55 protein-coding genes and 1 tRNA gene (1 of these 56 only partly in view) are annotated in these 56,240 nt (G+C 63.1%); 25 read left to right on the forward strand and 31 right to left on the reverse strand.

Annotation, left to right across the window (positions count from 1 at the left end):
* Together AC5E6W_RS13570 and AC5E6W_RS13575 are read right to left on the reverse strand one after the other, a co-directional pair.
* On the reverse strand, positions 1-768 hold the 5' portion of the coding sequence (locus tag AC5E6W_RS13570; RefSeq protein ID WP_491752851.1) for an NAD-dependent epimerase/dehydratase family protein. Its footprint begins 297 nt before the window's first position; only the first 768 of its 1,065 coding nucleotides appear in the window; its start codon is at positions 766-768; its stop codon lies beyond the left edge, outside the window.
* Positions 768-2,174, reverse strand: coding sequence for a glycosyltransferase family protein (locus AC5E6W_RS13575; RefSeq protein ID WP_491752852.1), 1,407 nt, complete (start codon positions 2,172-2,174; stop codon positions 768-770). The genes AC5E6W_RS13570 and AC5E6W_RS13575 overlap by 1 nt, the downstream gene beginning before the upstream one ends.
* Before the next feature lie 154 nt (positions 2,175-2,328).
* Here AC5E6W_RS13575 and AC5E6W_RS13580 point away from each other — a divergent pair, with 154 nt between their 5' ends.
* From AC5E6W_RS13580 to rpmA, 3 genes are all read left to right on the forward strand, one after another.
* Positions 2,329-3,897, forward strand: a complete 1,569-nt coding sequence (locus AC5E6W_RS13580; protein WP_491752853.1) for an ArnT family glycosyltransferase — start codon at positions 2,329-2,331, stop codon at positions 3,895-3,897.
* 235 nt (positions 3,898-4,132) lie between these two features.
* Positions 4,133-4,465 (forward strand): 50S ribosomal protein L21, encoded by a 333-nt coding sequence (gene rplU / locus AC5E6W_RS13585; protein ID WP_491752854.1) that lies wholly within the window; start codon positions 4,133-4,135, stop codon positions 4,463-4,465.
* A 75-nt stretch (positions 4,466-4,540) separates the two neighbouring features.
* Positions 4,541-4,822: a 50S ribosomal protein L27 gene (gene rpmA, locus AC5E6W_RS13590; RefSeq protein WP_491752855.1), complete on the forward strand. Its 282-nt coding sequence runs from the start codon at positions 4,541-4,543 to the stop codon at positions 4,820-4,822.
* A 71-nt stretch (positions 4,823-4,893) separates the two neighbouring features.
* Here the strand turns inward: rpmA and AC5E6W_RS13595 are convergent, their stop codons facing one another.
* From AC5E6W_RS13595 to rpsU, 5 genes are all read right to left on the reverse strand, one after another.
* A complete protein-coding gene (locus AC5E6W_RS13595; protein WP_491752856.1) occupies positions 4,894-6,921 on the reverse strand; it encodes an ArnT family glycosyltransferase in 2,028 nt (675 codons plus the stop codon).
* Between the two features lie 23 nt (positions 6,922-6,944).
* Positions 6,945-7,595 carry a flavin reductase family protein gene (locus AC5E6W_RS13600; RefSeq protein WP_491752857.1) on the reverse strand — a complete coding sequence of 217 codons (651 nt, stop codon included), beginning with the start codon at positions 7,593-7,595 and terminating at the stop codon, positions 6,945-6,947.
* 146 nt (positions 7,596-7,741) lie between these two features.
* Positions 7,742-8,722: an MBL fold metallo-hydrolase gene (locus tag AC5E6W_RS13605; RefSeq protein WP_491752858.1), complete on the reverse strand. Its 981-nt coding sequence runs from the start codon at positions 8,720-8,722 to the stop codon at positions 7,742-7,744.
* A gap of 94 nt (positions 8,723-8,816) precedes the next feature.
* Positions 8,817-9,338: a zinc-ribbon domain containing protein gene (locus AC5E6W_RS13610; RefSeq protein WP_491752859.1), complete on the reverse strand. Its 522-nt coding sequence runs from the start codon at positions 9,336-9,338 to the stop codon at positions 8,817-8,819.
* Positions 9,339-9,567: 229 nt separating this feature from the next.
* Positions 9,568-9,765 carry a 30S ribosomal protein S21 gene (rpsU, locus tag AC5E6W_RS13615; protein WP_014267628.1) on the reverse strand — a complete coding sequence of 66 codons (198 nt, stop codon included), beginning with the start codon at positions 9,763-9,765 and terminating at the stop codon, positions 9,568-9,570.
* A 258-nt stretch (positions 9,766-10,023) separates the two neighbouring features.
* Between rpsU and AC5E6W_RS13620 the strand changes: the two genes are divergently transcribed.
* The 3 genes from AC5E6W_RS13620 (at position 10,024) to AC5E6W_RS13630 (ending at position 13,493) form a co-directional block, all read left to right on the forward strand.
* On the forward strand, positions 10,024-10,734 hold the full coding sequence (locus tag AC5E6W_RS13620) for a ribonuclease HI family protein (protein ID WP_491752860.1): 711 nt from the start codon (positions 10,024-10,026) through the stop codon (positions 10,732-10,734).
* 72 nt (positions 10,735-10,806) lie between these two features.
* Positions 10,807-11,661: a hypothetical protein gene (locus tag AC5E6W_RS13625; protein WP_491752861.1), complete on the forward strand. Its 855-nt coding sequence runs from the start codon at positions 10,807-10,809 to the stop codon at positions 11,659-11,661.
* A gap of 257 nt (positions 11,662-11,918) precedes the next feature.
* Entirely contained in the window at positions 11,919-13,493 is a 1,575-nt protein-coding gene (locus tag AC5E6W_RS13630) for a TolC family protein (RefSeq protein ID WP_491752862.1), read from the forward strand.
* Between the two features lie 4 nt (positions 13,494-13,497).
* Here AC5E6W_RS13630 and AC5E6W_RS13635 read toward each other — a convergent pair whose 3' ends face one another.
* Positions 13,498-14,256: a hypothetical protein gene (locus AC5E6W_RS13635; RefSeq protein ID WP_491752863.1), complete on the reverse strand. Its 759-nt coding sequence runs from the start codon at positions 14,254-14,256 to the stop codon at positions 13,498-13,500.
* A gap of 358 nt (positions 14,257-14,614) precedes the next feature.
* Here AC5E6W_RS13635 and AC5E6W_RS13640 point away from each other — a divergent pair, with 358 nt between their 5' ends.
* Together AC5E6W_RS13640 and AC5E6W_RS13645 are read left to right on the forward strand one after the other, a co-directional pair.
* Positions 14,615-15,157, forward strand: coding sequence for a DinB family protein (locus tag AC5E6W_RS13640; protein ID WP_491752864.1), 543 nt, complete (start codon positions 14,615-14,617; stop codon positions 15,155-15,157).
* On the forward strand, positions 15,158-17,002 hold the full coding sequence (locus tag AC5E6W_RS13645; protein WP_491752865.1) for an alpha-amylase family glycosyl hydrolase: 1,845 nt from the start codon (positions 15,158-15,160) through the stop codon (positions 17,000-17,002).
* Here the strand turns inward: AC5E6W_RS13645 and AC5E6W_RS13650 are convergent.
* The 5 genes from AC5E6W_RS13650 to AC5E6W_RS13670 all read right to left on the reverse strand — a co-directional run bounded on the left by AC5E6W_RS13650 (position 16,999) and on the right by AC5E6W_RS13670 (position 20,729).
* Positions 16,999-17,499: a methylated-DNA--[protein]-cysteine S-methyltransferase gene (locus AC5E6W_RS13650; RefSeq protein ID WP_491752866.1), complete on the reverse strand. Its 501-nt coding sequence runs from the start codon at positions 17,497-17,499 to the stop codon at positions 16,999-17,001. The genes AC5E6W_RS13645 and AC5E6W_RS13650 overlap by 4 nt on opposite strands.
* Before the next feature lie 23 nt (positions 17,500-17,522).
* Positions 17,523-18,548 carry an LOG family protein gene (locus tag AC5E6W_RS13655; RefSeq protein ID WP_491752867.1) on the reverse strand — a complete coding sequence of 342 codons (1,026 nt, stop codon included), beginning with the start codon at positions 18,546-18,548 and terminating at the stop codon, positions 17,523-17,525.
* Between the two features lie 98 nt (positions 18,549-18,646).
* Positions 18,647-18,883: a hypothetical protein gene (locus AC5E6W_RS13660; RefSeq protein ID WP_491752868.1), complete on the reverse strand. Its 237-nt coding sequence runs from the start codon at positions 18,881-18,883 to the stop codon at positions 18,647-18,649.
* Between the two features lie 30 nt (positions 18,884-18,913).
* Entirely contained in the window at positions 18,914-20,185 is a 1,272-nt protein-coding gene (locus AC5E6W_RS13665) for an IscS subfamily cysteine desulfurase (RefSeq protein ID WP_491752869.1), read from the reverse strand.
* Positions 20,186-20,258: 73 nt separating this feature from the next.
* On the reverse strand, positions 20,259-20,729 hold the full coding sequence (locus AC5E6W_RS13670; protein ID WP_491752870.1) for an RrF2 family transcriptional regulator: 471 nt from the start codon (positions 20,727-20,729) through the stop codon (positions 20,259-20,261).
* Between the two features lie 154 nt (positions 20,730-20,883).
* On the opposite strand from AC5E6W_RS13670, the gene AC5E6W_RS13675 reads away from it, so the two are divergent.
* From AC5E6W_RS13675 to rpmB, 7 genes are all read left to right on the forward strand, one after another.
* The gene (locus tag AC5E6W_RS13675; RefSeq protein WP_491752871.1) at positions 20,884-21,390 is read left to right on the forward strand and encodes a GNAT family N-acetyltransferase; all 507 of its coding nucleotides are present in this window, start codon (positions 20,884-20,886) and stop codon (positions 21,388-21,390) included.
* Between the two features lie 162 nt (positions 21,391-21,552).
* Positions 21,553-22,161 (forward strand): CDP-alcohol phosphatidyltransferase family protein, encoded by a 609-nt coding sequence (locus AC5E6W_RS13680; protein ID WP_491752872.1) that lies wholly within the window; start codon positions 21,553-21,555, stop codon positions 22,159-22,161.
* A gap of 42 nt (positions 22,162-22,203) precedes the next feature.
* The gene (locus AC5E6W_RS13685; protein WP_491752873.1) at positions 22,204-22,692 is read left to right on the forward strand and encodes a DUF4188 domain-containing protein; all 489 of its coding nucleotides are present in this window, start codon (positions 22,204-22,206) and stop codon (positions 22,690-22,692) included.
* Between the two features lie 244 nt (positions 22,693-22,936).
* Positions 22,937-23,506 (forward strand): hypothetical protein, encoded by a 570-nt coding sequence (locus AC5E6W_RS13690; RefSeq protein WP_491752874.1) that lies wholly within the window; start codon positions 22,937-22,939, stop codon positions 23,504-23,506.
* Between the two features lie 222 nt (positions 23,507-23,728).
* A complete protein-coding gene (locus AC5E6W_RS13695; protein WP_491752875.1) occupies positions 23,729-23,935 on the forward strand; it encodes a Flp family type IVb pilin in 207 nt (68 codons plus the stop codon).
* Between the two features lie 266 nt (positions 23,936-24,201).
* Positions 24,202-24,278, forward strand: a tRNA-Val gene (locus tag AC5E6W_RS13700).
* A gap of 151 nt (positions 24,279-24,429) precedes the next feature.
* Positions 24,430-24,621 carry a 50S ribosomal protein L28 gene (gene rpmB / locus AC5E6W_RS13705; RefSeq protein ID WP_491752876.1) on the forward strand — a complete coding sequence of 64 codons (192 nt, stop codon included), beginning with the start codon at positions 24,430-24,432 and terminating at the stop codon, positions 24,619-24,621.
* Between the two features lie 289 nt (positions 24,622-24,910).
* Here rpmB and AC5E6W_RS13710 read toward each other — a convergent pair whose 3' ends face one another.
* From AC5E6W_RS13710 to AC5E6W_RS13735, 6 genes are all read right to left on the reverse strand, one after another.
* The gene (locus AC5E6W_RS13710; RefSeq protein WP_491752877.1) at positions 24,911-26,101 is read right to left on the reverse strand and encodes a carbohydrate porin; all 1,191 of its coding nucleotides are present in this window, start codon (positions 26,099-26,101) and stop codon (positions 24,911-24,913) included.
* A gap of 231 nt (positions 26,102-26,332) precedes the next feature.
* A complete protein-coding gene (locus AC5E6W_RS13715; RefSeq protein WP_491752878.1) occupies positions 26,333-26,593 on the reverse strand; it encodes a hypothetical protein in 261 nt (86 codons plus the stop codon).
* 2 nt (positions 26,594-26,595) lie between these two features.
* On the reverse strand, positions 26,596-27,024 hold the full coding sequence (msrB, locus tag AC5E6W_RS13720) for a peptide-methionine (R)-S-oxide reductase MsrB (RefSeq protein WP_491752879.1): 429 nt from the start codon (positions 27,022-27,024) through the stop codon (positions 26,596-26,598).
* Positions 27,025-27,106: 82 nt separating this feature from the next.
* Positions 27,107-27,718, reverse strand: a complete 612-nt coding sequence (locus tag AC5E6W_RS13725) for a cupin (RefSeq protein WP_491752880.1) — start codon at positions 27,716-27,718, stop codon at positions 27,107-27,109.
* A 52-nt stretch (positions 27,719-27,770) separates the two neighbouring features.
* Positions 27,771-28,160 (reverse strand): RidA family protein, encoded by a 390-nt coding sequence (locus tag AC5E6W_RS13730; RefSeq protein WP_491752881.1) that lies wholly within the window; start codon positions 28,158-28,160, stop codon positions 27,771-27,773.
* A 125-nt stretch (positions 28,161-28,285) separates the two neighbouring features.
* Complete coding sequence (locus AC5E6W_RS13735; protein ID WP_491752882.1) at positions 28,286-29,755, reverse strand: DEAD/DEAH box helicase; 1,470 nt, start codon at positions 29,753-29,755, stop codon at positions 28,286-28,288.
* Positions 29,756-30,234: 479 nt separating this feature from the next.
* On the opposite strand from AC5E6W_RS13735, the gene AC5E6W_RS13740 reads away from it, so the two are divergent.
* Positions 30,235-30,792 carry an RDD family protein gene (locus AC5E6W_RS13740; protein WP_491752883.1) on the forward strand — a complete coding sequence of 186 codons (558 nt, stop codon included), beginning with the start codon at positions 30,235-30,237 and terminating at the stop codon, positions 30,790-30,792.
* 13 nt (positions 30,793-30,805) lie between these two features.
* On the opposite strand, the gene AC5E6W_RS13745 is transcribed toward AC5E6W_RS13740, so the two are convergent.
* The 4 genes from AC5E6W_RS13745 to AC5E6W_RS13760 all read right to left on the reverse strand — a co-directional run bounded on the left by AC5E6W_RS13745 (position 30,806) and on the right by AC5E6W_RS13760 (position 34,097).
* Complete coding sequence (locus AC5E6W_RS13745; protein ID WP_491752884.1) at positions 30,806-31,963, reverse strand: alpha/beta hydrolase; 1,158 nt, start codon at positions 31,961-31,963, stop codon at positions 30,806-30,808.
* Between the two features lie 49 nt (positions 31,964-32,012).
* Positions 32,013-33,350: a Y-family DNA polymerase gene (locus AC5E6W_RS13750; protein ID WP_491752885.1), complete on the reverse strand. Its 1,338-nt coding sequence runs from the start codon at positions 33,348-33,350 to the stop codon at positions 32,013-32,015.
* 137 nt (positions 33,351-33,487) lie between these two features.
* Positions 33,488-33,910 (reverse strand): carboxypeptidase-like regulatory domain-containing protein, encoded by a 423-nt coding sequence (locus tag AC5E6W_RS13755; RefSeq protein WP_491752886.1) that lies wholly within the window; start codon positions 33,908-33,910, stop codon positions 33,488-33,490.
* Positions 33,891-34,097, reverse strand: a complete 207-nt coding sequence (locus AC5E6W_RS13760) for a hypothetical protein (protein WP_491752887.1) — start codon at positions 34,095-34,097, stop codon at positions 33,891-33,893. The genes AC5E6W_RS13755 and AC5E6W_RS13760 overlap by 20 nt, the downstream gene beginning before the upstream one ends.
* Positions 34,098-34,271: 174 nt before the next feature.
* On the opposite strand from AC5E6W_RS13760, the gene AC5E6W_RS13765 reads away from it, so the two are divergent.
* Complete coding sequence (locus AC5E6W_RS13765; RefSeq protein ID WP_491752888.1) at positions 34,272-35,126, forward strand: rhomboid family intramembrane serine protease; 855 nt, start codon at positions 34,272-34,274, stop codon at positions 35,124-35,126.
* Between the two features lie 122 nt (positions 35,127-35,248).
* Here AC5E6W_RS13765 and AC5E6W_RS13770 read toward each other — a convergent pair whose 3' ends face one another.
* Positions 35,249-36,583 carry an amidohydrolase family protein gene (locus tag AC5E6W_RS13770; protein WP_491752889.1) on the reverse strand — a complete coding sequence of 445 codons (1,335 nt, stop codon included), beginning with the start codon at positions 36,581-36,583 and terminating at the stop codon, positions 35,249-35,251.
* Between the two features lie 2 nt (positions 36,584-36,585).
* On the reverse strand, positions 36,586-37,917 hold the full coding sequence (locus tag AC5E6W_RS13775) for an amidohydrolase (protein ID WP_491752890.1): 1,332 nt from the start codon (positions 37,915-37,917) through the stop codon (positions 36,586-36,588).
* 124 nt (positions 37,918-38,041) lie between these two features.
* Here AC5E6W_RS13775 and AC5E6W_RS13780 point away from each other — a divergent pair, with 124 nt between their 5' ends.
* On the forward strand, positions 38,042-38,989 hold the full coding sequence (locus AC5E6W_RS13780) for an aldo/keto reductase (RefSeq protein ID WP_491752891.1): 948 nt from the start codon (positions 38,042-38,044) through the stop codon (positions 38,987-38,989).
* A gap of 122 nt (positions 38,990-39,111) precedes the next feature.
* Here AC5E6W_RS13780 and AC5E6W_RS13785 read toward each other — a convergent pair whose 3' ends face one another.
* The gene (locus tag AC5E6W_RS13785) at positions 39,112-39,714 is read right to left on the reverse strand and encodes an FMN-dependent NADH-azoreductase (protein ID WP_491752892.1); all 603 of its coding nucleotides are present in this window, start codon (positions 39,712-39,714) and stop codon (positions 39,112-39,114) included.
* A gap of 178 nt (positions 39,715-39,892) precedes the next feature.
* Between AC5E6W_RS13785 and AC5E6W_RS13790 the strand changes: the two genes are divergently transcribed.
* Positions 39,893-40,318 carry a winged helix-turn-helix transcriptional regulator gene (locus AC5E6W_RS13790; protein WP_491752893.1) on the forward strand — a complete coding sequence of 142 codons (426 nt, stop codon included), beginning with the start codon at positions 39,893-39,895 and terminating at the stop codon, positions 40,316-40,318.
* Positions 40,319-40,460: 142 nt separating this feature from the next.
* Here AC5E6W_RS13790 and aspS read toward each other — a convergent pair whose 3' ends face one another.
* Both aspS and AC5E6W_RS13800 read right to left on the reverse strand, forming a co-directional pair.
* Positions 40,461-42,317, reverse strand: coding sequence for an aspartate--tRNA ligase (gene aspS / locus AC5E6W_RS13795; RefSeq protein WP_491752894.1), 1,857 nt, complete (start codon positions 42,315-42,317; stop codon positions 40,461-40,463).
* 41 nt (positions 42,318-42,358) lie between these two features.
* Positions 42,359-43,468, reverse strand: coding sequence for an FUSC family protein (locus tag AC5E6W_RS13800; protein ID WP_491752895.1), 1,110 nt, complete (start codon positions 43,466-43,468; stop codon positions 42,359-42,361).
* A gap of 56 nt (positions 43,469-43,524) precedes the next feature.
* On the opposite strand from AC5E6W_RS13800, the gene AC5E6W_RS13805 reads away from it, so the two are divergent.
* From AC5E6W_RS13805 to AC5E6W_RS13830, 6 genes are all read left to right on the forward strand, one after another.
* Complete coding sequence (locus AC5E6W_RS13805; protein WP_491753262.1) at positions 43,525-44,511, forward strand: alpha-E domain-containing protein; 987 nt, start codon at positions 43,525-43,527, stop codon at positions 44,509-44,511.
* Positions 44,512-44,583: 72 nt separating this feature from the next.
* On the forward strand, positions 44,584-45,579 hold the full coding sequence (locus AC5E6W_RS13810; RefSeq protein WP_491753263.1) for a transglutaminase family protein: 996 nt from the start codon (positions 44,584-44,586) through the stop codon (positions 45,577-45,579).
* Between the two features lie 2 nt (positions 45,580-45,581).
* On the forward strand, positions 45,582-47,672 hold the full coding sequence (locus tag AC5E6W_RS13815) for a tetratricopeptide repeat protein (protein WP_491752896.1): 2,091 nt from the start codon (positions 45,582-45,584) through the stop codon (positions 47,670-47,672).
* A 118-nt stretch (positions 47,673-47,790) separates the two neighbouring features.
* A complete protein-coding gene (locus tag AC5E6W_RS13820) occupies positions 47,791-49,053 on the forward strand; it encodes an oligosaccharide flippase family protein (protein WP_491752897.1) in 1,263 nt (420 codons plus the stop codon).
* Between the two features lie 21 nt (positions 49,054-49,074).
* Entirely contained in the window at positions 49,075-49,998 is a 924-nt protein-coding gene (locus AC5E6W_RS13825) for a LysR substrate-binding domain-containing protein (protein WP_491752898.1), read from the forward strand.
* A 124-nt stretch (positions 49,999-50,122) separates the two neighbouring features.
* A complete protein-coding gene (locus AC5E6W_RS13830) occupies positions 50,123-51,061 on the forward strand; it encodes a YeiH family protein (RefSeq protein ID WP_491752899.1) in 939 nt (312 codons plus the stop codon).
* A gap of 10 nt (positions 51,062-51,071) precedes the next feature.
* Here AC5E6W_RS13830 and AC5E6W_RS13835 read toward each other — a convergent pair whose 3' ends face one another.
* From AC5E6W_RS13835 to AC5E6W_RS13845, 3 genes are all read right to left on the reverse strand, one after another.
* The gene (locus AC5E6W_RS13835; RefSeq protein ID WP_491752900.1) at positions 51,072-52,712 is read right to left on the reverse strand and encodes a DHA2 family efflux MFS transporter permease subunit; all 1,641 of its coding nucleotides are present in this window, start codon (positions 52,710-52,712) and stop codon (positions 51,072-51,074) included.
* A 100-nt stretch (positions 52,713-52,812) separates the two neighbouring features.
* Complete coding sequence (locus AC5E6W_RS13840; RefSeq protein ID WP_491752901.1) at positions 52,813-53,418, reverse strand: TetR/AcrR family transcriptional regulator; 606 nt, start codon at positions 53,416-53,418, stop codon at positions 52,813-52,815.
* A gap of 84 nt (positions 53,419-53,502) precedes the next feature.
* A complete protein-coding gene (locus tag AC5E6W_RS13845; protein ID WP_491752902.1) occupies positions 53,503-55,947 on the reverse strand; it encodes a zinc-dependent metalloprotease in 2,445 nt (814 codons plus the stop codon).
* Positions 55,948-56,240: the final 293 nt, after the last annotated feature.

Raw genomic sequence — 56,240 nt, forward strand, 5'->3', positions numbered from 1 at the left:
GCGCGATTTCGTTCCCGCCTGGTGGATGACGCCCTCGTACATCGCGGCCATGGTGGGTACGTCGTCGCTGCCGATGTTGAAGGTGGCCGAGCCGCTGTAGTTGAGGCACATCAGGCAGGCCTGGGTGAGGTCTTCCGCGGCGATGAACTGATAGCGGTTGTGGCCCCCGCCGACCACCCAGACCTTCTTGCCGTCCTCGATGAACTCGAAGAGGATGGCGAGCAGGCCGAGGCGGCCCGAGGAGATGATGGTCGGGCAACGGATGATGACGACCTGCAGCTCCGGGTGCTCGGCGTGAATGCGCTGGAGCTCGAGCTCGGCCTGCTGCTTGGACTGACCGTAGACCTCGATGGGCGCGGGCGCGTCGTCCTCGGTCACGGGACGGTCGAAGCCTTCGGCCCAGAGGCAGTTGGTGGAGGTGAAGATGAGCTTGTGGCAACCGGCGCGAAGAGCGGCTTCGGCGACGAGACGCGTGCCGTCGACGTTCGAGGTCCAGAGCTCGCGCTCATCCTTGATATCGTGCGCGAGCATCGCCGCGACGTGGTACACGGCGACGAATGTGTGCTCGGTGAAGAGGCGCGCGAGGAGAGCTTGATCGCGGATGTCGCCCTGCACGCTGGTGAGTGCGGGATGCTTGTCTTCGTCCGCGACGAGATCGATGTTGGTCACGGCGAAGCCTTCGTCGAGGAGCCGCCGCTTGAGAATGCCTCCGAAGAATCCGGAGCCGCCGGTCACCAGAATCTCCAGCCGTACTTGTGTTTCAGCCATCACCTTATTGACCATACCCGATCAGTGTCCGCGGAGCGGAAGAGGTAGACGGCGAGCACGGCCATCAGTGGCTCGATGGGATGGCGGAAACGCGGCTGTACAGTGACGGCGTAGTAGACCGCGGGCGTGAGCGCGAAGATCATCGCGAAGAGCCACGCACCGGGCACGTGGCGGCGCAACATCAACAGGAGGCCTAGCACGCCGCAGACGCTGATGAAGCTATAGTGCAGCTGGCGGAGGTACTCGCTGGCGGGATGCTTCTCTTCGGCGTGCGGCGTGCCGGCCCAGAAGCACTGCACGCGTAGGGCGGTCCAACGCCAGAACTGGGCGGGGTTGGCGGCGATGCGCTGCTTGCCGAGCTCGCCCATGTGCTTGGAGTAGGCGATCTCGCCGACGCGGACGTACTCGCGGAACTCGGGCGCACCGGGCCACAGCGGCATGGACGTACCCCAGGGCAGGCCGTTGTTGACCTCGAGGGTGCTCTGGTAGAGCTCCACGCCAAAGTTGCTGCGCGTGGGCACGAAGGCATGCAGCGTGCGCTGGTTGCGCACGATCCACGGTGTGATAACGGCGAGCATCACGAGGCCGCAGAGAGCGGCGTTGGCGATGCTCTTTGCGAACGAGCCAGAGAAGAAGCCTTCGCTACGACGCGGCCAAAGGAGCCATGCGATCTCAGCGAAGAGCGCCAGCAGAAGTGAAGGATTGAGCAGCGTGATGAGTCCCCAGAGCAGGCCTAGCGCGGCCCAGCGGAGCATTGCGTTGCGGCCGTCAAGTCGCGCATCGCGATTGAGGTTGAAGTCCAGCAGCGCGGCGGGAACCTCGCCGACGCCGCGCAGACGCAGCACGAGCACGAGGGTCCAGGTGAAGAAGAGCGTCGTCAGCGACATCTCCCAGAGCCAGTGCACGGCGTACTGCATGGCTGCGGGATGCACCGCCCAGATCCACGCGGACCACAGCGCGACGGGTGCAGCCTGCTTCGACGCGCGGCGGGCGAGTCCGCGGGCATCGAAGCAGCGCGCGGCGATCTCGTAGACCAGCGGCGCGATGGCCGCGGAGGCGACGCTGTTGACGACCATCAGCGCGAATGCGGAGGAGTTCGTATAGACGCCGAAGATTTTGAAGACTCCAGCTATGAGCAAGGGATAGAGCGGTGGCAGCCAGGCCGTCGGGCCGGAGGGGCCGTTGAAGGGATTGCCGTAGCCGTGGCCTTCAACGATTGACTTGGCGATGCGTCCGGCCTCGAAGCCGAAGTCGAAGTGATGGTCGTTGAGGCGGATCTTGTAGGTATGGCCGATCAGGATGGTCGCAAGCCGCAGCGCGAGGCCTACCCAGAAGATGGTCTGCGGGGCTCGGAACTGTGCCCCCGAACGGGGCCGCGCTGTTGAGACCTGTGTAACTTGCTGCATCGCCGGGTTCAGTTTATCCCGCGCGCATCTTCAAACTGCGAACGCTGTGTTCGCGGAGGGGCGCGGCGTTGAGCAGCGACTTACCCCTTACCCCGGCCATCCACACCCGGGACTCGCAACTACGGGCTCCAACAGTTGCGCTAGGCTCTTCTTGATGGCAACCCACAATCGGCCCAAGCTCCTGATAATCTCAACCGCGCTGGCCGGCCTGCTGGCGTGTGCGGTGCTGTTGCCGCTGCTGGGGCATCATCCGCTGGCGGAGTGGGACGAAGGCATCTATGCGGAGGTCGCGAGAGAGATGCTGCGGAGCCCGCACCGGCAGGGCGGGTGGCTGGTGCCGCATTGGAACTTCGTGCCGTGGATGGAGAAGCCGCCGCTCTCGATGTGGCTTACGGCAGCGTTTTATCAGGTGTTTGGCGTCAGCGAGCTTTGGGCGCGTATGGCTTCGGCGCTGGCCGGTGTGGCCACGGTTGCCGTGCTGCATGCGTGGATGGCACGCCGCCTGGGGCTGCTCGCGGCGTGGCTCTCCAGTGTCTTTCTGCTGGCGAGCTTTGGCTTTCAGCATGCTGCACGCACGGGCGAGACGGATGTGCTGCTGGCGCTGTTCCTTCTGTTCGCGTTGATGGGCCTGGCTCGGCTAAGCGCAGGAGAACGGCACGGATGGCTGATGTTCTGGGTGGGCTTCGCGCTGGCGCTGATGACGAAGGGCGCGGCGAGCCTGATCCTGCTTCCGGTCGCGCTTACGTGGCTTGTGTTGGATCGCGCGTCCCTCCAAGAAGCACGGCGCGGTACTCGGGGCAGCTTCTTCGCGGGGCTCGCGCTGTTTCTTGCTATCACCGTGCCTTGGCACGCGTATATGCTGGCACACTTCGGACGCGAGTTCGTGCATGTGTATCTCGGCTGGCAGGTGATGGATCGCGCGACGCACGCGATCGAGGGGCACATCACTCACGGCTGGTACTACCTCTGGGTGCTGCTGGTATCGGTACCGCTGATCTCGCTGCTGTATCCGTCCGCGATGGTTGCTTCCTGGCGTAACGAGAGACTGCGCGTGCTGCGGCCGTTTGCGGTCTTCGCTGTGCTCGACCTGGTGCTGTTCTCGCTGGTTCGCACGCGGCTGCCGCACTACCTCTGCCCGGCATATGCTCCGCTGTCGGCGCTGGCGGGGGCTTTTGTCGCGAAGGAGATGGTGCCGCGCCTGATGCCGAAGCCAAGCGTTACGAAAGCCGCAGCGTTTGCAGGGGCCGCGGTCGTCCTCTTTGCCGGAGCGACCGCGCTCACCGCGCACGCACGCCGCGAGCTTCACTCCCCCAGGCTGGCCGACGGCGCGCTGGCTCCGGATGATCGCGAATCGTCGGTGCTACTCAAGCGGGCCTTTGCGGCTGGAGATTCGCCGGCGGCGCAAGTTGCTGGTCCACTGCTGCTGTGGCGTGCGGGGCGGTTCGTGCCCATCTGCAGCTCGATCTTCTACTCGCATCGTGTGGTGCAGCAGGTGGCGCTGGGTGGACCGGACGCGGCGCCAGCGCTGAATCCCTACAGCTACAATCCGGAGCCGATCGAAAGCGCAGTCACCGACGGCCCGCGACTGCTGTTGGTGGAGTCGAGCCTGCTGGCGCAACTCCCAGCGGACCTGCAGTTTACGCCGCTGGAGCAGGGGCAGACGCTGCAGCTGGGAGTCATCCAACACAGGACGGAATCAGCAGTTTCGGGGAAGAAAGGTTGACCCCGAGGGGCGATTCCCGGTACACTCATCTAGTTTGGCGATGCAGCCTGTGTCTCTGGCTGCAGGGCCGGTATGCGTAGGGCGTGTGCGAGAAGCATGACTGCCCGCCTCCTGCCGGTCGGGATGCCAGTCTGGACTTTCATCCGGGCTTTCGCCTCCTGACACACAAGATTCCAGGAATTCCTTGGAAAGACACGAGCCGCGGCGGACGCCGTGTGCTGTTTTGAGGTTCACCATGTACGCAGTGATTCGCACCGGCGGTAAGCAGTACCGCGTATCCCCCGGCGACAAAATTCGCATTGAGAAGACCGAGCACCAGGATGGTGCGCTTGAGTTCTCCGACGTCCTCGCCGTCTCCGGCGAAGAGGGCAAGTTTGAGCAGGAGCTCTCTGGCGCCAAGATCCTCGCTTCGGTCGTCGAAGAGGGCCGCGGCAACAAGATCCTGGTCTTCCACTACAAGCGCAAGAAGCAGTACAAGAAGCTGCAGGGCCACCGCCAGGACTTCGTGACCGTCAAGATCAACGAGATCCAGGTGAACGGCAAGAGCTTCAAGCCCGAAGCCAAGTAAGCTCTCGGCAGGCTCTCGCGAGCCGACAAATTTTGTAGCGCCCGCGCAGGAGCAGGCGCGAAAGAGGCAAATCGAATGGCACATAAAAAAGGTCTTGGCTCTTCCAAAAACGGCCGCGACTCGAACGCCCAGCGACTCGGCGTCAAGAAGTTTTCGGGTGAGGTCGTCACCGGCGGCAGCATCCTCGTCCGCCAGCGCGGCACACCGCTGAAGCCCGGCAAGAACGTCGGCCGCGGCTGCGACGACACCCTCTTCGCGAAGGTGTCGGGCGTGGTCAAGTTCCAGGACCGCGGACAGCACGGCCGCTTCGTCCACATCGTTGTGGCTGAAGCCGCTCCAGTTGCGGCCCAGGCGTAAGTCTCTCCACACTTCTCAAGATCAGAAGGCCCTGCTTCGGCAGGGCCTTCGTGTTTCTGTTGGACATTGCGCTAGTGGAGTTTCGCGATCTTTCCCTTTACCTTCGACTCCCATTCCTCGCGGGCGTCGGGATCCATCTTCTGGATCTTGGGGAGCGCTCGCTCGTAGGCCTGTCTCGCTTCGGCGTCATGATGCGTGGCGGCCAGAGCGTCACCGTAGGTGACCTCCGGCCAGACGTCGCCGGGAGCGGTCTTTGCGGCGATTTCGGCTTCCGTGAGTGCGGTGCCTAAGTCCTTCTTGCCGGTCGCGTTCTGTGCGGCGACGACGTGGCCCATCGCGCTGTCGAGCGGGACATCGAACGGGCCGTTGTAAACGAAGACGCCATCCTGAATGAAGGCCACGGGCTTTGCCTGCTCGAAGACCTTGTAGGGATTGAGCACGCCGGAGCCGAACTCGAAGCCGTTGAGGCTGCCGGCGCTGACGAAGACGGGTCCCTCGATGTGGGGTGGCACGTCGTACGAGGTCCCGGCCCAGAGCGTGTCGATGGTGTTCATCGACTTGCAGGGGATGCCGTAATCCTTCGGCAGCAGCAGCGGATCGGCGAAGTAGACGAACCAGCACTGATGGATGTTGTGCGTGCGCGTGTACGTTTCCACGGCGACGAGCTGCTGCGCCCAGTCGGTGTTGGAGTCCGAGAGATACTTGTAAGTCTGGCTCGGCCCTCCCCAGGCTTCGTTGGCGTAGGCCATGTAGTTGGGGCTGCATGCGATGGACGTGGTGGCCTGCGCAAGGAGCAGCACAATGGCAACGATCTGCCACGCGCGGCTCTGCTCGAAGAGCGAGGCCAGCGTGGCGCCGCAGAGCACGCAGCCGAAGACATACACCGGCAGAACGTGGCGCGCGCCGATGTTGAGGTGCGAGGTCATCGCAACGAGGAAGTAGATGCCCGCTGGAAGGATGAGGAAGATGAGTTGCATGCGGCCACGCAGCCAGCCGCAGGCCATGGCGAAGACGCTGAGCGCGAGCAGGACGAGCATCGCGAGCGTCATCTTGATGAAGATGAGCACAGGGAAGTATTGCCACACGCCATGCGCGTACACGTGGCCGAAGAAGTAACTCGGCATGCCGTTGGCCATGCGGCGCACGTCGGCGAGACCATAGAGATAGCTCTCCGGAAGGAGATGAAGGCGCGCGAGCAGAAGGATGCCCTGGGCTTCCATGGGCGCGAGTGGCTTCACGTAGTCTGCGAGCGTTGGATCGAGTGCGAGCCCTGCAGGACGTGCGTTGTAGTGGAAACCATACCAGGCCCACAGCACGAGAAGCGCAACGGCTGCGATGCCGCCGAGGGCAGCGGCGACGCGAGTTGCTTCGCGCAGCAAGTGCTTCGGCTTGTCGGAGGGATGGGATTGCAGGCGCTCGAGGACGACCACCACCGCGAGTGCGAGCAACATGGGGACAAGGAGAATCGTGGAGTGCTTGGCCGCTAGCGAGAGGCCGGCGGCTAGGCCGGTAACGAGGAGCCGCACCGTTGTGGGCCACCGCATCCATCGCCAGAAGGCATATACCGTGGCGAGCATGGTGGCACTGGCGGCCATGTCTGTCGTGACGTATGCCGAGTGCGCGAGCACGGTGGGATCGAAGACGAAGACGGCGAGCGCGCACAGGCCGGCGAGGGGAGAGAACATCTCGCGCGCCGCGCAGAAGACGACCATGGCACCGAAGAGGCCGAAGAGCATGGCGAAGAGGCGCACGCGCAGCGTAAGGTCGCGGACCTCGTAGTGGCCGCCGCTGGCCGCGCCGTTGCGGAACAGCATCTCGCGGCCATCAAGATAGGCTTCGAGCTTGAAGTCGCGACCCTGCAGCTGCGGCACCTTCAGCGGCAGCGCCAGCAGCGGCAGCGTGGCCACCATCTTCACCATCGGTGGGTGCTCGGGATTCAGGCCGTAGTCATGGGTCTTCCACTGCGAGTAGCCCGCGAAGATATGGTCGCCCTCATCCCACGTGAGCGACTGACCACGAATGGCATGCACCACCTGCGCGACATAGACGAGCAGCAGGAGGGCCGCGACGAGCGCGACCCAGCCCTGCGATAAAGACAAGCGTTTTACTTGGCGGGCGAAAGTTACTGCCCCTGATCCTTGTTCTGTTCCAACGGCCACTTGGGACGCTCCATGACAAACTGGTCGCGCGTGCGGCAGTAGCCTCCGGCTCCGGCCATGCGTCCGATCAGCTTCAGTTTGTCGGGATCAATATACAGCCGCTGGAGGTTGGCGAAAGCATCGGTGCGGATGGCGGCGTGGACCACCTCGCCGATGACCATAACGTTTGCGCCGAGCTCAATCTCTTTGTAGAGCTTGCACTCGAACGCGATGGGCGAAGCTGCGATGCGTGGGATATCGACGACCTTGGAGGGCGTCATCTCGAGACCAGCTAGCTTGGTCTCATCGATGCCTTCGGGAGCGTCGATGGAGGTGATGTTCATCTGCTCTGCGACCTCCTCAGAGACGAGGTTGACGACGAACTCGCCGCACGCACGCACATTGAAGAGCGTGTCCTTCCAGTGCCTGACGCCATAAGCCGAGACGGAAAACATGATCAGCGGCGGGGCGGAACCGATGGCGTTGAAGAATGAGAACGGCGCCGCATTCACCGTGCCTTCGGCGTTGCGCGAGACCACCCACGCGATGGGGCGCGGCATGACCGTGCTGGCGAGGATCTTGTAACGGTCGCTGCCGGGCAGCGTCGTGAAATCGAACTCTTCAAAGGTATCCAATGCTCACTCCTGAGCCGCACGAGCAGCTCGATTGCTTCAGGGTATCCAGAACCGGTGGGGGTGCGTAGAAGACACGCACCGCGAAACGAACCATGCTGTAGAGCGACGAGGTTCCCAGGTGACGAGGTACGAGGAAGAAATCTGATCTACCTCACACCTACAGCTCTTGCTACCATCGGCTTGCCCTTCTCGTTCCATGCGAGCCTGGCCATGGGCGTGTGGTGGTCGTGGGGAAAGAGCACGAGCCAGTCTTGGCTGATGGCGGACTTGAGGAAGCGCTTGCGCTGCTCGATGCAGGTCAGCGGGTCGAGGTCGTAGCCCATGACCCAGGTGGCATCGAGGTGGTGGCTCGTGGGGCAGAGGTCGCCCATGAAGCAGGCGTGCTCGCCGCCGGACTGAATGTGCACGGCGAGCATGGTTGCGGTGTGGCCGGGGAAACGCTCGACGCGAATGCCTGGCACGATCTCGAGGCTGGTCTGGATGGGAACGGGCGGGAGTTCGTCGCCGCTCGCGTCGATGCCGCGCAGGCGCTTGTCCTCGGGTGAGAAGCCGTCGATGCCATCGGGGTCGATGAGCGTGAGCTGGCGGCTGACGATCAGCGGATCATAGTTGGGGCCGAGATAGCTGACGCGATCGCGATCGAGCTGCAGGCGGCCGTGCGCGAGCTCGCCCGCGGCGGCGAAGTAGCGTGCGTTGGGGAAAGTGGGGCGCACGATGCCATCGGTATCCAGCGTGGTGTTCCAGCCGCAGTGGTCGAAGTGCAGATGGGTGTTGATGACGTGCGTGACCTCGTCGAGCTGAAGACCGGCAGCGGCGTAGGAGTCCATCAGCCGCTCGTGGTTCTGGTGGATCTCGCGCAACTTCGGAGGCAGCTTGTTGCCCACGCCGGTCTCGATGACGACGACCGTCGAGCCGGTCCTCACGACCGCGGAGTTGAGCCCGAGCAGAACGCAGTTGTTCTCATCGGCCGGCATGCGGCGCGACCAGAGCGTCTTCGGCACGACGCCGAACATGGCGCCGCCATCGAGCAGGAGCGGGCCATCGCTGCAGATCGTGAGGTCGAAGTCTCCGAAGGAGCGGTGGGCGCGGACCAGGTCGGCGTCGCGTTCGGTGGCGGCAGGATGCATCGGGAACAGTCTACCGGGACAGCTGACCGCAAACGAGACCGCCGCCTCGAGGGCGGCGGTCTCTGGATGGAATGCGTGCGTTTCGAGCGTGTGTCTAGGCGTCGGTAGTGGAAGAGGGGGCGCTTAGCGCCACGGCCTCGGCCTCAGTGCCTGTGGCCTGTGTTTCAGCAATCAGCTCGGTGGGAATCGCGATGGGAGCTTCAAGGGTGAGCTCGACCCCTTGCTCCGCCAGGGCCTGGTCGAGCGCGGCGTTGGCCTGCGCTTCCATGGCTCCGGGGACGTCCATGGTGGCAACGGCTGCGACAGCGGCGGGAACTCGTTTGAGCTGGAAACAGGAACGGCAGAGGACAGGGCGGCCCTGCGTCGGCTTGAAGGGAACCGTTGTCTCGATCCCGCAGGAGGAGCAGTTGGTGCGGGTCTCGGTGCGGGAGAGGGGAAGGGTGGCGGAGCCGGCGGCAGTGCTTCGTCCGAGGCCGGCACGCTTGGCCTTGCAGAGTTTGCAGCGCTTGGGATCGTTTTTGAACTGCTTGTCCGCGAAGAACAACTGTTCGCCTGCAGTAAAGACGAAGTCGTTGCCACAATCAGCGCATTTCAGAACACGGTCGGCGAATTGCATTGGGGCCTTCTCCCACCTTGCGGGATAGGGCTGAAATCGCGTCCGGCACGCAACCCTTGCGCTCCGGCTGAGCGGGTTCAAGCCTGATGGTACGAATGAACTCGGGCCCGACTAAACTCCGGTGCGGTTTCCGGAGTTAAAGCCGAAGGAGTTCCCTTGCGGTGAACTCCTCCGGTGACTTGCATTGGACTGGCCGGCTGCGGAATCTCTTCCACGGGCCGGCGAACAACTAGTCCTGTTCCTTACGAACCTTCTTGCGGTTGCGCTTGCGTGCAAGAGCTTCCTTGACGCGCTTCTTCTCGCCCGGCTTCAGGTAGAAGGAGTGGCGCTTGACCTCTTTGATGATGTCTTCGGTCTGCACTTTGCGCTTGAAGCGACGGAGTGCGTTCTCGAGGGGCTCGCCCTCCTGAACTCGAACTTCGGCCACGTAGATACACCTCCAAACCCGCCTGAGTGGCTCAAGATAGGATACCGCCTCGCGACCTCGATCCAAAGAAAAAACGGCGTGAGCGGCATAGTTTTGCGTGGGATCGACCCGTCGCATCCCTCCCGATTGCGTCGTACTCTGAGCCCCCAAAATCAAGGACTTACCGGGGGAACGGATTGCCAGTCTGGGTTAACGTTTGACGGGCATGGAAAGTTGCTTGATGTCGCATGATTGGGCCTGTGCAGTATGCTCGGGATCATGCCCGGCCGTACCCCTTCGCTCTTCGCTTCCAGCTCCTCGAGCCCATTGAACTCCTCCGGCTCTTCCGCCGCCTCTTCGGGCTGGGTGACCGCCAACACTGACGGTGGCGCGCGAGGCAATCCAGGCCCGGCGGGCTACGGCGTCGTGGTGGAGGACGAGAGCGGCCAGCGGCTCGCCGAGCTGAGCGAGTTCATCGGCCACAAGACCAACAACGTCGCCGAATACTCCGCCCTGATCGCCGCGCTGGAGTGGGCAGAGGCCAATGGGCAGAGCAAGTTACGTGTCATCTCCGACTCCGAGCTGATGGTGAAGCAGATCCAGGGCAAGTACAAGGTGAACTCCCCGGACTTGCGCCCGATGTGGGAGGATGCGCACCGCCGCATCGCCCGGCTGGACAAGTTCGAGATCCAGCACGCCCTGCGCCACAAGAACAAAGTGGCCGACGGCCTGGCCAACCGCGCGATGGATCGTGGCATGGGCCGTAGTCCCGAGGCCGAAACGCCTGCAGCTGCTCCCGCGCGTGCAGCTGCGCCTCTCCGGACAGCAGCTCCTTCCGCAGTCCGCCCAGCTCCAACGCAGACTCACCTGGCTCCTCAGCCCGGCAAACCGACGATGTTGCGCGGCTTTGTGCGCGATGGCGTCGTCCACCTGCTGGGCGGCGCGACGCTTCCCAACGGTATGTTCGTCAAGGTGATCCCGGAGGAGTAACGCCTGCTCGCCCTGCGCCCAAACCGAGGCCACACAAACCGTACGCCGCAGCCCGCATCCAAACGGGGCAGGATGAGTGGCGAAAGAAGAAAGACGGGCCAGCCTCTGGCCCTGGGGATTGGCGTTGCGGTGGTTCTCACGGTCGTGTCGGCCACCGGTTCCGGGCATGTACAGGCTGCGAAGCAGGCAACAGACCCGAGCGCGGTGCAAGCGGTCCGGGCCGCGGTGGAATCCGAGCTCGCCGCCAGCGCCACCGATCACACGGCCTGGGCGTATCGCGACCATGACCGGACGCCGTCCAAGGACGCCATCTACCAGACCATCGAGACGCCGCAGGGCAGTCTGCGGCGGATGATCGAGCTGAGCGGCAACCCCCTGAACGACGCGCAGACGCAGGCCGAGACCCAGCGCATCGTGCAGTTCGTCAACAGCCCCGCCGAGCAGGCCAAGGCTCGCCGCAACGACCAGCACGACGATGCGCAGGCCCGCGCCATGCTGAAGATGCTGCCCAACGCCTTCGTGTGGACCATCGCCAGCCAGGACGGGGACGCGATTACGCTGACCTTCCGCCCCAATCCCGACTTCAACCCGCCCGACATGCAGGCCCGCGTGATGGGCAACATGGCAGGGGCCATGGTCATTGTGAAGAACGGCAACCGCATCCGCACCCTGAAGGGCGCGCTCTCCAGCGATGTGAACATTGGTTGGGGACTGCTGGGCAAGCTGAACGAGGGTGGCACGTTCGACATCGAGCGGAGGCTGGTCGGCAATGGCCATTGGCAGATCACCGAGACGCATGTGCACATCGGCGGGCACGCGCTGCTGTTTCACGCCATCGGGCAGCAGGAAGACGAGGAGAAGAGCGAGTGGAAGCAGGCCACCGAACCAACCCTGGCCGACGCCGCTCGCGCGCTGCATGCCATGTAGCAGCGGCTCACGCCGTTCGCCGGCTACGCCTCTGGTAGCCACTGGAGCGGTTGGCGCTTCGTGGTAGCGATATTTTGGCGGGATACGATTTCTGGGCGGAGATCGCACACGACCGGCGATGGCCGCATCTGCAGTACCTAGAGGCGCTGAGCTTAAATTTGCGCATCGCCTCGGCGTCCGCGACACTCTAAGAAGATGTAAAGGTATGCGAGTGGCAAAGCCGCGTGTGCCGACCCCTGACTGGAGCTGATGGTTCTTTGCAGACCCGCTGGACATCCCTTGCGTTTCGGAGATCCTTTGCGCTGAGTGCGGTGCTCGTCGCCGCATGCGCCGCCGCGTCCTCCGTGGCGCAGACCGGCGTGTCTGGATCTATCGTCCAGCAGGACGAAGCAGCAGCAGCCCGCGCGGACAAGAACCTTCCCGACGCTCCCAGCACGCAGCTCTCACTGCAGGATGAGAAGCTGGCCCGCGATCCCGGCTCAAAGTTCACGCTCACCCTGTCGACCACTCCTGGTCCGGGCGTTCCGATCGAGCTGCCTACCTCCGGTCCGTTGAAGCTTTCGCTGGACGACGCCATCGCGCTGGGCCTCGAGCGCAACGTGCACCTGAAGTACGATCGCGCCAACCAGAAGGCTGTGCGCGGCTATGTGGGCAATCTCCGCCAGGCGTTGATTCCGAATCTTCATGTCGCGGGCTCAAGCTCCGCGCAGCAGATCAATCTTGCGGCGATGGGCTTCAAGCCCTCCGAGATCGCGAACTTCGGCCTCAACCCCGCCGACTTCCCTACCATCGTGCACGTCAACGTGACGCAGGCGCAGTTCAGCGCGAGCCAGACGCTCTTCAACCTCACCGACCTGGAGCTGTGGAGAGCCTCGAAGAACGAAATTCGCGTGATGGATCTGCAGACCCTGAACACCGAGGGAGATGTGGTGCAGGCCGTCGCCACGCAGTACCTGCGCGTGCTTGCCGACCAGGCCAACCTGACCAACACGCAGGCCGAAGAGGTGGATGCGAAGACCACCTTCGACCAGGCCTCGCAGAAGCTGCAGGCGGGCGTAGGCATCCGGCTCGACGCGCTGCGTGGGCAGGTGGAATACCAGCAGCGCCAGCAGCAGGTAGCCGCGGCAGAGGGCACGCTGCTCAAGGATCTCATTCAGCTGAACCGCATCATGGGCTTGCCAGCCGGGCAGGAGCTCCAGCTTACGGACGTCGTGCCGTACAGCGACCTGGACAACATGGACCTCGACCGCGCCAAGGACACCGCCTTCCGTCATCGCAAGGATTACCTGGGCCTCGAAGAGCAGCTGGTTCTCGCTACCCGCGAGCTGCGCGCGGTCAAGTACCAACGCCTGCCGACGCTCGCTTTCAGCGGCTTCTATGGCGTGATCGGGCAGACGACCGGCAGCTACCACGGCGACTTCGTGGCGCAGGGCACGCTGGAGTTCCCCATCTTTCATGAGGCCACGCAGCGCGGCCAGGAGCAGAGCATCGACTCGCAGCTCATCGGCCTGCGCCAGCGCGAGCAGGACCTGCGCGTCGCCATCGACGGCCAGATCCGCAGCTCCATGCTGGATGTCACAGCCTCCAAGGAGCTGGTCTCCGTAGCGCGGTCCAATGTGACGCTGGCCGAGCAGGAGCTGAGCGACGAGCGCGACCGATTCAAGGCGGGCGTGGACGACAACCTTCCGGTGGTCGACGCCGAGGCCGCGCTGGCTGGGGCGAACTCGCAGCTGGTGCAGGCGATGTACCAGTACAACGTGGCGAAACTGATGCTGGCGCGCAACAGCGGCGTGGTCGAGACGCGGTACCGCAACTACCTCGGCACCAACTAGGCCGCTAGAAGCGGTAGCTCATTCCAATCGAGACCACCGGGAAGAAGCGCAGCGGGTTGACGTCGTTGGTCAACTTCTGGCGCTCCAGCTCCTCATTGGCTAGAAACGAGGGGTCGGTGCTCACAGGCTGGCAGACTCCCTGCTGGCAGGCCCCACCGTTCAGGCTGAGCTGCACCGTCGGATCGCCCACATACTCGAAGCCAATCTCAAACGGCACCGCCCAATGCCTGCCGCTGCGCGGGATCATGTTTCCCCAGCCGATGGTGAGGCCGGGCGCGACCCTCTTGCCGAAGACCAGACCGAAGTTGCCATGCAGCGGGTTGGAGGGATCGCTGGTGTAGTCCTGGTCGTTCAGCGTGATGGTCTGGTTTCCCGGCACAGACGCTGTGCCGTTGACGTGGTTGCCGTTGTACCCGGTGAGGTTGGGGCTGATGTGAAAGCCTCCGCCGCGGGGGAAGTAGTCCAGGCTGACGGTGCCGGAGCGCAGCAGGATGTCAGCCGCCACCGGGATGCCATCCTCCGTAAAGTGCGCGGTATAGCCGAAGAATGTTCCGCCGGCGCGCAGGTTGAAGTGGCGGCCCAATGGCGTGGCGATATCGAAGCCGATGCCGCCGATGCCGGCCTTGGCCGCGATGGCGACCGTGGAGAAGGGAGCGGAGCCGGGAATTGAGGCCTGCGCTTGCCCCATGCCACCTGCGGCGTAGCCGGCGCCCTCACCGCCTGCAGGGAGCGCAGCGTCGATTGCATCTGGCCCGGCCGCCACGGGGATTTCGGCCCGGCACACAGCTCCTGTCAGCCCGACAGCCAGCAAGAGAAGCGAAGAAGAGACAACTACGCTGGCACGTCCCACAGGGGCCTCCGGTGAAGTGGATGAAGACGTTGTGCGCTTGCTGAGTATGTAGGTTTTACTGAGAAGGAGCGTTGTACTTGGCCGGTACGATGCGGCTTCGGTTGCCTGAGGTGCCCGCGGTGTGGCAACGGAGACGTTACTGAAGATAAGCCTCAGCGACGTTCGTGCCCGCTGGATACTGTGCGACTGGACACGGTCGAGACCCAGAACGGACAATCAAAGTCCGAGCACTACGTCCGCCTGCACCTTGTCCCCATAACCGGAGGTCACGATGAAGCTATATCCCGCCCTGCTGCTCGCCGCTGTTACGGCAGCGCCCGCGTTTGCCCAGACACCTGCGATGCCCGATCAAGCGGCCAACCCTGTGATGTGGAGCGCCGACCAGATCTACTACCGGCAGGCGAAGTTTCTGGTGGCTGCAGCCGAGGCGATGCCCGAAGACAAATATGGCTTCAAGCCAACGCCCGAGCAGCTGACCTTCGGTGCGATCGTCCGCCACCTGGCCGGATCCAACGGCAACATCTGCGGCTCGATCTCCGACAAGCCCGCGCCCGCTGCAACGAAGGTTCCTGAGACCGCGACCAAGGCGGAGCTCTTCGCGGCACTCAAGGCTTCGTTCGAGTTTTGCGACGCCGCGATGGCGGGAGCGACCGATGCGAAGCTGGGTGACCAGATCGCATGGCGCGGCGGCAAAGCTCCGCGTGCACGCGCTGTCATTGAGATCGTCGCCGACCTTGAAGACCATTACTCGCAGATGGCGGGCTACATGCGCGTGAACGGGTTACTGCCGCCGTCTGCTGCGCCGAGGAAGTAAGTGTCGCGCAGGAAGATTCTCCTCAGCTGGTCCGGCGGTAAGGACGGCGCGTGGGCTCTGCACTTGCTGCGCTCGCATGAGGACCTCGCAGTGCGCTACGAAGTCGCTGGCCTGCTCACCACGGTGGACCGGCACTTCGGCCGCATGGCTATGCACAGCTCTCGCGTAGCATCCAAGTACATCGTGGCGACAATGTCGAACGCGATGGCTTCCTGTATGCCGACCTCCTCCCGGCGTGAATCGCCGCTGCTTTCTAAGTGCATGAAGCTGACGCGGTCCCTGGTCGCGATGGCGCTCGCGTTGGCAATGGGAGTTGCCCATACTCCCGCGATGCGCGCGCAGACGCTGGCGCATCGCAACTGGGCGGGCTCCGGCATGAGCTCCGAATCGTGGTGGCGCAGCGCGGTCTTTTATCGCATCCAGCCGGCGGGCTTTCAGGACTCCACGGGGAGCGGTGAGGGCGATCTCAAGGGCATCGCCGAGCGCATGCGCTACATCCGTTCGCTGGGCGTCGATGCCATCGTGCTGCTGCCGCCCTTCGATGCGAACGACAGCGCGGGCTTCGACGCGCTGCTGTCCGCCGCGAGCGATAGCCGAGTGCGTGTCATCGTCGGCGTGCGCAATGATCCTGCGATCAATCCTGTTGCGGCAGGACGGGCGTGGCTTTCGCGCGGAGCTGCAGGCATCGAGCTGGAAGCCAATATCGAAAGCGCCAACCCCGCACTCATCAGCGACACGCTGACCGCGTTGCACAACGCGGCGAAGAGTTATCCGGGTGAGCGCGTGATCATCGCTTCGGTAACGACGCCGGTGGCAGCACAGCTTCGCGGACAGCGCGGCGCAGGAGCGGACCTGCTCTCGGTGGACATCGACTCCGTCGCGCGCAAGGACAACTCTCCAGCTGCGCTCGCGTCCTCCCTGCGCCAATCGTTGTTGAGCGCACAGGCCATCACGCCTCCACCGGCGCCGCTGCTCTTCTCTGACGACAACACACGTTCGGCCACGGTCTTTGCGCCGGCACAGGCCAATGAAAGCAAGGACCGCACGCTGGGGCTCAACGCGACCATTGCGGCGATGCTGCTGACCTCGCAAGCTGGCGCGGCTGCGTTGCTCTACGGGCAGGAGCTCGGCATCGAGAGCACGGACGCCGTCGCGCGCATGCAGTGGACGCCGACCAACATCACGCCTGCCACATGGAAGCCTGAGGACAATCGCGCTTCAGAAGAAGCAGAGGAAGCCGCGGCACATCCCGCGCCTCCGCCGCCTCCGAAGCCCGCGTATAACCCCAATGCTTATGGTTCGTTTGTTCCGTATGTGCCGCCGGTGCGCAAGCCCACCGGGCCCGCGGCTTTCGATCCCAACACGCTGCGCGGCTTCAGCACGAAGAGCTTCAGCGACGATGGCAAGCCCGCTGCGGCTCCCGTGGCGACGAACAATGCGCGCGATCCCTTCATTGCCGCAACCATCGATGCCACCCGCAGCGTGGCGCTTGAGGAACGCGACGAGCACTCGCTGCTGAACCTCTATCAGCGGCTCATCGTGCTGCATCATGGCTATCCGGTGCTGCGGTCGGGTTCGTTGAAGGTCTTCGATCACGATGCGCAGAACGCGTTGGTGTGGGTGCGGCTGCCCTCGGCGGGCATGCCGGGAGCGCAGCCCATCGTCGTGGTGTGCAACCTCGGCAATACACCGCTGACGCTCTCGCTTACGGACGATCTCAAGTCGTTGCGGCTGCGCTTCCTCGCGATGCGCAGGCTGGCATCGTCGCCCGCATCGCTGTTCGAGAGCGTGAGTCATGTGTCGCTGCCGCCGCATGCGGTGTATGTAGGCGAGCTGTATCGCTAGAACGCGAGCCGCGGTGCCTGAAGCATGACGCCTTCATGGTCCAGCAGGAATTGCTTGCGCTCGATGCCGCCGCCATAGCCGGTGAGGCTTCCATCGGCTCCGATGACGCGATGGCACGGGACGATGATGGAGATGGGATTGCGGCCATTGGCTGCACCTACCGCTCGTGTTCCCGTGGGCATGTTCAGCGCATGCGCGAGCTGCAGATAGCTCCAGGTCGCGCCGTACGGGATGCTCTGCAGCATCTTCCACACACGCTGCTGAAATGGTGTTCCCTGTGGAGCAAGCGGCAGGTCAAACTCCCTGCGTTGGCGTACGAAGTATTCCTCGAGCTGCTGCGTTACGTCGTCAAATCCCGCGTGCACGCGCGGACCGATGGGCTCCTTCGGTGGATGCCGATGTTCCGGAAGATAGAGACCGCTGAGCGCGCCATCGGTCTTCACCAGCAGCAGCGTACCGACGGGTGACTCCTGCAGCAGATGTTGGACAACGCTCATCTTCGCGAATGCCTCTTCCTGAGTTACAGCGTCTTCGCGATGTCCGGGCCGAGGAGCGATTGCAGCTTCGCATCCGATTCGTCCGGAACCTGTGCGTCACCGGGCTGGGTCTCGGTCAGGTGATTGCGCGTGAGGCCGTCCTTGAGGATGCGGAAGGCATCCTCCGGCGTGTCGGCCCAGTTGAAGAGGTCGAGGTCCTTGATGCCGATCGCTCCTTTATCCGCGAGCAGCTTCATGTCGATGACATTCTTCCAGTAGCTCGAGCCATAGATGACGATGGTGATCTTTTTTGCGAGCTTGTGCGTCTGGTCGAGGGTGAGGATCTCGAACATCTCGTCCAGCGTGCCGAAGCCGCCGGGAAAGACCACCAGCGCCTTCGCCATGTACGCGAACCAGTACTTGCGCATGAAGAAGTAGTGGAAGTTGAAGTTGAGCGCAGGCGTGATGTACGGATTCGGCAGCTGCTCGAAGGGCAGCTTGATGTTGAGGCCGATGGTCTTGCCGCCCGCCTCGTAGGCTCCGCGGTTGGCGGCTTCCATGATGCCCGGCCCGCCTCCGGAACACACCACGAAGCGGCTGCGACGGCCGGGCAGCTTCATCGCCCACTCGGTGAGAAGGTGCGAGAGCTTGCGCGCGTCCTCGTAATAGCGAGCCATCTCCACGGCCGCTTCGGCGAGCTTACGCTTCATCTCGCTGGGCTCGTTGTCGACATCGCGCGAAGGCTGCTCGGCTTCGGGCGCAGCCTGCGCGGAGTAGCTGTTCGCCAGCAGTTCCAGCTGGCGGCTGGCATCATCCATCGCGCGGAAGCGCGCCGAGCCGAAGAAGACGACCGTGTCCTGGATGCGCTCGCGACGGAAGCGCGCGAGCGGCTCGGAGTACTCGGCCATGATGCGCAGCATGCGGCCATCAGGCGAGTCGAGGAAGTCCTTGTTCTCGTACGCCAGCCGAGCGTTATCGAGCGGCGTCAGCTGGGTCGCATCGTTCTCGTCGGCGGCCTGCGGTGTCGTCTGCGCGCTGGGTGTTTCTTCGGTGCCAGGTACGTTCGCCATAGGCTGTTTATTGTCTCGCTCTCGGGTGAAAAAGACTACACCCTGCCGCTGGGGCAGGGTGTAGTCATAACGGTGGAGATGCACTCAGCACAGCGGCCTTAAGGACGCTTCTCGATCGCATCCATGCGGGCTTCGAGCTTACCAGTCAGATGATAGAACTGGCGCAGGTCAGCGTCGATGCGACCGAGATGGTCTTCCACTTTATTGAATCTCGACAGCATCTCAGTCCGCAGGTCCTTGATCTCAGCACGAAGGCTCGAGTTGTCGCTGCGGCTGAAGAGGATGCCAGCAAGAATGGCAATGAGCGGGATTCCAACGACGACGACATCGTGCATGGCGCAATAATACCTCGTCTTTCCCTTATCTTAGTGCGCAGCCCACTCGATCTTCGTAAGGTCGATGCCTTCCTTGACCATCTCGTACAGTGGCGAGAGCTCGCGGAGGTGCTGCACGACGGAGATGATCTTGTCGGCGACGTAGTCGACTTCTTCCTTAGTGTTGAAGCGGCCGATGCCGAAGCGGATGGAGCTGTGTGCGACATCATCGCCCAGGCCGAGGGACTTGAGCACGTAGCTGGGCTCCAGCGTGGCCGAGGTGCAGGCCGAGCCCGAAGACACGGCGATGTCGTTGATGCCCATCAGCAGGCTTTCGCCTTCTACGTAGATGAAGCTGATGTTCAGGTTGCCGGGCAGGTGATGGTCCATGTTGCCGTTCACCTGCGTGTAGTCCAGCGTGGCCTCAAGCTTGGCGCGGAGGTAATCGCGCAGGCCGATCTCACGCTCAGCCTCGGTGGCCATCTCGCTCTGGCAGATCTCGCACGCAGCGCCCAGGCCAACGATGCCGGGGACGTTGAGCGTGCCCGAACGCATGCCGCGCTCGTGCCCGCCGCCATTGATCTGCTCGGCGATCTGCACGCGCGGGTTGCGGCGGCGAACATACAGCGCGCCTACACCCTTGGGGCCGTAGATCTTGTGGCCAGAGAGCGAGAGCACATCGATGTTGTCGTCGATGACGTTGACCGGGATCTTGCCCACGGCCTGCACGGCATCGGTGTGGAAGAGCACGCCCTTCTCATGACACAGCTTGCCGATCTCGCGGATGGGCTGGATGACGCCGATCTCGTTATTCGCGTACATGATGGAGACGAGGATCGTCTGGTCGTCCATGGCGCGCTTCAGGTCTTCGATGTCGATGAGGCCGTCGGCCTGCACGGGCAGGTAGGTGACGCGATAGCCCTGCTTCTCGAGCTTCTTGCAGGTGTCGAGCACCGCCTTGTGCTCGGTGACCTGGGTGATGATGTGGTTGCCACGCTCGCGATACATCTCCGCGATACCCTTGATGGCGAGGTTGTTGGACTCGGTGGCGCCGGAGGTGAAGATGATCTCCTTGGCGCTGGCTCCGATGATCTTCGCGACCTGCTCGCGGGCCTTGTCGACGGCGCGCTCTGCTTCCCAGCCAAAGCTGTGGTTGCGGCTGGCTGCGTTGCCGAAGATGCCCGTGAGATACGGCATCATGGCCTCGAGCACGCGTGGATCCAGCGGCGTGGTCGCGTGGTTGTCCATGTAGATGGGCAGGGTCACGCCGGCCGGAAGGGGCTCCTTGCTCTGCGTGATGTTCATTCCGAGTGTTTCAGCCATAGTGTTTGCTCCAGATGCAAGATGCTAGATAGGAAATTCGAGATGCGGAGCGTGCCCGTCCGCGAGGAACTGCTTAGAGCGCGATGGTGACGAGGCCGCTGCCAATCGCAGAGGCGACAGCTTCCGAAGGCTCGACCAGATCCGAGATGTGAATGCCGGAGAGCAGCTCGGTGATGGAGTCGTTGACCTTCCGCAGTGGTTCTTTGATGGTGCAATGGCCCGCGAGGTCGCAAGCTCCGTGAATCGTGATGCAGCTGGTGATGAACAGCGGGCCATCGATGGCGCGGATGACCTCGAAGGCGCTGATATCGCTGGAAGGCCGTGCCAGCGAATACCCGCCGTTGGCCCCGGCGTGCGAGACCAGGATGCCAGCGCGGGCCAGCGTCTGGAGGATCTTCGCCAGCAGCTGCGGGGGAATGTGATACGCCTCGGCGATGTCTTTGGCGGACTGAGCGACCACCCCGGAGCCAGAGGCGATGCTCTGCTCCGCGAGGTACTTCAGGGCCATCAGGCCGTAATCCGCTTTTTTGGTGAGCCGCAGCATAGGGAGTGGGGCGAGCGAGCGCAGTTCGCGCAGAGAGACAGTCCGCCTGCTTAAGTGTACGGCGGAGCCACCCGCCGAAGCAAGACTAATGTGGTCGGAGTTCTGCGCTTGGCACCCTGTGCGGGGGCTATCTTCGCCGCTACGATGAAAGATCATGCCCTCGCCCGAGACGCCTGCGCAGAACACGATCCTGATCCGGCCCGTTCAGTCCGGCGATGCCGCTGCCATTGCGGTTCTCGCGGGCGAACTTGGCTATCCCCGCAGCGAGGCCGAGACACGCGGCTGGATCGAGCAGCTCAAGGCACTCTCCGCGCTGGCCGAGGAGCATCCAGGCGTCGTGCTGGCGCAGGCCGTGCTGGTCGCCTGCGATGCGACGGTGGAGGGATCTCCTGTCATTGGCTGGGTCCAGGTCGAGCTGCAGCGGCATCTGCAGGAGGCCGATCGCGCACTGATTGCCGGTCTGGTTGTCGGCGAGAGCGCACGCAGCCGTGGCGCGGGCCGGCTACTGTGTCAAGCAGCCGAGGACTGGGCGCGCGCGCAGGGGGTCAACTCTGTCCGCGTGACCTCGCGCAGCACCCGCGAGCGGGCGCACAATTTCTACCTTCGTGATGGCTACGAGCGCGTGAAGACCTCCGAGGTCTTCGAGAAGAAGCTGCGCTGACGTGAGCTACCAGTGGGTTGCCGCAAAGTTGCCGCCTCGATCAATACGGCCTGCGTGCTTTCTCCCGCGCGCCGGGACCAAACTGCCTTATCCTCTGAAGACGGACTCCATGCGCGCTGGCTGACATCGTCAGCGCGAAGCTCTGCCAGCGAAGCCGGCGGCGTGCGAGTCCGCTCTCAGCGGCTCTTGACTGTTTTCCGACAAGTTCGTGCAACGCCCAACCTTCTCACGATGGTCCGACTCTTCGCACTTCCATTTCTGGTCATCGAGGTCCTCGATAACCACTGGAAGATGGCGTTCCTTCTGCTTTGGATCGCGGGCACGAGCGACGCGTTTGACGGCTTCGCCGCCCGCAAACTGGGCCAGGCTACAAGGCTCGGGCAGTACCTCGATCCCATCGCCGACAAGCTGCTGCTGAGCACGTTGTTCATGGTGCTAACGCATGTGGGGCTGATTCCGCGCTACGTTACCGTACTGGTCTTCAGCCGCGACCTCGGCATCCTGCTGATTTGCACGCTGCTGTACGTCACCAACATCCTGCGCGAGTTCCCGCCCAGCTGGCTGGGCAAGTGGAACACCGCGGTACAGATCGTGACGGTGCTGGCCATCATGACCGGGCAGGTGGTCCACATCCCCGGACTGGATCGCACCGTGTGGCTGCTGCTGCGGCTGATCGCGATCCTTGCGCCGCTCTCGGCGGCACAGTATGCGTGGATCACGCTGCGCAAGGTGCAGACGCAAGGCAACGAAGTGGCAGCTTCAGCGCCGTAGCGCGCTCGCTCCGGCCACGTGTGACCACCCAGGAGACATGCCATGGCAACCATTCATCGCGGACGGTTTGCAGCGGAGATCGATGGTGACTTCGTCGTCTTCCTCATTGGGATGCGCATCAATCAGCTGATGCTCGTGCGTAAGTGGTTTCCGGTTGCCCAGGCCATGCCGCGCATGCTGCGTGAGCTTGCCCTTCATCCCGAGCTTGGCTTGCTTGGCGCCCATTCCTTCCTGGGCGGACGCACCGTGATGGTCGTGCAGTACTGGCGAAGCTTCGAGCAGCTTCATGCCTATGCGCATGCGCGCGATGCGCAGCACTTGCCGGCGTGGGCAGCCTTCAATCGTGCGGTTGGCGGCAACGGTTCGGTCGGCATCTTTCACGAGACCTATCTCGTGAAGGCCGGGCAGTACGAGAGCGTCTATGCCAACATGCCGACCTTCGGGCTCGGCGGCGCCGGTGTGCTGTCTCCTGCTGTAGGCCGGATGAACTCCGCCGCGACCCGGTTGGGGCGCAGCGAGCCCGAGGCGTAAGTTCCCCGGAACCTGGCAAAGAAACCCTGGCGCAGGCAACTTTAAGAAGCCTTCCGGCATACGCCTTCATCTCTATACATGTCAGTATTTCGCGCTCGCACCCGTCACAGAACGTTGTGCCGATGGATGCAACAGAAGTCTCGTTGAACGAAGACGTGCCCTGTTTTTGCCGCGGAATTTGCGGGCTTCGCGCCCATCTGTCTTCCCGTGAGAAACGTTACTTCTCCGGAGGAGGTACAAGCCAATGACTTCTTTCAAGGTTTTCAAGACTCTCTACGAACGTACGAGATCGTCTCTCGCATCGATTTCGCAGCGAATCTCACGCAGCAGCTCGAACTCTCTCCGCATCGCCGCTGTGACACTGCTTGCGCTGCAGCCGGCGCTGCTTTCCGCGGCGACGCCCGTGACGCTGCGCGTAATCACCCTGCAGGTACTGGACTCCAACACGGCGCGTCCTGTGAGTGCGGCGAACGTCGAGGTGCAATGCCGCGAAGGGCTCGACCAGTGCAACACCTTCCATGTGATTCCCGATGCCAGCGCCACCGCTCGCGGAGAGATGCGTGTCGAAGTCCCCATCCAGGCCACAGCGCTGATCGTCAATTCGACGGCCACGCAGATCCAGCAATGCGGCAGCTTCGACGACGCGGCTACGGTGTATCGCGTGAGCTCGATCGAGAGCGACGGCCTGGTAGCACCGAACGAGTGCCACGCTCTGCCGGCGAGCAAGCTGCGTCTGCTGGCCGCGCAGCCCGGACGCCTGGTGGTGTTCATCCACCACAAGACGGTGTGCCGTCGCCAGCTTCCCTTCTGCTAAGACCCCATCGCGCGGAACCTCAGCAGCCTTCTGACCTTCTGACGCGACATAGCATCCAGACATCCAAAGACCACCGGGCTATCCCCCGGTGGTCTTATTCGTTGTGCCGCTGGCGGCATCGGGGTCCCACGATCGGGCCATTTGCCCGTCCGGTACCGCGACATATTCTCGTCTTACGAACGATATTTCCCAAGGCGCGACTCGCGCCAGCGGAGGGCCCCGATGCATCTTTCCCTTGCACACCGTATGACTCTTGGATTGGATCAGATGATCTCGTTTTGCCGGGACGACAACGGGCAGGACCTGATCGAGTACGCTCTGGTTGCCGGTCTGATCGGCATTTCGGCCATTCTCTCGTTGACCGCTGTTACCACCAAGATCAAAAACGCATTCAGCTCGATCGGATCTCAGCTCACCAGCGCGGTGTAACTGCAACGGCGAAGAGGGCGCAGCTCACGATGTTGTACGACAGGGCGCTCTGCAGTAAAAGACCTGCAAAATGCAGGCGGGGGACCAGAGCGGGATTTCCCTATTTCTCCTGAGGGCGGGCACGCGTTCGCTGGGATCGGTGCCCAGTGAGCTGCGCGGCTCGCCTTTTTGTTGTGGGTAGAGTTTCGAGCTGGTTCGGGGGTAAAAGGGCAGGAGCGGGTTGCCCCAAAATGCAGTTCCACGCTACACTGAGGTGTACGCATTGCAGGCGCGTAGCTCAGTTGGTTAGAGCGCTACCTTGACACGGTAGAGGTCTCCGGTTCGAATCCGGACGTGCCTACCATTTCCCTCTCCAGATTTGTGAGTTCGGGATTTCAGACTGGAAGGAACACGTCCGCGGGTTGACCGCGTTCCAGCTGGAAACAATGTGTACCGCGTGGTCGGAGGAACTCCAGATCATGCCTCGAAAAAGTTTGGAATCGGAGAATCTGGTCATGGCAAAGGTTTGTGAAATTTGCGGCAAAGGCCCGCAGTTCGGTAACAACATCTCGCACGCGCACAACGTCACCAAGCGTCGCTGGAACCCAAATCTTCAGTCGGTCAAGGCTGTAGTCGCGGGCCAGGGCAAGCGCGTGAAGGTCTGCACCAGCTGCATTAAGGGCGGCAAGGTCACCAAGGCGGCGTAAAGTATTTTCCCTGTGGGTGCGGTTCAGAGAGTAGAGACTCATGGGCGTTTTCCCCAATGAAAACGCTGCTGCAAGCCTTACTCGGGATACCCAATCAACAGGGGAAATGCCCTAAGCATCTTTGGGCTCGCTCCGGGTTCACCCGGAGCTGTGTGATCCGATCGGTACCTCGGCGGCTCCCCCCGCCGGCAACAGGCCACATCGAGCACGATCAGGCAAACGAAAAGACGGCCCAACGGCCGTCTTTTCGTGTTGCTCTTTCCTGTTGGATCGTTCGTGAAGACCTCACTCAGAAGATGATGCGCGCGCGGGCTCCGAGCAGCGCCGTCGTATAGGCGTTCTTTGCGTGGGTGGGATGGACGTCCACCTCGAGGTCCGGTCCAAGCTCGAAGCTCTTCGTGAGCCGGGCGCGATAGAAGGTCTCGAAGAGCGCCTCGTGGTGCAGGCCGCCCGAACCGTAGCTCGGCTCGGTGAGATCCAAGGCCGCGCCGAACATGTCTCCACGACGGCCGAAGGGCCGGATGTTCGCCGCTCCGACCGAGATCACGCGTCGGATCGACGTCCCCTTGTCGGTCGCCAGGCCCATGCGGCCGAAGGCGACCCAGCCATTGGCAAACTCCCAGTCCGAAGCGAAGCCCACGCCGTGTCCGCTGCCGCGCGATGCCGTGTCGTCGCGCCAGAGCGACGCGCGGAGGACGTGGTTCTGTTGCGTCGGCGCGCCCTCCTTCCACTCCACTTCCACGGCGTTCATGTACTTGCGGTCAACGAGCGTTTTGATCCCGGTCTGCTGCGAGCCTTCGGTATCGACGGTGACGGCGTGGACGAAGAAGTGTTCGGTCGCCTGGTACTCCAGCGCTGCGCCGCCGGCATACGTTCCATCCGAGCTGATGGTGAGGTTGCCATCGTTCTCTCCGTTGAGGAACTGGGTGCGCTCGTCGTTGTTGTACAGGCTCAGGCTGACGAACTCGTTGGGATGGATCTTGCCGATGTAGAACGCCATCTTCTTCTGCCAGAAATCCTGGCGGTAGTAGAGGACGTTGAGCGAGATGGGCTGCTGCGGCCCTCCACCGGGCAGGCAGTTGAGGTACAGCGCCGAGCCGATCTGGTCGCTGAGGTTGAACTGCTCGCTGACGCCGAGGTTGGTGCCGGAGCGTACCAGGAGACTGAACGAGCCTGCCGAGCCACCATGGTCCCAGGCCTTCCAACCGCCATTGAGATCGAAGCGGCCCGTTCCCCAGTCGTGCCGTACGCCTGCGGGCACGGCCGTCGCGTACTGGTTCAGCAGCGTGTACGTGGCGCTGAGGCTCAGCCGCTCGGCGTCATGCAGCCGCTTCAGCTGCGCGTCCAGCGGGGAGAGCACGGGAGACAGCGGATCGTGCTGGAAGAGTGGATCTGCCGGAACCTTGCTCAGTACTGCAGCGTCCCAATCCAGCGCCTGGCCGGAGAGCACGCGATGCTCCGCAGGCTCGGGAGCGTCCACGGCTTTCCCGGCCTGCTGCGCTCCTGCACAGGCCGCAAACAGAACGACCTTCGCCGCGAAGGTTGCGAAGGCGGCGAAGGCGCGCGCTGCTAGGAACGGTTTCCCTGATCGAAGGTTTTGCGTCGAGTGGATCGTGCTGGTTTCCAGGAGAGTCCATCCTTGTTGGAGCGCGAAGTGCGAGTCTACCGCTCCAGCACTTGGAATAGACCGTCCTTTCGAGGTGGAAGAGTGTTACGAAATCGGCGTCCGGGCCAACTCGATCTGCACTTCGCATGCAGCTTCGGCTAATCGGCCAAGGAAGTGCGCCTGCTCGTCGTCGTGATGATCCAGGTAGTTGTTGATCGACTCGAATCGAGGTGTCAGGGCTGCAACAAACGCTCGCTTCTCTTCGAGGGAAGCCGCGTCCGACGCCCGAGTGCGGTCCACATCGTCGCTGATCGCAAACCGATCGGCGAACAGCTGTAGATCCTCGAACTCGGGCGGCAGCAGCATCGTTACTTCTTCTCGAAGCCCAGCGAGGCGGAGTTGATGCAGTAGCGCTGGCCGGTGGTCTCGCGCGGGCCATCCGGGAAGACGTGGCCCAGGTGCGAGCCGCAGGTCGCGCAAGTCACCTCGACGCGGCGCATGCCGTGGCTGACATCCTCGTGCAGCTGCACCGCGGTGGGAGAGACGGGATCCCAGAAGCTCGGCCAGCCGGAGCCGGAGTCGAACTTGGTATCCGACTTGAACAGCGGAGCATTGCAGGCGGCGCAGTGGTAGATGCCGTCGTCGTGGTTGTTGGTGAGGTGGCCGGTGAAGGCGCGTTCAGTGCCCTTCTCGCGGAGGATGTGGTACTGCTCAGGCGTAAGCTCGGCGCGCCATTCGACCTCGGTCTTCTGTACCGGGGCGGGCGTCTGCACGGTGTTGCCGGAAGTCTCAGACATAATCAATCTCCTTTGTATCTATAAGACGCGAGAGGCGAGGTGCGAGATGCGGATTGCACTGCTTCGAACATCCGTACGGCGGTTAGGCTTTGGCCCACAGCCTCGTCAGCGGGCCGCGCTCTCCCGTCACGGGGTCGGAGCCCGGAAACGGTAACTTCGCCATGCGCTCCAGCGCCGCGGCGTCCGGAGCGGACTTGCAGATATCCCACTGCTGCCCCGGAGGATACGCTCCGATGACCAGGAAGTCGGACGTGCACTCCAGCTCGCAATGGCCGGTGCCCGTGGGTAGCACGGCCACATCTCCCGCGTTGACCGTCACCTCGTGCCCGGCCTCGCCACCCAGGACGAGCCGCGCACTGCCGCGGGCAAAGCCCAGCACCTCATGCGCGGTCGAGTGGTAGTGGTGGAAGGTGTAGACGCCATTGCGCCACTGCGGCGGCCAGCCATTGCGAGTCAGCATCGCCTCGCAGGCCGCGGCGGTATCGCCACGAGTCTCCAGCACGCCGCGGTACAGCAGCACCGGCAAGCGCGCGTTGTTGGGCATCCACCCATTGGCCTGCAGGACGAAGTGCTCCGGCGAGATTGGCGACGTCGGCGACATCCTTGTAACCTCCCGTGCAACTGCCTGCAGCGCAGGCGCAGCTCCGCTCATGGCGGCCAGAGCCCCGAAACGGCGACGCGAGATGCGGTCCATAGTTGCTCGGATGCGCGAGACGCGGCTTCCGGTTCAGCCTATTGCTGTATGCCTACTGCTGCGCGATGCACTCGATCTCGACGAGAGCGTCCTTGGGCAGGCGCGCCACCTCCACGGTGGAGCGGGCCGGCGGGACGACGCCCTCGGGGGAGAAGGCCTTGGCATAGATGGCGTTCATCGCCGCAAAGTCGCCCATGTCCTTGAGAAAGACGGTGGTCTTGAGGACGCGCGAGAAGTTCGACCCGGCGGCGGCCAACACGGCCTCCAGGTTCGCGATCACGCGCTGGGTCTGCGCCTCGATGCCGCCTTCGACGATCGCTCCGGTGGCGGGGTCCAGCGCCACCTGGCCGGAGGTAAAGACGAACTCACCCACGCGAACGGCCTGCGAGTAGGGGCCAATGGCAGCCGGCGCGCCGGTGGTGGAAACAACACTCTTGCTCATGGAGACATTCTAGCCAGAGGACGGCGAGATGCTGCTATAGATCGAGAATCCTCAGCGGCAGCTCGTGAAAAGACGAAAAGGCGCTCCCGCGGGGAGCGCCTTTCGCTTGTCTGTTGCAGCTGGATTTAGCGGCCGCGACGGCGGCGTCCACCGCCGTTGCCGGTGCGGCTCGAGCTGCCGTGAGCACGTCCGCCCGGACGGCCTGCGTGGGCGCGGCCATGGGTGGGGTTTTCTCCGCGAGCATGGTGCTCGCCGTGTGCGCTGACGGGGGCGTCCCCGCTGCGCCAGGAGCGCGACTCGAGCTTCAGCAGATCATCCAGACCAGCCTTGCCCGCAGCCGTGCCGAGGTCGATCGGGCTGTTGCGCTCTTCCTTGGCGAGATTCTTGTCGGCTTCGATCCACTGGAACTTGATCTTCAGCTCGCGCTCCAGCTTCTGCGTATCCTTCTTTTCGAGCGGCGTGACGAAGGTCGTCGCGACACCCTTGGCGCCGGCGCGGCCGGTGCGGCCGATGCGGTGCACGAAGTCATCCGAGCCATTGGGCAGGTCGTAGTTCACGACGTGCGCGATGTTCTGGATGTCGATGCCGCGGGCAGCAACGTCCGTGGCGACGAGCACGCGGCTCTTGCCGCCCGAGAACGACTTGAGCGCCGCGCTGCGCTGCGACTGCGAACGGTCGCCGTGGATGATCGCGACCTGGTGGCCGAGCTTCTCCAGCTTGCGGCCAATGCGGTCCGCGCCGTGCTTGGTGCGCGAGAAGACGAGGTACATGCCCTCTTCCTCGTTCAGCATCTTGTCCAGCTGCGAGAGCTTCTGGTCCTGCATGACCGTGTACACGCGGAGCTCGACGCGGTCGGAAGGCTTCGAGGTCTGGCCGATCTCGATGCGCACCGGCTTGTGCACGTAGTCCTTGACGATCTGCTTGATGTTCTCGTCCAGGGTCGCCGAGTAGCACATCGTCTGGCGGTCCTTGGGCAGAGCCTGAACGATGCGACGGATAGCCGGCAGGAAGCCCATATCGAGCATGCGGTCCACTTCGTCCAGGACGAGCATGTCGACGTCAGCCAGCTTGATGGCCTTGCGACGGAGGTAGTCTTCGAGACGGCCAGGGGTCGCCACGATGACGCGCGGTCCGCGAGCCACCTGCTCCAGCTGCGTGTTTTCGCTGAGGCCGCCGCAGACCAGCACGGCATCGTTCTTCAGGTTTGGGCAGAGCTTGTGGTACTGCTCCAGCACCTGCATCGCAAGCTCGCGCGTGGGGAGCAGGATGAGGGCCAGGATGGGGGTCTTGTTGGCGCGGGTGGAGGGGTCCGAGATGTCCTCGAGCCGCTCGATCATGGGGATGAGGAAGCTGAGGGTCTTGCCGGTGCCGGTGGACGCCGTGGCGAGGATGTCTTCGCCTTCGAGGGCGGGAGGAATCGCTCCAGCCTGGACCGGGGTGGGCTTGGAATAGCCAGCCGCGGAGAGACGCGCCTTCAGAGAGTCGGAGATCTTGAAATCGGTGAACTGGAGCCCAGGGTTTTCTGTGGCGACGATGGTGCGGGTGGGCTCGACAGGTGCGGGGTTCAAAATTGCTTCAAGTGTAAGAGTGGACAAGGATTTCCTTTGAAAGAGTAAGGGGAAGATGGAGGGCAGCCGGAAGCTTTTGCCAGAGCGTTGCGCCTGGCGGAGCCATGGATTCCGGGTTCCAGCATTGCCTGTGGGTCAGTGTCCCAGGTCATTCGATAAGCAACTGCTGCTGCACGGCGAGGCCAGTTCCGTTTGAACGGCCATCTAGCCAGAGCAAAACCCGTATGCCCGAAGGCAGGAACGGGGAGGCGACAGTCGCGGTCTCTGGCCAGACTCGAATCCATTCCGGAGTCATCTGCCCGCGACGTCCAGCGTCTACATCGACGCTACCCAAGTATACCACGATGTAGCCGAAACTCTGTCGGCCTCTATCCCTCCATTGGGTCATGCCGCTTGCCGGGGGTGATACGACAAATGCTGCCTCTCACTTTCGCCGACGTCACAGCGTCGCTTTCCCTGCTGTGATCGGGTAGGACATCCTGCGAGAGCCACGCTAAGCTAATCCCATGCCAGAACTGACCAAGCGACTTCGGGAGACGAGGCACTTCCACGCCCACGAAACCGCTCGCTTCGACGCCCTGAGCGGACTGCAGCTCGCCAGCTTCAAGCAGCGGTTCTGGGCCATCGCCATCGACTTCCTCATCATCGCCGTCGCCAAGAGCCTGCTCGGCATCCACAAGCACCACAACAAGGAGGAGGCCGAGGCCCTGACCACCTTCTGGTCCCTCTGCGTCACGTTCGCACACAAGATTGAGGAACTAATCGAGGCCACGCTGTACTTCGCCGTCGCGCTCAAGCTCGGCAACGGACAGACGATCGGCAAGAAGCTGATGAAGATCCGTGTGCTCTCGCTGACGCATCACGAGGTCGGCTGGTGGCAGTCCATCGAGCGGGCCCTGGGCTACGGCGCGTCGCTGCTCGAAGGCGGCTTCGGCTTCCTGCAGTACTTCATCAACCGCAACCGCCAGACCGTGCATGACCGCATCGCGGAGACCATCGTGGTGGACGAGAGCCCCGCAGCGAAGCGGCTGGTGAATGAAGACAGCGAGATCGTGAAGGCGTAGGGAGTTGCACGTTTTACCGATACCCCATCCACACATACTCCAGCGCCTCGGCCAGCGTTTGCTCCTTCGTCGCGCGATCGCCATGCGCCGCGTTGCGCGCGAAGACGAACTGGTAGTGATAGCCCTTCGCCTTGAGAACCGCGGCCATGCGCTCATTGGCATCCACCCAGTCGTGGAAACCATCACGCATTGCGTTAGGGTTCAGCAGGTCGCGATCGCCGACCTCCATCCAGATACGGATGGGCTTGGCCGGCGATGACGGAATCAGCTTTTCGTGGAACTCCCAGGCTCCATGCGGCAGCGCGGGGTTCCACGGCCACTGCTGGTTCACAAACGTTCCCGAGTAACTCAGCACGCGGTGATAGAGCTCCGGGTGATACCACGCCATGATGAGCGAGGCCGCCGCGCCGGAGCTTGTGCCCATCGCCGCGCGGCCATCGGGGTTATGCGTGAGCTTGACCAGGCAGTGCGTCTCGACCAGCGGAAGCACCTCGTGCTCCACCCACTCGGCATACTTGCCGGACATGGTGTCGTACTCGAGGCCACGCTCCGAGCCCTGCGCGTCGCCGCCGCCGTTCTGGATGCTGATCGCAATGAGCGCCGGGACCTTGTGCTCCGCAATGAGGTTATCGAGCACGGTGAAGAGCATCTTGTCCGGGCCATCCGCGCCGACAAGGATCGGCGCTTCGGTTCCGGACCTGTACTGCGCCGGCACGTAGACCGTCACCGTGCGCGTCCACGGCGCGGGATGGCTGGTGGGCGCAAGCGCGCGGCTGGGCTCGCTAGGATCCGGCTTGGCAAACGTGTACGGCTCGCGAGCGATGCCGGGATAGATGCGGCTCTCCGCGGAAGTCATCGTGAACGTTGTGATGGTACCGTGCGGTACCGCAGCGCTTATCTGCATCTCGGCTGCAGGCGAATGCGTCGGCCCGATGATGAAGTCGCCATCAACCTTCGTCGAAGGCAGCGTGCCATCGGGCAATTCCGTTGCAGCGACGAACCCAGGTCCATGTGGCTCGCGGATGGGGAACGGTGGCCGCGGCGGATGATCTGCGGTGCCAGGCCGCGGTGTGGTCGCCTGCGGCGCGGATGCCGGAGCCTGCGCGAGCAGCATCCCGGCCGATGACATCGAGAGAGCAAGAACAATGAGCCTGGAGCGTACGCGAACCATGCGTTGGGTCCTCGCAAGACAATGTACATGCGGGCCACCGGCGCTGGCATTACATGTAATCCACGCCATAGCGCACGGGGATCTGCGTAAACGCAATCCGCGTGGGCGCGGACTCACGTGCTGGCAGCATCCCTGCGAAGTGCAGTGTCGTGTGGCCGTACTTCAGGTTCAGCTTGTCCATCGTCGCCGACAACTCCGCACGGTGCCCTGGCTCCTCGAACAGCCGCTGCGGCACCTCGCCGTCGGGCAGCAGATTACGCATGGTCACGCCGACGAAGAACGGCTTCTGATGCTCCGCAGCTTGCGGGCGCTGCGCCCACAGGCTGCGCAACACTTCGAGCAGAGTCAGCGTGTCGTTGGAGTGCCGGAAGCGCGCCTCCATGCCCCAGCCCGTCTGCGTGATGCCCGAGCTGTGCTTCTTGACGCGAACGCTCGCGGACAAGAGGTCCTTCTGCTCGCGCGTCAGCGAATACTTGATCGTCAGCGCCATCGACGCCGCATGGAAGTGCTCCATGCGCAGCCGCATCGCGGCCTTGTGCAACAGTTTGTGCGCCACAGCCCATGCGCCATCCTGCGAGCGATGCTCCGGTCCCAGCACATGCGAGTGGCCCAGCGACTTCTGCAGATCGCTCGGCACGGGAGCGCCATCGTCGCCGGTATCGTGCCCGCGCAGCCAGTGATACAGCCGGTCGCCCCACACCGAGTCCCACAGCGCGTGCATGCCGTTGCGATCAAGCGCGAGCAGCTCCGGCATCGTGTGAATGCCTTTCGCGTTGAGCCGCTCTTCCGTGCGTGCGCCCACGCCCGGAAGGTCGCGCAACTCCAGGTGCGCGATGGCCCGCGGCAGCTGCGACGGCAGCAGCCCAATGAGGCCATCGGGCTTCTGCATATCGCTGGCAATCTTCGCGAGATAACGGTTGGGCGCCATGCCAACGGAGCAGTTCAGCGTCTCGCCGACATCGTCCTTGATGGCCTGCTTGATGGCCAGCGCAATCTTGCGCGCGGCCGGTGGCTGGCGCTCGCGGCCCATCAGCTCGCACACCATCTCGTCGATCGACGGCGTGTGCGCGACAGGACAGATGCGCTCGACGGCCGTCGCGATGTTGTGCGAGTACTCCGCATAGGTGGAGTGGTTGCCGTTGACGAGGATGATCTCGGGGATCTTCGCGCGGGCCTCGCCAACCTTGGTACCGGTCTTCACACCAACGGCCTTGCACTCATAGCTCGCCGCGATGAGCGTCGCCGTGTCCGCAATCGGACCACCCACGACAGCCGTGGGCTTGCCGCGGTACTCGGGATGCAGCTGCTGCTCGACCGAAGCGAAGAAGCTGTTCAGGTCGATGTGCAGGTGCGTGAAGAGGTCGGTAGGGGGAAGGGCTTCGGTCATCGCGGAGCCTTATGCAGCCTTGAGAGATGGCGCGCAGGAATAATTATACTTCGCCGAATATTCGCCTAACTGCGTCTCGCGCCACAAAAACAAAGCCCGCGCCAAGGCGCGGACCTGTCGTCATGAGAGCAAGATGTCTACTTGCTGATCTTGAGCTGGAAGTGGAAGTCGTTGCGATTGTCGAAGGAGCTGATGGTCTTCGACTTGGACTTGACGCCGCCATGCTGCGCCCAGATCTCGTAGTCGGCATTCTGCCCCAGCTCGCCGAAGCGGAAGTGGCCGGCATCGTCGGTCAAATAGCTCTTGACCGACAGCGTCTTCGAATCCTTCAGGTAGACGACGGCGCCGGAGATCGGCTTGTCATTGCCATCGATCACGCTGCCATCCACGATGCGCTGCTGCACGGGCGCGACCGCCGCCAACGCAGGCGAAACCGGGACACCGCGAGCCATCATCGGGGCGAGCAGCAGAGGAACACCAACCAGAGCGAGAAGAGCAACCCGGCCTGTACGGACACGGGTAAGGTGTTGCAGAACAGCGTTACTCTTCGTCGTCATCATCCTCCTCAGTATAGTCCTCGTCCTCATCGTCGTAGCCTTCTTCGTCGACGGGGGCAAGCTCGAGGGGATCATTCGACACGACCTCTAGATCGGTGCCGCACTCATCACATTGGACAACTTCGCCTGCTTCTACATCATCAGCATCGATATCAAGCGGATTGTCGCACTCGGGGCAAACAACGGCCATAGACCCACTCCTGTTTCGTGAGGTTGCGCGGCCACCCTTGTACCATTGGAGCCAGACGTTCGGGTAGCTCGACTTTAGTTCTAGCCGGGCTCGGACTTCGCGTCAATATGACGCAGAGCGCGGCGGAGGCGGTTACTTCGCCATCATAAATATCGCGCGGAAAGACTCAAGTCGATGGCCTTCCGATCCAATGGTCCGGTAATGCTGGCGCTGCCGGCGTTTCGCGGTGTGACGCGGCAACTCGTGCTGGCCGCGGTGATCGTCTACTTCGCACTGGCAGTGCTGGGGCTCGTCGCGCCCAGGATTGAGGTTACGCTCATCGATCTGTTTTCGCTGAGCCCGGCGCACGTGGTGCCGTTCCTCTGGCAGCCGCTCACGTACTCGTTCGTCACTCCGGGTAGCAGCCTGCTGAGCTTCATCTTCGCTCTGCTCTCCATCTGGTTCTTCGGCTCGATGCTGGAGGACGACCTCGGCGGCCGCTGGCTGGCGGAGTACTTCTTCGTCTCCACGGTCGCCGGCGGCTTCCTCGCCTGCCTCGTGGCGGTGCTGATCGGAGGCAATGGAGCCTGGATCTCGCACCAGAGCGTAACCTCCGGCATGTGGCCCGCGGTGATGGCCATCCTGCTGGCCTACGCACGCTTCTATCCCGACCAACCCCTGCAGCTCATGTTTGTGATCAGCATCAAGGCGCGGCATCTTGCAGCCATCTATCTGCTCGTCTACCTCGCGCTGGCACTCATTGGTGGGGATCGCTTTTCGGCTGTGACCGTGCTCTGCGTCACACTTGCAGGTTTCCTCTACATCCGCCTCGCACCGCGGCGCGGCGTGCGCTTCCTGGCTTCGGAGACCGTCTTCGGCTGGCGCAACGCGTGGTACCGCGCCAAACGCCGCCGCGCCGCGAAGAAGTTCCAGGTGTACATGCGCAAACAGGGCAAGGACGTGAACATCGACTCCAGCGGACGCTATGTCGGCATGGACGACGAGAAGCGCAATCCTCGGGATCCCAACGACAAGCGCTGGATGAACTAGACGACGACCGGTGAGTGAGTAGAGGACAGCGAACAGAGAGTAGAGAAAAGCAAGAGGCCCTACGCGATGCGCAGGGCCTCTGTCCGTGGACTCACTACTCACTGCCGTCTACTCACTCGCTCCTACTTGATGCCACCCTTGACCAGCGGAGCATACTCATCGCGCAGCTTCGTCTGCCGCGAGACCAACGGCACGGACACGCCTTCGATGAACACCTGCTCGACGTTGGTCTTAACGTCCAGCGGGTCACCGTTGGCAATGACCACGTTGGCCGTCTTCCCCGCGTCGAGCGAGCCCAGCTTGTCGCCGAGGCCGAAGATCGTCGCCGGAGTAAGCGTGATGCTCTTCAGCGCCTCGTCGTACGGCAGGCCATAGGCCACGGCATAGCCCGCGGCATAGGGCAAGTTGCGGCTGTCCGCCATTTCGCCGCCACCGGTAGAGATGGCCACCGTGACGCCGCGCTTCGCGAGTTCCGCGGGCAGCGAGAACACCGCATCGTAGCGCTCGTTCGCCGCGGGAGCGTCATAGATAGGCCCCACGATCACCGGCACATGATAGCTGGCGATCTTGTCCAGCACATCCTGCGTGTGGGTCACGTGGTTGAGCACCACCTTGAGGTGAAACTCCTGCGCGATGCCCATCGCGACCTCGACCTCGTAGCCCTCCTCGCAGGAGAGCACGACGGGCTTCTCGCCATGCAGGTACGGCAGCAGCGCTTCGAGCTTGAGGTCGCGCTTCGGTGCAGGGCCCTTCTTTTCGCCGCCACCCTTCAGCGATGCCTCGTAGTTCAACGCATCGAGGAAGGTCTGGCGCAGCTGCGAGGCCACGCCCATGCGGGTTCCGGGGAACTTGCCCCCGCCGCCCGGGCCGCCGCGGCGGCGTACATCGCCCATAAAGTTCATCGACAGCGCCGTGTCGCGCGAGATGAACATCGCGTCGCGGTCGCGGCCATAGAGCTGGATCACGCTGTCCTGTCCAGGCAGCGAATCCGCCCGTTCCGGCGCGACGATGGCGTTCGTCACACCGTTGATGCGCTGCACCGGGATGCGCTCTGTCTCAGCATGAAACGCGTCGTAGACATGCATCTGCGGCTCGATCTCATCGGCAGTCTCGACAAGGTCGCGCGCGTTGGCATCGGAGCCAACCTCGTACAGGCCGAGGCGTGTCTCCGAGTCGAAGAGCCCCGGGTACACGGTCTTGCCCTTCGCGTCGATGATGGTTGCGCCGGTGGGAATCCTCACGGTCGCGGGAGTTCCTACGGCCGCGATCTTGCCATCGCTGAGGATGATCGTCCCGTTCTCGATAACGCCATGCGACACCGTCAGCAGCTTGCCGCCGATGATCGCAATCGTAGTCGGAGCGGTCGTGCTGGTGCCGTTGGGACCGAGCGGTGTCTGCGCGGACATGCCCGCAGCCAGCGTAGCGAGGCTCAGGAGCGTTGTGGCAGAAAGTCTCATCGTCATCGTCCGTCACCGTCCTCATCGTCTGCGCCGCCGAAGCCGGCTTCCGTCATCACGCCATGGAAGTGCGGCGTGCCAAAGCCCGCGATCGAGCTATCGAAGAACAGGTCGCCATCGATGTACACCTTCTCCGCGCGCGCATAGCTGGAGAGCGGATCGGTGCTCCAGATCACGAGGTCGCCATCCTTGCCGGTATCGATGGAACCAACGCGGTCGTCCACGCCGATGATCCATGCAGCGTTCAGCGTGATCATGCGCAGCGCTTCTTCTTCCGTCGCTCCGCCGTAGTGCACCATCTTGCCGGCCTCTTGATTGAGCCTGCGGACATAGTCGTTCGAGTCCGACTTGAGCGCCACGCGCACACCTTCGCGCATGCTCATCACGGCGTTCCACGGGATCGCATCCCATGCCTCATCCTTGAAGCCCCACCAGTCGGCAAACGTCGCGATGCCTGTGCCCGTCGGCGCAATCTTATCGCCCACCTTGTACATCTCCAGCGCATGGTGGAAGGCACGAATCTTGTAGCCGTACTCCTTAGCCAGCGCCTCTTCGGTCAGGAACTCATCGGCGCGATAGCAGTGGATCTGCACGTAAATCTTGCCACGCAGCACATCGGCCAGGGCCTCCATCTTGAGGTCCTTCTTGGGCGCGACGGCCGTCTTATCGTTCTTGGCCACTTTGTCGTTGTAGGCGTCCCAGGTGCGCATGTAGGCCTTCGCTTCCTCGAACGACTCGCGCATCACTTCAAAGTTGCCCATGCGCGTGGAAGGCACCATGTTGCGGCTGCCATAGACGCGCTTCGGATTCTCACCGCTCGCGAACTTGATGGAGCGCGGAGCGTTCGGGAACAACATGCTGTCACGGTCCAGGCCGAACTTGTTCTTGATCACCACGGCCTGGCCGCCGATCATGTTCGCAGAGCCGTGCAGCAGCAACTCCGTCGTCACGCCACCGGCCAGCGCCTGGTACAGCGCCTTGTCCGAGTTCGTAAACGCATCGATCATCATCATCGACGGCGTGACCGGGCTGGTCGCCTCGTTCACATCGCTGCCCAGCGCGGAGTGCGAGTGCGGATCGATAATGCCGGGCGTCACGTACTTGCCCGTCGCATCGATCACGACCGCGCCAGCAGGAGCGCTTACGGTGGCTCCAACACCGGCAATCTTGCCGTTGTGCACCCACACACTGGCGTGCTCCAGCGTGCCGTGCGTCACGGTCATCACGGTGGCATTCTTCAGCACCAGATCCGCGGGCAGAGCCGTGGTCTGCGCGCTGAGCGCCATCACAGAAAGGCCGCCGGCTATGGCGGTGAGCGGTCGAAGCAGCCCCATCGCGGGCCTCCGAACAAACAGATTGTGGAACATGCGCCGAGAATAGCACGCACTGCGCGCCAGTTTGGAAGCGATTGCATCCTCAGGTAAGGAACTGCAGTCCAACCCGGCAGGAGATGTTCTCATGCGGCTTCGCGCACTTGGAAAGACTGACTTGCAGATTGTGCCACTTGTACTCGGTGGCAATGTGTTTGGATGGACTATCGACGAGGCCCAGTCCTTTGCCGTACTGGATGCCTTTGTGGATCGCGGCTTTAACTGCATCGACACCGCCGATGTGTACTCAGTATGGAAGCCCGGTAATCACGGTGGTGAGTCCGAGACGATCCTCGGCAAATGGTTCAAACAAAGCGGCAAGCGCGACAAGGTCGTGCTGCTGTCCAAGGTCGGCATGAAGATGCCGGCTGGCGAGGGGCTCTCGAAGAAGTACATCCTCTCGGAGGTCGAGGAATCGCTCAAGCGGCTACAGGTGGAAACCATCGACCTCTACCAGTCGCACAAGGATGACCCCAACACGCCGCTCGACGAGACGCTCGAGGCCTATCAGCAGCTCATCGCGCAGGGCAAGGTGCGCTTCATCGGAGCCTCGAACTACTCCGGCGAGCGCCTGCGCGAGGCTGAGAAGGTCTCTGCCGACAAAAAGCTTCCTGCCTACGCCACGCTACAGCCGGAGTACAACCTCGTCGACCGCGAGGCCTATGAGAAGGACCTGGCTCCCGTGCTCGCAGAGCTTGGCCTCGGCTCCATCGTCTACTTCTCGCTGGCTTCGGGCTTCCTCACCGGCAAGTATCAGACCCTCGAAGACACCAAGGGCAAAGGCCGCGGCTCGCGCGTGGAGAAGTATTTCAACAATCGCGGAATGAAGATCCTCGCCGCCCTCAAGCAGGTGAGCACTGAGACCGGAGCGCAGCAAGCCTCGATCGCGCTCGCGTGGCTGCTGGCACAACCGACGGTGATTGCGCCCATCGCCAGCGCGACCTCGCCTGCGCAGCTCGAAGCGCTCTTCGCTGCTGTTGATCTAAAGCTCACCGACGCGCAGGTGAAGACGCTCACCGACGCCGGCGCCTACTAGCTGCAGAGCAAGGAAAGACGACACAAAGGACGCGAAGGACGCAACGGTCTCACAACGGATTCCGTTGTGCACCTTTGCGTCCTATGCGTTTCTCTTGTCCCCTTGGACCCAATGAGCCTGCGTTACTTCAGCTCCGCGATCTGCTGCTGCGCTCCTGCGATGGCCGCATCGCGCACATCGGGGCGTCCTACACCTTCGGCGCGCACCACATCGATATCCTTCACACCCAAGAAGCCGAAGATGGTCTTCAGGTACTTCTCCTGGAAGTCCGCCGCTTCATACGGGGAGCCTGGGCCATACTGTCCGCCACGCGAAGAGACGAGAACGATGCGTTTGTCCCCGCACAGGCCCTCAGGACCAGTCGACGAGTAACGGAAGGTCTTTCCGGCTACCGCCAGGAGGTCGATCCACGCCTTGAGCTGGCTGGGAATGCCGAAGTTATACATCGGCGCGCCGATCACCACGACATCGGAAGCGAGGAACTCGGCCAGGATCGCCTCGCCCGTGACGAGCTCATGCTTCTGCTCGGCATCGAGGTTGGTCGCGTCCGCGCCAAACCTGCGCAGCACGGCCGTGTAGTGGCGTAACGGCTCAATCACGAGGTCGCGATAGGTGATCTCGGCGGCGGGGTTGAGCTCCTTGAGGCGCGCCACGGTGGCTGCCGTAAGCGGACGGCTGACAGACGCCGCGCCGGTCACGCTGGAATCAATGTGCAGAATCTTCATCGAATATCCTTCTTCGTTATGGCGGCTGGATGGCCGCGACCCTTTGGTTTTCATGTTTCGTGTTTCGTGCTTCGCACGTCGTCCTTGGTTACTATAAGTAAGTGCCCTTCGCTTGCGAAGTAGGCACTTTCGCGTAAGCAGGCACCGCAGCGTAACCAGTTCTTCCGGAGGAACCACCATGGCCAAGCGACGTCACGAACAGCTCCACGAGTACACCGCAGAGATCAAAGCCGGCTGCGCCATGGGCGGCCTCTTAGAGATGCTCACGCGCCCCTGGACGCTGCATATCCTTTGGCTGCTCTCCCACAATGGACCGATGCGCTTTGGCGCTCTCCGCCGTGGCGCAGACGGCATCAGCGCGCGCATCCTCACCCTGCGCCTGCGCACACTGGAGGAGAAGGGCTTCGTCTCTCGCACCGTGAACCCTTCCAACCCGCCCGAGGTCACCTACGCGCCGACCAAGCGCATGGCGGAGATGGACGGCTTCATGGCCCAGCTGCACGCGCTCAGCGACAAGTGGAAGATCGAGGACCTGGGCAAGTACGCACACCTGGCAGAGCCAACGGCCGGCGCACAGGCTGAAGATCACAACGCAGCGGCGTAACGCTGCGAACATCCGGGTGCTCCTGGGTGCGGATTCTCGGACCCGGGCGAACGCGGACCTACGTTGTCCAATCCCCTTATGCTCCCCGCAAACAACCCCGGGCCCCGATGAGGGACCCGGGGCCCGACTCGTTGCGTGGCCGTTAGCTCCGCGTGTTGATCTTCAGGTGCAGGTCGCGCAGCTGAGTCTCCGTCGCCTGGCTGGGTGCGTCGACCATCAGGTCGATGGCCTTGGCTGTCTTGGGGAAGGCGATGACCTCGCGTAGCGACGTCGCTCCGGCGAGGATCATGACGATGCGGTCGAGGCCGAGGGCGATGCCACCGTGCGGGGGCGTGCCATACTCCAGCGCATCTAAAAAGAATCCGAATCTCTCACGAGCTTCGGAATCGCTCATGCCGAGCGAACGGAAGATCTCCGCCTGCACATCCTTGCGATGGATACGGATGGAGCCCGATCCCAGCTCGGTGCCGTTCAGTACCACGTCGTAAGCCAGCGCCCGCACAGCGCCCTTGTCGTTCACCAGTGCGCCGGACTTGATGTCTTCCTCATGCGGCGAGGTGAAGGGATGATGCGCCGCGTCCCAGGTCTTCGACTCCTCGTTCCACTCGTACATAGGGAAATCAGTCACCCAGAGGAACTTGAAATCCTTCGCGGTTCCGGTCTGTTCGAAGAGCTTGTGCTTGTCGGCATACTTCTTCGCCAGCTCCAGACGCAGACCACCAACACGCTTCCAGATCCACTGGCGATCGAAGTTCCACATCGCCGGCGTGCCAAGCTTCGGCGTTACGACGATAGCGAGATCATCGGCAGTCAGCACCGTGCCATGGAAGGTCACCATCTCCGCGGAGATCTTCGCGGCGCAAGCATCGGCCAGCGGCAGGAACGCTTCATTCGTCCGCAGGCGCGCGGTGTCCAGTACATCCAGCCCACAGTCGCCGAAGATCGTGCGAATCTCCGACAGCAGCTTCTTGCGCTCAGTGCCTGACAGCTCGCCGACCTTGGGGATGGCGAAGCCGAGCACTGGTAGCCCCTGCTCGATCTTCAGCGTCTCGCGCAGCGCAGGCGTCAGCTCCTCACTCAGGTCCACCATCGCGGGCAGCCGCATGTCCGGCTTGTCGATGCCATACTTCGCGATCGCCTCGTCATACGTCATCTGCAGGAACGGCTCTGCCGGGAGCTCAACGCCCGCAGCGGAGAACGCCGCGTGCAGAAAGCCTTCCGCTGTGGCGAAGATCGTCTTCATCTGCGGAAAGCTGATCTCGAGATCGATCTGCGTGAACTCCGGCTGGCGGTCGGCGCGGAGGTCCTCATCGCGGAAGCAGCGCGCGATCTGGAAGTAGCGGTCGAAGCCTGAGACCATCAGGATCTGCTTGAAGATCTGTGGCGATTGCGGCAGCGCGTAGAAGTTGCCGGGATGCACGCGGCTCGGCACGAGGTAATCGCGCGCACCTTCCGGCGTGGACCGCGTCATGAACGGCGTCTCGATCTCCAGGAAGCCTTCGCCGACGAGGTAATTGCGGATCGCCATCGCCACGCGCGAGCGGATGGCGAAGTTCTTCTGCATCGGCTCGCGGCGCAGGTCGAGGTAGCGGTACTTGAGCCGCACTTCCTCGTTCGCAATCGCATCCTCTGCGGGCGAGAACGGCGGCGTCTTCGCATCGTTCAGCAGCAGCGTCTCGCTGGCCACGACCTCGATCTCACCAGTGGGCATGTTGGGGTTGGTCAGGCCTTCGCCGCGGCGGCGCACCTTGCCAATGACGGCGACCACATACTCAGGGCGCGAGGCCTCAGCCTTCGCATGCGCCTCCTCGGAGACTTCCTTATCGAACACCACCTGCGTGATGCCGCTGCGGTCGCGGAGGTCGAGGAAGATGAGGTTGCCATGGTCGCGACGGCGATTGACCCAGCCCATGAGGACTACGGTCTCGCCAGCGTTCGCGGTACGGAGCTCGCCGCAACGATGCGTGCGCTCCAGGGTGCCTAGAAAATCGAGTGTCACAGTGTTTCCATTGTACGAAAGCGCAAGCGCTTCGAGTGGCGTCAACCGGAATCCCTTGACAAGATCGGCGTGTCCTCCCGCGTAGGAGGCAGGAACCGTTGAGGCCGAAACACCAGCCAGAGCACGTCCACCAGCAGCGCCAGCGCGCCGCCCAGCGCCGTATTGAACAGCCGGATATGCGCCGCCGAAGTCTGCGAAAAGCCGCCGAAGCGGAACAGGAAGACGATGTACAACGTCAGGAAGCAGGAGAAAGCCGCGTAGTTCACGGCCTGCAGAGCGTACGACGCCCACGCCGAGACGATCACCAGCGCGAACACCAGCGGGATGGGCATCGGGGTCAGGTGCGCCAGTCCGAGCGCGATTCCAGTCGCGACCAGCGTGCCCAGCAGCCGCGCCAGGCCGCGGCTCAGCGTTCCCGTCCACTGCGGCCGCAGCACCAGCACCGCCGTCATGGGCGCCCAGTAGCCGTTGCGGATGCCGTAATACTTGTAGATCCAGGTGCACAGCAGCAGCGTGAAGGCCAGCCGAAGGATGTAGCCCAGCGTCGCTCCGCGCAGATGAACATCGTGCCGCAGCTCATGCCACAGGAAGGCCAGCCGCGATCGGATCTGCGTCACGGTCGGCCCCGCGCGGCGTCTCGCGGCATCCGCGGCGAACAGGCGGAAGATCGCCGTCACCGCCATCTGGATTCCACCGCCGAGCAGGATCATGCTCGTCCTTCCCAGCGCGAAGTGCAGGCCGTTGTGGAAGTAGCTCGCGATGATGACGTACACGGCGCACTGCTGCGCCATCCATCCCGCGGTCGGTCCCAGGTTGGACGCCACGCCGTAGTTCACGGCAGCAATCGCCACGACCAGCAGCGTTGTCCACACCCATGGCGCGGCCAGCGAGCCCGCGAAGGTCGCTGAGGCGACGCCCAACGTCAGCAGGAACATGCTCAGCAGGTCGGAAGCCAGCGCCTCATGAAACGCCGCGAAGCCGACTGTGTACGCCGCTCCGGCGGCGATGGCGCCTGCAGCCTCATGCCCTGTCGCCGCGCCGATCCCCAGGGCAATCGCCACCGGAATGACGATGCGCAACCCATGCACCGGCGTTCGCTGGTGCCAGGGGAAGGCCATGGTGTCCTGCGTGATGATGTCGAGTCCGAGCACGTTTGCCCTTCTGAGGATAGAGGCTTTGTGGCGGGAGAGGCAGTGTACATTTGAGTATGCTTTCCCGCGTTGCCGACTCGCTGTACTGGATGTCGCGCTATTTAGAGCGCGCAGAGCACACCACACGCCTGCTCGACGTCAATCTGAACCTGATGCTCGACGAGAGCTCCACGAGCTCCGACCACCGCTGGCTGCGCGTACTGCAGGCGCTGGGCAGGCCCAAGCGCGTGAAGTGGGAAGGCAATCCGTATGCCTTTGCCAACGCGCTCACCTTCGACAGCAACCACAAGACCTCGGTGCTGGCCTGCATCATGTCTGCGCGAGAGAACGCACGCCACGTACGTGAGCAGATCTCCACCGAGCAGTGGCAGCGGCTCAACTCGCTCTACCTCGACACGACGCGCCCCGAGATCCGGCAGCTCGGGCAGCCCGATGCTCTCCTGAGCGCCACAGAAGCGCAGTCCACGTTTCTGCAGATGGTGCTCGACTCCGTGCATCAGTTCCAGGGCGTCACCGACTCCACCATGAGCCACGGCGAGGGCTGGCAGTTCATCCAGGTCGGCCGCTTTCTCGAGCGCGCCAGCGCCACCGCGATGCTGCTCGAGGCCTACCACGAAGACCTCTGGTCACAGCCCGATCGCGTGGCCGAGGGCAATGAGTACCTCGAGTGGATGGGCCTGCTGCGCAGCGCCACTGCATTCGAGGCCTACTGCAAGGTCTACACCGCCGACCTCACCCCCGAGCGCATCCTTGAGTTCCTCCTGCTCGACAAGGAGTTCCCGCACTCGCTGCGTTTCTCCATCGAGAGCGTGGAGTGCGCGCTCGAAGCCATCCAGAAGGTCAGCGGCAAGCAGCGGGCTGGAGAGCTGCATCGCATCGCCGGCCGCCTGAGCGCGACGCTCGCCTTCTCCAGCGTCGACGAAATCCTGAACGGAGACATCGTGGGCTACCTGCGCGGCATCCAGCGCCAGTGCGGGGCCATCCACGACACCATCTATCACCTGTACGTTGATTACTCCGTGCAGGCGGCCCTCGCGGGATAACAGCGGGATCACGGAAAGGTACGTTGCAGCATGGCAGTCGATCGCAGCGCGCAGTACGAGCAGGGAGGCCCCTTGTACTACTCCATCCGTCATCTCACCAAGTTTGCGTACAAGTCGCAGGTCAGCGAGAGCATCATGGAAACGCGCATGCATCCGCGCTCCGACGCGAACCAGCGCTGCCTCACCTTCCATCTCTCCGTCTCGCCGCGATGTCGCGTCTTCAGCTATCGCGACCACCTCGCCAACCACGTGCATCACTTCGATATCCCCGGCCAGCATGGGCAGCTCGTCATCGTCGCCGAGTCCCTCGTCGAGGTGGAACCGAACCTCGAGCTTCCCGAAGCGCTGTGCGAGTCCGCCTGGAAAGACATGGATCGCGAGGTCCACGAGAGCGACTTCTGGGAGATGCTGCTGCCCAGCGAATTTGTTGCGACGACGCCCGCGCTTGAGGCCCTCGCCGATGAGCTGGATCTCCGCCGCAAGGAAGATCCGCTCACCGTCCTGCGCCGCCTGAACGCGCAACTGTATGAGTACTTCGACTACAAGCCCAAGTCGACCAAGGCCGACTCGCCTATCGACCTGGCGCTTACCTCCAAGGCCGGCGTCTGCCAGGACTTCGCGCACATCATGATCACGCTCGTGCGCACGCGGCTGCAGGTTCCCTGCCGCTACGTCTCGGGCTATCTCTTCCACGGCGAAGGCGCGCATGATCGCTCTGTTGCCTCCGCCACGCACGCCTGGGTGGAGTGTTTCCTGCCTGAGCTCGGCTGGGTCGGCTTCGACCCCACCAACAACCTCATCGTCGGCGACCGCCACATCCGCACGGCTATCGGCCGCGACTACTCCGACGTTCCGCCCACACATGGCATGTTTCGCGGCCGCACCAAGAGCGAGCTCACCGTGGCCGTGCGCGTCGAGCCCAGCGAGGGCGTTCCCCAGCTCGACCGCGAGCTTCCCGTCCCGGAAGACTGGTCGATCCTCGTGGAGAAGGCGCAGGCGGTGCCTGAACAACCCGCGCCTCCCAAGCGTTCCCACCAGCAAGCCCAGCAACAACAGCAGGCGCGATAACCATGGCTGCGAAGACAGAAGCGAAGGCAAAGCTGCGCGCGTCAGCTCCCGTGCCCGTGGCACGCAGGAAGGCCAAAGGCGTTGGAGTCCTGCTGCTTTGCTGCGCCGCGCTCATCGTGCTCGTCGTCGCAGCGTACGGCAATAGCCTCTCCAATGGCTTCGTATGGGATGACCATCAGCAGATCGTCCTCAACGAAAACCTTCGCCCCTCGACGTCGCTCTCGCGCCTCTTCACTACCGACACACGCTTTGACTCGCACTCGCAGTCATTGCAGGGCGTGGACTACCGCCCGCTGCAGATGTTCACGTATCGCATCGTATTCAGCGCCTTCGGCCCACAGGCCGAGCCGTTCCACGTCGTGAGCCTGCTCTTCACCATCGCGTGTGCGCTCGCAGCATTCTTCCTCGCACAGCGTCTGCTGGACCGCTGGCAACTCGCCTTCGCCACAGCTGCTCTCTTCGCGCTGTATCCGATTCACACCGAAGCCACCGACTGGATCGCCGCACTTCCCGAGCTCGGCTGCACACTCTTCCTGCTCGTCGCCTTTGGCCTGTACCTGCGCGCGCGTGATGCAGCAGCGAAGCGCGTTCTCTTCCTCACGCTAAGCAGCCTCAGCTTCTTCCTCGCACTTCTCTGGAAAGAGACCGCCATCGTCTTCCCGCTGCTGATCGTTGCTGCGGAGCTTCTGCTCCCCGCCGCATCCACTGGCAAGCAGGCCAACAAGATCCGCAACATCATCAGTAGGGTTGGGCCCTCGCTCATCACGCTGGCCGTCTACTTCGGCATACGCTTCACCGCGCTCGGAGGGCTCGAATCCGGCCGCCGCGACTGGCTGCTGAATCCCCTGCAGTTCGCACTCAGTGACCTCTGGCTGCTGGTGCAGTACATCGGCAAGCTTATCCTTCCGCTCAACCTCAACGCCTACGTCACCTTCCATCCCATCCGCTCACTCGCCGATCCCCGCGCCTTCGGCAGCCTCGCGTTCGTCGTCGCACTGATCGCGGCATTTGTCTTCCTCGTGCGCCGCGCGGGCCCCCCGAAGAAACGCCAAGAATCACCCACGGGCGCACTATCCCTCGCGCTCTTCGGCCTCGCGTGGACGCTCATCACGCTGCTGCCCGCCATGAACCTCAGCGCGCTCGGCCGCAACGCCTTCACCGAGCGCTATCTCTACCTTCCGTCCTTCGGCTTTTGCATCCTGCTCGTCGTCATCGCGGGCGCGCTGCTCGATCGCGTGCCTGAATATCCACGCCGCTACGCTGCTCCCGCACTGCTCGCGCTCGTGCTCCTCGGCTTCTTCTGGATCACCGTCCTCCGCAATCCCGACTGGAAAGATGACGCGACGCTGTTCAGTACAACACTCGCGCAATCACCCGACGCTCCCTTCGTTCGCGTCATGGTCGGCAGCGCGCAGAGCAACGATCCCGCACATGCGACCGACGCCGAACAGAACTTCCGCGCCGCCATCCAGCTTGCCAACGCCGAGCTTCCGCCCGACCGGCCCGATGCCGTCACCGCTTCGCGAGGCCTCGCATGGATCGAAGCCAATCGCGGCGACCTTCAGCAATCGCTCGCTCTGCTCGATAGCGCCGCAGCGATCGACCCAACCGACGCCGACACCGATGGCGAGCGCGGCCTCATCCTGCTGCGTGCCGGCCAGCCCGCACAAGCCGCTCCTTTGCTGGAGCGCGCGCTCGCTGCTGAGCCCAACAACGAGAACGTCCTCTCCGCGCTCGGTCTGCTCTCTCGCGATGGTGGCCATGATCCTGCGCGCGCTGTCTCGCTCTTCGAGCGGGCGCTCGCAGCGCACGCCGGCGAAGACGACTTCGCCGCCTCGCAGCACAACAACCTCGCCGCAGCCTACGCGGACCTGAACAACTGGCAATCTGCCATCGCGCAGGAGCGCGAAGCCATTCGCATCCTTCCCACCGATCCCGAGTTCCACGTGAACCTCGCAGGCGCGCTCGCCTCCACGGGCCATCCTGAGGAAGCCCGCGCCGAAGCGATGGCCGCGCTGCAACTCTCTCCCAACGATCCCGCCGCACACTCGCTGCTCGACGAGCTCGATCAACGCTTCGGATCGCCGCACTAGGTGCCGGACGCCTGCGACCGCTACACTGGCATTCCACCGGGCGCGGCGCCACACTGGCCTCATCCCCATGAAATGATCAGTGACCTCGGAACGCAGCGCTTCAACCTCGCGGAGACGAATGAGCGGAGATAACCTCAAGAAAAACTCCATGTGGATGATGGGGGGGAATTTCCTGTCGCTCGCCTTCCAGGCTGCGTACTTCGTTCTCATCGGAAGGGCCATTGGCAGCGCACAGTACGGCTTGTTTGTCGGCGTCGCTTCGTTCATCAGCGTCTTCGGTCAGTTCAGCACGATGGGAATGGAGCTGATTCTCATTCGCGACGTCAGCCGCGATCGCGAGCGCTTTTCCCTCTATTGGGGAACCTGCCTCGAAATCGTCTTCCTCGGTTTCGTGGTCACTGGCACTGCTTGCCTTGTCCTCGGAAAGATCTTCCTCGACCGCAACACCTACTTCCTCATCCCCGGGATCGTCATCGCCGATCTCCTCTTCTCCAAGCTCACCCTTCTGGCAAGCAAGGCCTTCCAAGGGGTTGGCGACTTCGCCTATAGCGCTCATGTCTCCGCCATCACGAACCTCAGCAAGGCGATCACCGCCGCATGCCTCTTTCTCTATGTGCTCGAAAGCCACACGCCATCGACCGCGCGCACGTGGACGCACATCTACTGGATCTCGTCGATGGTCTCCGCCATCGTTGCCCTCACGCTGGTAAGCCTGCGTGTGGGCCTTCCCGTATGGGCGCGGATCTACAGAAGCAGCTTGACCGAAGGCCTCGCCTTCACCGTCTCCAGCAGCTCGATCACGATCTATAACGATATCGATAAGACCATCCTCGTCAGCCATGGGATGGACCAGGCCGCAGGCACGTATTCCGCGGCCTATCGCATCGTCGATGTCGCGAGTGCCCCCATCTACAGCATCTTTGCCGCAGCGTTTCCGGCATTCTTCCGCGAGGGCGCGAAGAGCATTCGCGAGGCCCTGGCGCTCGCGATGAAGGTCTCTCGCAAGACCATACCGTTCTCGCTTGCGACGGCAGCAGTACTGTTCGTATCCGCCGGCCTTCTGCCCTATGTCTTCGGGAAGAGTTTCGCCGCATCGGTACCTGCGCTGCGCTGGCTATGCCTGATACCCTTCATCCGGTCCCTCCACTATGCAGGCGGGATGATCGTTACCGCGTCAGTCTCGCAATGGTATCGAACGGCCCAGCAAGTCTTCGTCGCTCTTCTCAACATCGCGCTCAATCTCATCCTCATCCCTCATTTTTCCTGGCGAGGCGCAGCCGCAGCAAGTCTCATCTCCGATGGCTCACTGGCTGCGATCAACTGGGTGTCCGTTTTCGTCATGATGCGCTCCCAGGAAAACAAGCGGCGACAAATCGCATAGCCTGCATCAGAGGTCGGCACAATGCTTGAGAACTTCCGCCTGAGCGTCTTCCGCGAAGTAGCCGAGCGCAGCAGCTTTCGCCAGGCCGCCGATGCGCTCTACATCACACAACCCGCCGTGACGCAGCACATCAAGGCTCTCGAAGAGGAGCTTGGCGGCGCGCTCTTTGATCGCAGCGGTGGCCGCGTCCGCCTCACCGCCATGGGCGCCGCATTGCTTCGCGGAGCCGATGCATCGCACCAGATATTGGCTGTCGCTGCGCAGGATGTTGCCGCGTTGCAAGGCAATCTCCTAGGATCGCTTCGGATCGCCGCCTCCACCACCATCGCGCAGTATGTGCTTCCCGGGGTGCTGGGTCGCTTCGCTCGCAAGCATCCCCAGGTGGAGCTTGAGATGGAGAGCGCGAACACCGCGCGAGTCGCGGAAGCGGTCATCGATGGCGAAGCTGCTATCGGCCTCGTCGAAGGCCCCGTGCATCGTGCCGAGCTTCAAGTCACCGAGTGGGTGCGCGATGAGCTTGTGCTCGTTGTCGCGTCCACGCACGCATGGGCCGGCAAGACGGTCCCGCTCAAGGAGCTCGCCACTGCACCTTTGCTGCTGCGGGAGCGTGGCTCGGGCACTCGCGAGGTGATCGAGGACGCGCTCGCAGCCGCCGGGCTCAAGCCCGGTACGCTCAACGTGCGCATGGCCCTCAACTCCATCGAGGCGATTCTTTCGTGTGTCGAACAAGGCGCGGGCGTAGCCTTCGCTTCACGCTTCGCGCTGCAACGCCAGCTTGCGTTGCACACGCTCAGTATCGTCCGCGTGCAGGGCCTGCAGATCACGCGAAGCTTCCATCTCGTCCGGCGCAGGCGGCCTGCGCTGCGCGGCCCCGCAGCAGAGTTCGCCGAGGAACTCGCAGCTTTTGCGGCTGAAATGCTCCGCGAGCAGAAGCGCCGCCGCTGACGCGCTAAATTGATCTTTTAGGTTCGATAAGTGCAGCTTATCGACCATCACCATTTCTGTTTCGACATAGCCTCTGGACACGCCCACACTCATCTTCGAGTTGAGTGAGGCAAGTATGAGTCCGATGAGTCCAATGGTGATCCTGATCTGCGCCGTCGTGGTGGCAGCGAGCGGCCTGCTCTCCCCAGCCTTCGCGCTGCTGACTGGCCTGGTGCTCGCGTTTGCGACCGAGCATCCCTTTCGCGCCGAGGCGCACAAGCTGACCAAGTTCCTTCTCCAGGCGGCCGTGGTGCTGCTCGGCTTCGGCATGAACCTGGGCGCGGTAGCGCGCGCCGGCCGCATGGGCTTCGGTTACACCGCCATCAGCATTACCTTCGCACTGGGCCTCGGTCTCCTGCTTGGCAAGCTGATGCACGTCAAGCCGCGCGCCTCTCTGCTCATCGCCGCAGGCACCGCCATCTGCGGCGGTAGCGCCATCGCAGCCATCGGGCCGGTCAGCGAGGCCGGCGAAGATGAGATGGGCGTTGCCCTTGGCACGGTCTTCAGCCTCAACGCCGTTGCGCTGCTCACCTTCCCCTTCATCGGCCACCTCATGGGTCTCACCCAGTCGCAGTTCGGCCTGTGGTCCGCACTCGCGATTCACGACACCAGCTCGGTCGTCGGCGCGGCCGCGAAGTTCGGTCCGCAGGCGCTTGAGATCGGCACGACAGTAAAGCTCGTGCGCTCGTTGTGGATCGTGCCGCTCGCACTCGCCGTCGCATTCTGGCGCAGTAAAAGCGGTGGTTCCAAGCACGCGAAGATCGCATGGCCGTGGTTCATTGCGCTCTTCGTGGCCGCGGCTGCGGTCCGCACCTACTTCCCAGAGGCGGCAGCGGTGTGGACAAAGCTCAGCGGCCTCGGCCGCAACACCATGGACGTCGTCCTTCTGCTGATCGGCGCCAGCCTTTCGCCCTCGATGCTGAGGCGCGTGGGCTGGAAGCCAATGCTCGAAGGCGTCGTGCTTTGGATCATCGTCGCAACTGTCTCGCTTGCAGCGATTCATCGCGGCTGGATTGGCGCATAGCCTCGCAGACTTAGTGGCCTTCAGGAGCCTTGCCCGCGATGGTGAACTTCTTGATGAAGAAGACTAGCGGGAAGGCAATGGCCACCGCCCAAGCGATGATGCGAAAGCAATCCATGAAGGCCAGCATCCGCGTCTGTACGGTGAATTGCTCGTACAGATTCAGTGCCGCCGCCTTCGCGGCGTCCGCATGAGAGTAGCCGGCGGCCTGCAGCTGTTGCGTCAGGCTGGCCGTCGCCTGCTGCAGTACATGATTGTTCGGCGACAACGCCGCGCTCAGCCGTTCCTGATGGAAGTTCTGCCGCCGCTCGCTCATCGTCGTCACAAACGCCACACCCACGCTGCCGCCCCAGTTGCGGAAGAAGTTTGTGAGGCTTGACGCGCGGTTGTTCTGATCTGGCCGCAGCTGCGAGTATGCAATCACGTTCAACGGCACAAAGAAGAAGCCATAGCCGAGACCCTGGAACGCACGCGCCAGCGCATAGTGCGTGTAGTCCGTTTGCAGCGTCATGCCGCTGTAATACAGCATCGACGCACAGATCGTCGTAAGGCTGAAGCCAATCAGCACCTGCGGCTTCACGATCTTGCGCTGCACCAGCTGCGCCGCGACCGGCGCCAGCACCGTAATCACCAGAGCCCCCGGCCCAAGCACAAGGCCTGCGTCGATGGCGCGGTACCCATAGAGAGATTGCAGGATCTGCGGAATCATCGTCGTCGTCGCGAAGAGCGTGAAGCCGAAGAGGAACAGCAGCGTCACGGCGATGGCGAAGTTGCGGCTCTTCAGCAACCGAAGGTCGATGATCGGGTCAGGCGTGCGCAGCTCCCACCACAATGCGACAGCCCAGCAGATGGTACTGATGAGTACCAACTTGACGATGAACGACGAGCCGAACCAGTCGTCGATCTGGCCACGGTCCAGCACGATCTCCAATGTCGCTGAACCGATGCCCACCAGCGCGATGCCAGGAAGATCGATCTTCGGCCCCTTCTTCTCGGCTTTCAGACGCATACGCTCAGCGGTGAATGCCGGTGGGTCCTGGATAAGGCGATTGGTGAGATAGAGCGAGAGCAGGCCAATCGGGATGTTGAGGAAGAAGATCCAGCGCCAGTTGTAGTTGTCCGTGATCCATCCACCCAATACCGGCCCAACGGCGGGCGCGGTGACGATCGCAACCGTATACAGCGCAAACGCCGCAGCACGCTTGGCTGGCGGAAACGTGTCCACGAGGATCGCCTGCTCCACCGGAGCGAGACCGCCGCCGCCGATGCCCTGCAACACGCGGGCCAGCAGCATGAACTCCAGCGAGGGTGCGAGCCCGCACATCAACGACGTAATCGTGAACAAGGCCACGCAGGCCATGTAGTAGTTCTTACGGCCGAAGGTGCGGCTCAGCCATGCGCTCATCGGCAGCACCACCGCGTTGGCGACGAGGTACGTCGTCAACACCCACGTCACTTCGTCGAAGCTGCGGCCCAGGCCGCCCGCGATGTACGGCAGGGAGACGTTGGCGATGGAGGTATCCAACAGCTCCATGAAGGTCGCCAGCGTGACCGTCAGCGCGATGACCCAGGGATTGACGACGCGCGGTGCAGGGGTGTTTTCTGTCGATGCGCGGCCCGCCGGGGCTTCCATCTCGAGTGTGGCCGTAGCCATCTCTCACCTCTTTGGAGGAAATGCGACCGATCGGTCTCATTTAGAGAGATTCACGGGACAGCGGAACGATGCAGATTTGTCACTCTTGGCCAGAAACGGCCTATGCGCGGCGCGTCTTGCGAGGAACGCGCACCTCAGCACACAGCCAGGCATCCAGCAGCGCATGCGTGGTGTGTAATGCAGCCTGGCTTCGCTCGATGCGCGAAAGCATGATCGCCCCCTCCAGTGCTCCCAGGATCCGTGTCGCAACCTGCTGTGGATCAAGCTCTTCACGGATGCTGCCAGCACTCTGGCCCTGCTCCACCACCCGCACGATCAGCGTCCGCCAGCGCTTCACCGCGGCCCGTACGCGCTCGCGCAACACAGGGTTGCCATCATCGGAATCCGTCGCCGTATTCAGCACCGGACAGCCGCCCGGAAAGCCCGTCTTCTCCGTGAAGTTCGCCACGTGGCGGCGTAGTTTGTCGACAGGATCGTCGATCTCCTCCATGCCGCTGGTGCGGATGGCAAACGCCTGGCCCCAGGCGTAGTCGAACGCTTCGGCCGCGATCTCTTCCTTGCTGTTGAAATGGCGGTAGATGCCGCCCTTTTCGAGGCCGGTGGCCTCCATGATCTCGCGCAGCGCGCAGCCCGCGTAGCCGCGCCGATTGAACAGCGCCGCCGCCTCTTCGATGATGTGCTGCCGGGTCACTTCGCCTTTACGCAAGACCGGCCTCCCTCATGCTCTCTATCTCTAGAGCATAAAGGAGACCGGCCGGTCGCAAAAGGTTACGGTTGAATTCGCTTCAAACTAGAAGACGATATCGCCGAACTCGTCCTCGTCGCCGATCGGCATTCCCGGAGGAGCTTCGATCGCCTTCGCTGGCACGAACTTGTCCGGATTCTTCTTGAACTCCTCGATGCGCGCGATCATCGCCTTGCGGTGGATTGCTTCGGCAGAGTCGGTGGGCATCGCCTCGGTCGTCCACTGCTTCAGCAGATCTTCCGCGTGATACAGCGCGATCGCACGTGCTTGCGAGCTCGCCGCGGGATCGACGGCGAGGCCAAGCATCGCCTCCAGGCCGCGGAACTCCACCGCACGCTCCACCTCGGACGACATCGTGTGTCCGCCATCGATGCGACGCGCCGTCTCCTTCGACACCGCCTCCATCAACACGCGGAGCGAGGTCTTCGAAGGCGGATTACGCATGTGGTATTGCACGATGCGCGATGCGCGCTCCGGATTGAAGAGCTCCTGCAGGGTAAGGTCCGCTGCCGCCTCGGCCGTCGCAATCGGATCGAAGGTCATCCCCGTCTCGGATGGGAACGACTCGCGCGTCTTCTGCAGTCCCGGAGGACGCGGAGGCATGATCGCCAGCAGGTTCTCCGGGATCGTCAACACCTCGGGCGAGATGGTCTTCAGCGCCGCATCGATGGCCGCCTGCTGACGCGCGTCGGAGACGATCTGCGGCATCATCTGACCATCGCCACGGATGTTGAAGCGATAATCCAGGCCACCAATCTCCTTGATCGTCGCCTCGAGTTGGTAGCGATGGAAGAGATACAGCACCACCAGCTTGTCTTCGATCTCCGCGAGTGGCTCGCCGTTGCGTATGGCATTCACGCCGAAGCGCTTCATCGCCGCTTCACGTACCGCCAGCACGCGGTTCAACTCTTCGCTGGGCTCCGTGCCGTTGTCCCACAGATGCGCAATCGGCGAGGCCGAACCCAGCGGACGCGCATCCTGATCGGTGAGGAAGACCATGCCGGTCTTCTCCGACTTCTCGAGAATGCTCTCCAACGCGGCGTTGTCTTCCACTGCCTTGCCGCCCTTGTCGAATTCCCGATAGCCGTAGTCGATCGCCGTCTTATCCCAGATGCCGATGTTCACCGGGTACGCATGCGAGGAGTCGACGTTGCCGTTCTTATCCAGCGCGAAGTAAGGGTGCGGATACTCCATCACGCTGGTCGTCACATCGAGGTCATGCGGGAACGTACTCGCCGCATAGCTGTGCGCCAGGCCGATGGTGTGGCCGGTTTCATGCGCGGCCAGTTGGCGGATGCGCTGCAGCACCAGCGCGAGCATGGGATCATGTGCCGGGTCCGGAGCCTTGCCGTCCTTATACGGCGAGAGCAGCGCCTCGGCGATCATGTAGTCCTGCCGCGAGCGCAGACTGCCCAGCGTCACATTGCCCTTGATGATCTCGCCGGTGCGCGGGTCGGTGATCGACGAGCCATAGCTCCAGCCGCGCGTGTAGCGATGCACCCACTGGATCATGTTGTAGCGAATGTCCATCGGGTCCGCGCCGTTGGGCAGGATGTCCACCTTGAACGTCCCCGGCGCCCAGCCCGCAGCCTGGTACGCCTGGTCCCACCAGCGCGCGCCCTCGAGCAGCGCACTCCGCAGCGGCTCCTGCGCGCCGTTATCCACGTAGTACTGAATTGGCTGCACGGCCTCGCACGAAGTCTTGCAGTCGGGGTCCTTCTTGATGAGCCGGAAGCGCGAGATGAACTGCTGCTCCATGTCCTCGCCCTGCGGCACGGTGTAGTCGCGGAAGCTGTGATCGAAGTACCCCGCGCGCGGCGAGAACTTGCGCGGCACAAAGCCCGGCGGCGGCAGCTCGATCAACATCTGCCGCTCATGCACGGTCATCGCGCTCGGGTTCGGCGTCACGTCGCGGACATAACGCCCGGCCATGCCGCCTTCGCTCGCCACGGTGATGATCGACTCAACGGCAATGTTCTTCGGGAACGCCTTGATCTCGTCCGGCACCAACGCGGAACGGTTTGGATCGAAGCGATACGTGCCCTGCTTCAGCTGGTTCAGCACCGTCGCCGCGCCACGCGCGTCGCGCACGAAAAAGTCGGTCGCGTCCAGCAACAGCGAACCATCGGGGCCTTCCGCTTCGACCTTGAAGCTCGCCATTACGCTCTCGGCAAAGCTCTCGTTCACGGTCTTCACAACATTTGGATCATCCGACGAGCTGCGGAAGCGCTCGTTGGGCTGCATCAGCAGCACCTTCGGTCCACTGCGGACAAACTTCACCAGGCTGCTCGACGGGCCTTCGCCCACGCCGCCCAGCTGGCCGCGGTCCATGCCCAGGTCGTTCGACCCAGTGCCATGCACCAGCGAGATCGCATAGATGTACTCCGGCGACTCGGTGTGCGCCGCGTTTGCGGTCATCGGGACTTCGAGATACACCTTGCCTGCACGGGCGTCATAGTCCAAACCCAGCAGGCCGGACCTGTGCTGCATGTTCGCTGTGCGCGCGGCGAGGCTGGCAGGAGGTTTGGAGCCACCCTCTTCTGAGGAGGCTGCACCTCCGCCCGGGCGTTGAGCAAACATCGGGGGCGCAGAGAGACAGACCAGCGCCAGGAGCGGGCACAGCATTCGATTCGGGGACATGCAAGTGTTGTAGCACGATGAATCCCGTCTCCGCACGATGTTCGTTAGGCCGCGCCCGCGCGCTCAGCAGACGAAACGCCAGCCGCGAGGGACACCCATCCGCATGCCCTTCTTGCAGCGAAGGTTGAGAGCGGCGGGAACCG

Source organism: Bryocella sp. (assembly GCF_058498515.1).

Coding starts and splice junctions, on each gene's coding strand:
- AC5E6W_RS13755 (WP_491752886.1), bottom strand. CDS start 33,910: ATGATGACGACGAAGAGTAACGCTGTTCTGCAACACCTTACCCGTGTC.
- AC5E6W_RS13760 (WP_491752887.1), bottom strand. CDS start 34,097: ATGGCCGTTGTTTGCCCCGAGTGCGACAATCCGCTTGATATCGATGCT.
- AC5E6W_RS13660 (WP_491752868.1), bottom strand. CDS start 18,883: ATGCACGATGTCGTCGTCGTTGGAATCCCGCTCATTGCCATTCTTGCT.
- AC5E6W_RS13620 (WP_491752860.1), top strand. CDS start 10,024: ATGCCCGGCCGTACCCCTTCGCTCTTCGCTTCCAGCTCCTCGAGCCCA.
- AC5E6W_RS13845 (WP_491752902.1), bottom strand. CDS start 55,947: ATGCAGCACAGGTCCGGCCTGCTGGGTTTGGACTATGACGCCCGTGCA.
- AC5E6W_RS13715 (WP_491752878.1), bottom strand. CDS start 26,593: ATGCTGCTGCCGCCCGAGTTCGAGGATCTACAGCTGTTCGCCGATCGG.
- AC5E6W_RS13725 (WP_491752880.1), bottom strand. CDS start 27,718: ATGGACCGCATCTCGCGTCGCCGTTTCGGGGCTCTGGCCGCCATGAGC.
- AC5E6W_RS13765 (WP_491752888.1), top strand. CDS start 34,272: ATGGCCTTCCGATCCAATGGTCCGGTAATGCTGGCGCTGCCGGCGTTT.
- AC5E6W_RS13740 (WP_491752883.1), top strand. CDS start 30,235: ATGCCAGAACTGACCAAGCGACTTCGGGAGACGAGGCACTTCCACGCC.
- AC5E6W_RS13690 (WP_491752874.1), top strand. CDS start 22,937: ATGACTTCTTTCAAGGTTTTCAAGACTCTCTACGAACGTACGAGATCG.
- AC5E6W_RS13830 (WP_491752899.1), top strand. CDS start 50,123: ATGAGTCCAATGGTGATCCTGATCTGCGCCGTCGTGGTGGCAGCGAGC.
- rpmB (WP_491752876.1), top strand. CDS start 24,430: ATGGCAAAGGTTTGTGAAATTTGCGGCAAAGGCCCGCAGTTCGGTAAC.
- AC5E6W_RS13780 (WP_491752891.1), top strand. CDS start 38,042: ATGCGGCTTCGCGCACTTGGAAAGACTGACTTGCAGATTGTGCCACTT.
- AC5E6W_RS13790 (WP_491752893.1), top strand. CDS start 39,893: ATGGCCAAGCGACGTCACGAACAGCTCCACGAGTACACCGCAGAGATC.
- AC5E6W_RS13825 (WP_491752898.1), top strand. CDS start 49,075: ATGCTTGAGAACTTCCGCCTGAGCGTCTTCCGCGAAGTAGCCGAGCGC.
- AC5E6W_RS13625 (WP_491752861.1), top strand. CDS start 10,807: ATGAGTGGCGAAAGAAGAAAGACGGGCCAGCCTCTGGCCCTGGGGATT.
- AC5E6W_RS13750 (WP_491752885.1), bottom strand. CDS start 33,350: ATGACCGAAGCCCTTCCCCCTACCGACCTCTTCACGCACCTGCACATC.
- AC5E6W_RS13605 (WP_491752858.1), bottom strand. CDS start 8,722: ATGCATCCTGCCGCCACCGAACGCGACGCCGACCTGGTCCGCGCCCAC.
- msrB (WP_491752879.1), bottom strand. CDS start 27,024: ATGTCTGAGACTTCCGGCAACACCGTGCAGACGCCCGCCCCGGTACAG.
- AC5E6W_RS13815 (WP_491752896.1), top strand. CDS start 45,582: ATGGCTGCGAAGACAGAAGCGAAGGCAAAGCTGCGCGCGTCAGCTCCC.
- AC5E6W_RS13770 (WP_491752889.1), bottom strand. CDS start 36,583: ATGAGACTTTCTGCCACAACGCTCCTGAGCCTCGCTACGCTGGCTGCG.
- AC5E6W_RS13650 (WP_491752866.1), bottom strand. CDS start 17,499: ATGAGCGTTGTCCAACATCTGCTGCAGGAGTCACCCGTCGGTACGCTG.
- AC5E6W_RS13695 (WP_491752875.1), top strand. CDS start 23,729: ATGCATCTTTCCCTTGCACACCGTATGACTCTTGGATTGGATCAGATG.
- rpmA (WP_491752855.1), top strand. CDS start 4,541: ATGGCACATAAAAAAGGTCTTGGCTCTTCCAAAAACGGCCGCGACTCG.
- AC5E6W_RS13785 (WP_491752892.1), bottom strand. CDS start 39,714: ATGAAGATTCTGCACATTGATTCCAGCGTGACCGGCGCGGCGTCTGTC.
- AC5E6W_RS13655 (WP_491752867.1), bottom strand. CDS start 18,548: ATGGCGAACGTACCTGGCACCGAAGAAACACCCAGCGCGCAGACGACA.
- AC5E6W_RS13745 (WP_491752884.1), bottom strand. CDS start 31,963: ATGGTTCGCGTACGCTCCAGGCTCATTGTTCTTGCTCTCTCGATGTCA.
- AC5E6W_RS13640 (WP_491752864.1), top strand. CDS start 14,615: ATGAAGCTATATCCCGCCCTGCTGCTCGCCGCTGTTACGGCAGCGCCC.
- AC5E6W_RS13820 (WP_491752897.1), top strand. CDS start 47,791: ATGAGCGGAGATAACCTCAAGAAAAACTCCATGTGGATGATGGGGGGG.
- AC5E6W_RS13685 (WP_491752873.1), top strand. CDS start 22,204: ATGGCAACCATTCATCGCGGACGGTTTGCAGCGGAGATCGATGGTGAC.
- AC5E6W_RS13805 (WP_491753262.1), top strand. CDS start 43,525: ATGCTTTCCCGCGTTGCCGACTCGCTGTACTGGATGTCGCGCTATTTA.
- rplU (WP_491752854.1), top strand. CDS start 4,133: ATGTACGCAGTGATTCGCACCGGCGGTAAGCAGTACCGCGTATCCCCC.
- AC5E6W_RS13610 (WP_491752859.1), bottom strand. CDS start 9,338: ATGCAATTCGCCGACCGTGTTCTGAAATGCGCTGATTGTGGCAACGAC.
- AC5E6W_RS13835 (WP_491752900.1), bottom strand. CDS start 52,712: ATGGCTACGGCCACACTCGAGATGGAAGCCCCGGCGGGCCGCGCATCG.
- AC5E6W_RS13665 (WP_491752869.1), bottom strand. CDS start 20,185: ATGGCTGAAACACTCGGAATGAACATCACGCAGAGCAAGGAGCCCCTT.
- AC5E6W_RS13730 (WP_491752881.1), bottom strand. CDS start 28,160: ATGAGCAAGAGTGTTGTTTCCACCACCGGCGCGCCGGCTGCCATTGGC.
- AC5E6W_RS13580 (WP_491752853.1), top strand. CDS start 2,329: ATGGCAACCCACAATCGGCCCAAGCTCCTGATAATCTCAACCGCGCTG.
- AC5E6W_RS13775 (WP_491752890.1), bottom strand. CDS start 37,917: ATGGGGCTGCTTCGACCGCTCACCGCCATAGCCGGCGGCCTTTCTGTG.
- AC5E6W_RS13575 (WP_491752852.1), bottom strand. CDS start 2,174: ATGCAGCAAGTTACACAGGTCTCAACAGCGCGGCCCCGTTCGGGGGCA.
- AC5E6W_RS13670 (WP_491752870.1), bottom strand. CDS start 20,729: ATGCTGCGGCTCACCAAAAAAGCGGATTACGGCCTGATGGCCCTGAAG.
- AC5E6W_RS13675 (WP_491752871.1), top strand. CDS start 20,884: ATGCCCTCGCCCGAGACGCCTGCGCAGAACACGATCCTGATCCGGCCC.